The organism is Nitrospiraceae bacterium (assembly GCA_019637075.1).
In the GTDB taxonomy this organism is placed as follows: domain Bacteria; phylum Nitrospirota; class Nitrospiria; order Nitrospirales; family Nitrospiraceae; genus JAHBWI01.
Genome location: JAHBWI010000007.1, coordinates 115344 through 160204, shown reverse-complemented (window position 1 = coordinate 160204; position 44861 = coordinate 115344). Strand labels below are relative to the sequence as shown.

Here is a 44861-nt window from a genome sequence, read left to right as displayed (position 1 = left end):
ACATCACTCCTTTTCTCAGAAATCACTCAAGATACGACCCAATCGTCAGGGCCCCGCCCTGGCGCCCGTTCAGATCAAGCTCGGGATGGAGCCCACGACGCGGATCGAACGCGTGACCTCGTCCTTACCAAGGACGTGCTCTACCAACTGAGCTACGTGGGCACCCAGACTTCATCTTCGCGCCGTACATTTCCCGTGAAGCCCCTGCCTGCACTCCCATTCCGAGCCAGATCTCGGCCTCACATCCAGCACATCACGTCTTCAGTTTGGAGCGGGCGATGGGATTTGAACCCACGACAGCCAGCTTGGAAGGCTGGAACTCTACCACTGAGCTACGCCCGCCCAGATTTCCCTTCCACCGAACAAGTACGTTTCTATCTTTCAGGTACGGCCTCCAGCGCCGCCACCCGATTGCCTACCGCCTCCGCAACCAGCGGCGGTACGAACAGGCTTCGTGTGGTGGGCAGGCAAGGATTCGAACCTTGGAAGACATAAGCCAGCAGATTTACAGTCTGCCCCCTTTGGCCACTTGGGTACCTGCCCGGCCGAGCCGGAACAACCACACAACATTCGTTTTCGTTCAGGACAAATCCAATGCAAGAGCGCCTTTCACCCCCCAATAGAGAATGAAAGTAAGCCCCACCACACACAGCTCCCCAGCGGAAAAACATGGCTGGAATGCTGAAGAAAATGAGGATTGGCCTAGATCCGAAAGCGTCCGATTCTATTAGCGAAATATTTCCCTGTCAAGGGGTATGCTCTATGCAAGGTCTTTCGTCCTCATGGTGAGACGCTGCAGGTGCCTTTGGAGCTCGAAATGGCACTGCTGTTCCTAAGTAGCCCCTCGGCCCCACTGATGTGATCAGCTGATGCACCAAGCACTTCCCGCAACAAAACAATCACTTCCGGAGATGAAATGCGAAAAGGAGGGGCTAGAAACCGCTTGTGCGCAACCGTCCTCTCTTCGAGTGATTCCGGCTCGTAGTACCCGGTTAGGTCCGCCGCATCCTCTGCTTTCTTCAGCCGTGCCACCCAAGATTCAAGATTTTTTTTTGACATTCGGCCTCGTGCGGCCCCGGAACGACTAGGCTGTTGCTCTACCTGCGACCACACAGCCCATCCGACGAACAGCGCCCACGTTTCATTCAGGGCCTCCCACGATTCGTTCTCACTCAAGAACCGCTCCTCCGTAGACGATTTCTTTTGCACCACCGGCGTGATCAAGACGCGCTGATAGCGACATTGTTGTTGCTCGCGCGCGAATCGAATCAGGTCGAAGCTCTCCGCCCCTTCGACCGATGCGCGATGCTCAAGAAAATCCATATAGGCATGGAAGAGCTCGTGAAACAGGGTTTCAAGATCCTTGTGTGGCAATCGGTCAAGGGGGCGCAAAGCCCGGCCGGCGGCATTCAACGACAAGGCTCGATTCAGTACCATGCGATGGTCGCTCGGATGGTATTCGGCGGCAAAAGTCCGCAGGTCTTCAAACTCAATGGTGACGAAGGAAGGAGGAATCTGCGAAAGAAACCGCGTAGGCAATCCTAGAACATTGGCTTCGACGACCAATCCCTTCCAGAGAGAAACCGTGCCTCGTCGCCCCGCACTATGGCTGGATTCGGCCGCGGTCCCCTGTCCTATCGGGGCTATCGCCGCGAGCAAGAGGAGCACGAACCAAGTTCGTGCCCACAAGCGATATTTCGTACTGGAGGACATGGTCGCGCCGATAATCGATGAACGGTGAGCGTGCAGGCCTGATAATACAGCCGGACTTCGCCGCCGGGCCGTCTTAGGTGTAGCGGTCAGGATCGCCGCCCCATCCGTAGGAACCGCCCTCTTCCACCAAGGCCAGAGTTTCGACCATGTGCGAAGACACGTGGTCTAAAAACCGCGACGGCTTGGACAGTAACATCCCTGAACTCTTGTCGTAGATATTGATGGGGTAGGTCAGGAACAGATGCCGTTTGGCACGCGTGACCGCCACGTACATCAACCGCCGCTCTTCCTCCAGATCTTCGTCGGCCCCAAAGGCAAAGACCGATGGGAACTTGCCGTCCAACACCCACAAGACAAAGACACATTGCCATTCCAACCCCTTGGCGGAATGGATCGTCGACAGCACGAGTTGCTCGTCGTCACGATCGGCGGCTTCCACGCCGACCGCACTACCATCCGGCGGTTCCAGCGCGAGATCAGCCAGAAATTCCGTCATGCCGGGGTAACTTTCCGCAATCGTGTGAAGATGCTCCAGATCGCGAATGCGCTTGGGATAGTCGTCGTGATGATCTTTCAAAATCGGCAGGTAATACTCATAGATCTGGTTGACCTGCTCCGAGGGATTCAGATCATCGGCGCCCGAGACGCTCTGGAGCACGGCCGCCAACTCCTTGAGCCCCTTCCCTGACCGTCCGGTGCTTTCGGCCAGCACCCGATAGGGATCGGCAGTCCGCACCATGGCCGCCACCAAGTCCTGCGCTTTCTTGGGCCCCACGCCTTCGACGAGCATGAGAATGCGGTGCCAACTGACCGCATCCTGCGGGTTCGTGACCACCCGAAGATGGGCGAGCAAATCCTTGACATGCGCCGCCTCGATGAACTTGATGCCGCCGCGTTTCACGAACGGCAAGCCGTGTCGCGACAACTCAATTTCCAGGTCGAACGAATGAAAGCTCGATCGCACCAGAATCGCGATTTCGCTCAGCGGGACGCCCTCTTCCCGCAGTTCCAATATTTTCTGCGCCACAAACCGCGACTGGGCATTTTCGCCGGCCGCCTCGACCAGCGCCGGCAGGGGACCGTCAAGCTTCCGCGTGAACAGGCGTTTCGAGTATTTCTCCGGCGCCTCGCTGATAATTTCGTTGGCCAGGTTCAGAATCGGCTGGGTGCTCCGATAATTTTCCTCGAGCTTGAAAATTTTCGCGCCCGGGAACCAGGTGGGGAACTCCATGATATTACGGAAGGTCGCGCCCCGAAACCCATAAATGGACTGGGAATCGTCACCTACGACCATCACGTTGTCGTGCGTTGCGGCCAGCTTCCGGATCAACTCCGCCTGAAGGCGATTCGTATCTTGATACTCGTCGACAAGGATGTAGCGAAACTGCTGGGAAATCGCCCGTTGCGTCGGTTCATCCTTCGTCAGCACCTCTTTCAGCAACACAAGCAGGTCGTCATAGTCGACAAGCTGCCGCTGACGTTTGGCTTTCAGATACGCCGCCCGCAACGTTCCGAGGGCCTCCAGATGGTCGGAGAAGTGCGGAAACTCTTCCAGCACGATGTCATCGAGCTCACGCAAGGTGTTCTCGCATTTGCTGAATATCTCGGCAATTGTGCCCTTCCGGGGGAACCGCTTATCCTTTTCGTTGAGCCCCAGCTGACTCCGCAATAGAGCAAGCAGGTCTTCTGCATCCCCGCGGTCCATGATCGTGAACCCAGCCTCGAGTCCGATCACCCGGCCGTGGCGCCGGAGCAACAAATTGGCCACTGAGTGAAATGTCCCGCCGCACACGCGCTGACTGCGGGTCCCGATCAGGCCCCCGGCCCTGTCGACCATTTCCTCGGAGGCCTTTCGGGTGAACGTGAGCAGCAAAATCTGCGATGGATCGACGCCGATATCGATCAAATACGCGACTCGATGCACCAGAGTTCGCGTTTTGCCGCTGCCGGCACCGGCAATGACAAGGGCAGGACCGTCACCAGCCGTCACTGCGGCATACTGCTGCGCATTTAACGTCCCAGCATAGTCAAGCGACAGCTTCCCGGGAGAAACAGCGTCAGCCGCTCGCTTGAGAATGTAGGGTTTGACGTCGCGATCCATACGGGAGTCTAACGAGTCCGGGTTCGGAAGGTGATGCTGAAAAACGGACGCGCTGTATAACATACCATCAGCCGCCTTTCAACGAAACGTGGTGTGCCGGCTCGCCGGAGGCCCTTCCCCGGCACATCAACACTTGGACCGGCAAAACGACTTGTATATAATGCCGGCACATTACAGGCACGAAACGCAGCGAGGCTTATGGTGACGACTCCGCAAACTCCGCATACTGAATACTTGAAGACGGTTGCCGAATTGATGCTGGCTGTGGCTGGCGAATCGGTCGCTATGGTGAAACGGGCGGTCCCCGAGCAGGCGCTGAAACTCAAACGCCAGGACGAATGGGGCATCTACCTGGAATTTCTCAAGGCCATGTTCAACCTGGCCGATCGGGTGTCCGCGCTGCATATTCCGCTGAAAGAGCAACCACTCTTCATGGACAGTTTGGAAGATGAAGTGACGACTCAGATGAAAAAGGTACTGGAGCCAGCGTTCGGCTCGGGCAGCGACCAGATGGAGATTGTCTTGACCATCGGCGCTGCCGTCGCGGAAAGCCGAAAGACCTACGAGAAGCATCGGTTCCTGGTCACCGAGGACAGTCGTGCACGCAACGAGATGTACCGCGATGTCAGCGAGCGCGTGGCGGAATTGATCGGCGCACCCGGCAATGGACAGGTGAGCGGTGCCGCGACTCTCTGCATCAGCGCGGTCATTCCGGCCCTCGTTGGGATTTTTGAGGGCCAAAAGCCGGCGGCGCCGGCCGTGGCCTCATCCGGATCGGCTTCCGCAAGTAGCGGGGCCACTTCGCGCGGGGCCACCGGCAACGACATTAAGCTCGTCAGTGTAATGTCCTCTGTCAACGGAGAGGAAGTGGAAACGCGCTGGGGCCTGCACCCGCGGTTCCGGCAGGACTTGAAGCAGGATGAAGTGCGGCAGCTCACGACGCTCATGAACCGGGTCGCCAAGATCCTTGGCGAACGGTACGCCCGCGTAGCATTTTCGGACCAGTGGGCCTCCTGGCATAAAGCCGGGCACGCCTGAGCGAGAGGCGAACCCGCTCCACGCTGTCGGTCGACGGCCCAAACTTTTCCCCGATCCCATGGAGGTGCAGTGCAAGGACGAGATCAGACACATCCACCTGACGCCGTGATTCCCCCGAATCTGCATCGCCTGCGCGAATTGGCCCATAATCTTTGGTGGAGTTGGAACCCAGCCTCGCGCCGGTTGTTCGAGTCCATCGACCCGACACTCTGGTTCCTGACCCACCACAACCCGGTCCAACTGCTCTCGCACGTCCAGCCGGAGCGGCTCGCGGCGCTTGCGGCAGACCCCAACTTCGTCCGGCAATACTCCGCTGTCCTGCGGACCTTCGATGAGTATCTCAGCAGCAGCAATACATGGATGGCCACCCAATTTCCCTCGCTGAAGGACGGCCATATCGCCTACTTCTCAGCCGAGTTCGGCCTTCACATTTCGATCCCCATTTACAGCGGCGGATTGGGCATCCTTGCCGGCGACCATTGCAAGGAAGCCAGCGACCTCGGTATTCCGCTGGTGGGATTGGGGTTCATGTACCCGCAAGGGTACTTCATGCAGCGGATCAATCCGGAGGGATGGCAGGAAGCCGCCTATGCGCCATTCAATCGGAACGACTCACCGATCCACCCGGCCATGACCCCTGCCGGCACACCCTGCACCATCACCGTCGATATCGGGCACCGCCGTGTGAGCGTGGTGGTTTGGCAGGTGCGAGCCGGGCGCATGTCCCTCTATCTCATGGACACGGACGTTCCACAAAATACCCCGGAAGATCGTGCGCTCTCGGCCCGCCTGTATGGTGGAGATCAGGAAATCCGACTTTGCCAGGAGTTTCTCTTGGGCATCGGTGGTGTGCGCGTGCTGCGCGCACTCGGATTGACCCCCATGGTGTGGCATTCTAACGAGGGCCACTCCGCGTTCTTGACTGTCGAACGGGTGCGTGAACTCGTCCAACAGGGACTCAGTCACGCGGAAGCCTGCGAACAGATCCGGCAAAGCACGGTGTTCACCACCCATACGCCGGTTCCGGCCGGTCATGACGTCTTCCCGTTTCACCTCATGGATCGGTACTTCTCCAACTATTGGGGACAACTCGGCCTATCCCGCGACGAATTTCTTCGACTCGGAGAAACTCCGGAATCGCGTGGACACGGTTTCAACATGACGGCGCTGGCCATGCGACTGTCCGCTCACGTCAACGGCGTCAGCCGAGAGCACGGACGGGTGTCTCGCCGGATGTGGCAACATCTCTGGCCTGGCCTGGCAGAGGATCTGGTTCCGATCCGCAGTTTGACCAACGGCATCCATGCCCCAACCTGGATTTCGCCGGAACTGAATTCGTTGTACACAAAATGTCTGAGCCCGGATTGGGCGGAGCGTATTGATGACCCGGCGCTGTGGCAACGTGTCACCGACCTCCCTGACGACGAGCTCTGGACCGTCCGCCAGACGACCAGACGGAAACTGATGAGTTTCATTCGGGAGCGCGCCCGTGACGGCTGGATCCGCGGTCACCTGCAGCCGACGCAGGCAATTGCGCGAGGCACGCTGCTCGACCCTGAAGCCCTGACTATCGGATTTGCTAGACGGTTTGCCACCTACAAACGAGCGACACTGCTATTTCGAGATCTCGAACGCCTCAAGCGACTCCTTCACAATAGGTGGCGGCCGGTTCAGATCGTCTTTGCCGGCAAGGCCCACCCGGCGGACGAGCCCGGACGGTACTTCATCCACGAAGTCATGAGCATCTGCAACGATCACAAGATCGGCGGCCACATCGCCTTCCTCGAAGACTATGACATGCATATGGCTAAATACCTCGTCCAAGGCGTCGACATCTGGCTGAACACGCCTCGAGCGCCGCTCGAAGCAAGCGGCACGAGCGGCCAGAAAGCAGCACTCAACGGCGTTTTGAATCTCAGCGTGCTGGACGGATGGTGGCAGGAAGGCTATAACGGCGCCAATGGCTGGGGGATTCAGCCGCTGCCGGAAGGCACGGATCTGCAGGCCCAGGATGCGCATGATGCCGAACAGATCTTCCAGCTGCTGGAAGAGGAAGTCGTTCCTCTGTTCTACCAACGCGATCTCGATGGAGTGCCTCGTGGCTGGCTCCAGATCGTGAAGGAGAGTATTAAAACTATTGCCCCACGCTTCTGCACCAAACGGATGGTCAAGGAGTATATGGGACAGATGTATGCACCGGCCACCGCACGAACACCCAAGAAGTGGTGAGGTGACCCGCCGGGCAGTCACTCAACCGGTGAGCCGACACTTGCTTGGGCCTCTGGGAGCCATCCTGGTGACTTGCCTGCTGACGGGACACCCGGCCTCCGTCATTTCGGCCGCTCCCTCCCCATCAGCAGAACAACAGGCAGCCGCGCTCTACAAGTCCGCCCGCTACGATGGCGTGCTGGACATCCTCCGTACCGTCCCGTCGGATCAGCAAGCGCCCCGAGAACTGATTCGATACGCCATTCTGAGCCAGATCAAGCTTGGCAAGCCGGAAGAGGGCTGGAAACTCTACCCACAGCTTCTTCAGACGGACAAATCCGATGACTTCGAATTGCTGCGAGAACTGAGCCAAGCCTTCATTACCAGCCGAGTACGGGACAGCCAAGAGCACATCCGCATTGAAGCCTTCACGGCTCTGGCCGAATTGAAGCTGCAGGACGTGTTGCCTCTTCTGGAGGATGGCCTGTTGGATTCTTCAGCGCTCGTCCGTGCTCGCGCGGCAGAAGCGATAGGGCGGAGCGGCCAAGCAGGTCGCTCGTCGGCGCTGAAACGTGCCATGCGGGACGAAGCCCCAGGAGTCCGCATCGCGGCGATGAACGCCCTGAGCGAAGCCCAAGTCATCGACATCAAGGAGCAACTGACGACGATTGCGCGAGTCGACGAAGGTCCTGAATCAATTTTTGCCCTAGCCGGCCTCTACAAACTCGGAAGGGCCGACGTCCTGACAGATCTCACCAATGCGGTGACGCTCCCCGATCCGGAAGTACGCATGGCAGCCCTAGGGACACTTGGGAAATTGCGCCAGCCCACGAGCTTGGCCACACTGAGTCAGGCTGTCTATGACCCACATCCAGCCGTGCGCGCATTTGCCGCTGGTGCACTTGGTGAATTCGGCAGCGCGCAGGGATTAGCCCCGCTGACTCATGCGCTCGGCGATGAGAGTGCCCGCGTCCGAAGCGTCGCCGCAAGCAGCATCGGACGACTTGGGCTGGCTGAGGGAAAGACGGTCGTGCAGCCGTTGCTGCGTGATCCCGATCTGCACGTTCGCGCCAGTGCGATCGAAGCTCTGCTCCGCCTCGGCGACCTTACGGTGGTACTTACCGCGGCCGACCTGGCCCGCCATCCCGACCCATCGGTTCGTGGGGCCACAGCTCAGGCCCTCGGCGCAGCCCCCACGGCAAAATCGCTGCCGATCTTGGAGGCCCTCCTCCGTGATCAACAGCCTCTCCCGAGACTCCTGTCGGCACGCGCCTTAGGCAAAGCCCGATCGGCCACTCTGGTCCCGACCCTGAAAAAGGGGCTTCAGGACACCGATCCCGCGGTACGGATTGCAGCAGCGGCCAGTATGTATCAATCCCTCTCAAAACCCGACAAACCAGGGAGCGCCCGAAAGGGCTGACAACCGCATGCTTAGGTTTTTAGGCCTGCTGGTGCTGCTCACGGTTTCTTTTGTACTCGGGTATAGCTGGGGTAAGCGTCCTACCACTGATCTGGAACAGACCGTAAAGGATCTGTCTCGAAACGTCATGGATACCACACTCGGCATCGAACGGGACCTTCGACGACGGCAGGGCCTCGTTGATGCCAAAGCCAGGGTAGTGCAAGCCAAAGCAGAACTGCTCAACAAGAATTCGGGAGACGCGGTGAAACAGCTGGCGGAGGCGGTTGACTCGCTTGAGGCCGCATCCCGCGGCGGAAAACAGGTCGACCCAAATGTTCAGATCAAGGAGCTGACGGGTAAGGTGCGCGAGATCAGACTTGAACTTTCCCTGGGTAGGAAGGTGCCGAACGGGAAACTCGACGAAGTCCAAAAAGAATTGGACGTACTGCTGAACAAGTAGCCGGCAAGCGGTCAGGCATTTGCTGTTTGCTTCTTCCACTTCGCCAAGATGCGCTCAACCCGCATCTTGACCACCATATCGGGATCCTTGAGCAGCGGCTTGATGGCATCGCGTCCCCGCTCGTCTCCGATCGCTTCGAGGGCCGCGGCGGCCGTGAGCCTGGTGAACCAATCTTTGTCCTGGAGCATCTCGATCAACGCATCGATCGCCTCAACGGCCTTGATCCGACCCAACGCAATGACAGCCTGTTTACGGACCAGCTCATCCTTGTCCTTCAATGCCTTGATCAAGCCCGGCACGGCCGGCTCACCCAAATTGACCAGCGCGTCCGTCGCGTCGTCTTTGAATTCGTCGTTATGGAGCTGCCGCATCAGCGGCTCAAGAACACGTTCGTCACGGATCTTTCCGAGAGCCGTAATCGCATACTTCCTAACGTCCCAATCACGAAGTAACTTGAGCAAAATCTCAACGGCCGGCGATCCAATCTGGCCCAAACCTTCAATCGCAACCTCACGAACCTGCCAGTCGCCGTCACGGAGAGCCTGCGCCAGCGGGTCGACGCACCGCTCATCACCCATCTCACCCAAAGTGATGGCGGCCTCACGGCGAACGACCCAGTCCGGATCTTTCAGGAGATCGATTTGGATATCGATTTCATCCTTGACCTGCTCTTCTTCGAGGACAACCTCCTGAGCGGGATCAACAGGTTCCAACATGCCCGCGTCCGCCGAAGCAGAGAGTTGATCAGACACCTGATCGGTCAAGGCCTCATCGACAGCAGGCACGCCTGACACAGTCTCTTGCGGCTGATCCATCTCACGCTCGTCTTTCATAACGCTCTTCCCCTTGTCCACGAGAAAAATTGGACGGTCTGCAATGTGTTAGCTGGCAACGCCCTCAGCCTTTCCGTCACTCTGACTGCCCCCTGCATGCTTCTTCCTCAGCGCCAACGCCCGACGCTTTCGCTGTGTGCGCTTCAAGCGCTTGCGGAGACGACGAAGGACCGCGTTGCCGTTGCCATCGTCCTTCTTTTTCCCCGACAGTTTCTTCTTGAGCCTGGTTTCGTCCGATTCACGCACAGCTTTTTTCGCCATTCCGGTTTCAGCCTCCAGCTTTGGGCACGTAGCAAAAGAGAGGCAGCGGCGCAGCACACCGCTGCGGGACTGTGCAGTCTAGACAACTGAGTCGAGAACTGTCAACTGAGCTGCAGAATCGAAATGCAGGTTACGAGAGGACGAGGACTGGAACCGTGTTATGCGCGGTGTGATCCGCCGCCAGCATCGAGCCGATGCGGCGCTCGCGCCTGACATACAAGGCCTCTTTGGGCATTTCCCGAATCTGAACCACCGGTGAGTGGTAGCCCGAGGACCGACGCGAATAGGAACCTGGTGAGGCACTGTCCGTTCTAAGGATAGTCCCTGCCACGCTGGGAATCATCGACGCCGGAATCGGCATAACCGGCCCATGATCGCCGACCACCTCAATCTGCACCGGAGCGATTCCAACTTCCACCATCCCCAACTCGCGGGCCGCGGCATACGACAAGTCCAGCATTCGACCTTCGATGTAGGGCCCCCGGTCATTGATCCGCACTTTCACCGTCTTACCATTCGACAAATTAAGAACGCGCACCACCGTACCCAGCGGCAACTTGCGATGGGCGGCGGTGAACGTCATCATGTTAAAAATCTCACCATTCGCCGCCTGCTTGCCGTGAAATTCCTTGCCGTACCAGGAGGCGACTCCGCGATCCCTAATCCCCATATCCAGCGGAATTTCGCCCTTCTGAATCGAAGAGCAGGCACCGAGCAAGAGACAGCCAGCAAGGGGGAGTGCTGCAATAGCCGACTTCCGGAAAGAACGCGTGTGAAGTATCGTCACCATGAAAGCACCTCATCGATCAGCCTGAGGTTGAACGTCACTGTGGCTCTAACCGTCAACGCGTTCCGTCAGGCTACGAAGTAATCCGGTCGCCAACAATACCGTCCGAGTAGGCAGACGCCCTACCAAAGCATGAAGATGATGAAGGGCGGGCTTGGAACCGAGAGTCTGGCGCTCCGTTACATGCTGACCGCGCCTATATAAAGGAGGAGCGTGGCTGCGTCAACCGAAGAATTGAGTGGAACAGCTACCCCGGCCAAGGCTGTTCCAAAACAAGACAGCCGGGAAAGCCTCTTGGCTCTCCCGGCTGTACAAAACCGGCCCCGACTCTCTCCCAGTCAATCCGGTCGAGTCGAATCAACGAAAACGGATGGCTCTATCATCAAACTTGGTATTGAGGACAAACCGTTCGAAGTTCTTTTCCAACACCTCGGAAAGTATATCCTCCCCGTCCTGCGGTTCGAACCAAAATACATTGTAGGTGCCGGAGTGCGCGACTGTATCCGAGATCGAGCTGTCGTCGCTCCGATTCTTTCCCTGGATCGTCAGCTTGTTGCGAGCGCTGATATCCGTAAACATGAACCCGCCCTTGGCCTCTACGGCCATGTCCAATATCTTGCCGGACAATACGATATCAGGTCCGTTGTCGGAAACCGGCGGAGCGACCTTGGCGTATTGCACCTGCCACCCCTTGCGCTTGAGGTAATCGGCCAACGCCTGCGCCGTCTCTTCTCCCGCACTTCCACTCGGCACATTGAAGTAGCTCTCCCCACCCCACAACGAGTTGCGGGTGCCAACCTTGGTGCGATCCGTGCGACCATCGTCGAATGCCACCACGGTCACCCGTGGAGCTGCCATCGGCTTCACGGCCGCCGTTGCACCGGCGCCGTCCTTTGCCGGCTTGACCGCCAAGTTAACCGGAATGATGTCGCCCTTTCCAGAACAGCCCACCATGAGCAGAATACCCAACACCAGTGGCATCGCCGCTCCAATGCGATTAGGATCTCGTCTCATAGGATTCCTCGTACCTCCCTGTATCCTCTCGATATACCGGACGCTTCTTCTCCCAGAGATCCTACCGTGTCTGAATGACGATTGACCGCACGGTGAGGCCCTCCCGATTTTTGCTGTATTTCATCGTAACTTTATCACCGGGGCGAATCTGCTCCAGAGTGGTTTTCTTTTTTCCCCGAAGAATAGGGGTGCCGGGTTTCACAATGGCTCCGACCACGATCTCTTCCTTCGGACCACGCATGCCCTTCACGACGATCACGGGAGGACTGTCGTTTGCACTAACGGACTCTACCGTTCCCCGGATTTCGTGGGCGCTGGGATTCGCAGCATAGACGGCGTTGGAAACCGTACCGAGGCCGGCAACTCCCACACACAACACCGCCGAAACCAACAGTAGTCCTAACAAGGCCGAACGGGACTGCATCATCACACCCTCATCTGATTCCGGCGAATCCGGCATACTGGGTTATCGGGAAAATTCCAGCGCAAAAGTGGCGGAACTTTAGCAGTTACTGATTGCAGTGTAAAGTCGGAGACGGGAGTTTTCGCACGCTGCGCGGATCACTGAGGAGGGTCTCTCTCTTGACTGACTTCAGGCTGCTCGGTAATATCAGCCCGGTTCACCACACCAAACGCCGAATCGGTCAGCGCTACGATTATATCCAGCCCCTGTCCGTCGCCGTCGCCACCGCATGATTGAAGTTCAGAACATCACCAAGCGGTACGGAAACCTGACTGCCATCGACCGTGTGACATTCCGTGTCGACAAGGGAGAGGTACTGGCGTTTCTCGGCCCGAACGGGGCAGGGAAGACCACGACGATGCGCATCCTGACCTGCTTTATACCGGCCACTGAGGGCACCGCACGCGTGGCAGGCTTTGACTGTGCTGATCAGACAGAAGAGGTCAAAAAACACATCGGCTACTTGCCCGAAACTCCACCGGTCTATCAGGAACTCACCGTACACGAGTACCTTGCCTTCGTCGGTAAACTTCGTGGACTGACCGGCAAGGCCCTGTCATCCGCCATGGACCGGGTGCTGGAGCGGCTGTCCATCGGCTCCGTACGTCATCGATTAATTGCAAACCTCTCGCGAGGTTATAGGCAGCGGGTGGGGCTCGCGCAGGCTCTGTTACATGATCCCCCCGTCCTAATCCTAGACGAGCCAACCGTGGGGCTTGATCCGAAACAGATCATCGAGATCCGTGAACTCATCAAGAGCCTGGCGGGATCCCATTCTGTGATCTTGAGTACCCACATCCTTCCGGAAGCAACGGCAGTCTGCCAGCGCGTCGTGATTATCAACGGCGGGCGGATCGTAGCCGAAGATACACCCGATCAACTGTCGGCGCGCCTGCGTCGCTCTGAAAAAGTCAGCCTCACCCTCAGAAACCCGCCGCCCGACGCGGCGAAGCGCCTTCAGACGGTTCCGGGCGTGCAACACATTCTCCCGGCCTCGGAGCCCGGCACCTTCCTAATCGAATGTGAGCTCGGGCGAGATCTCCGCGAGGAGGTTGCAAGGTATGCCATCCAACAGGGTTGGAGCCTGCTCGAACTGAAAACCGTCTCGATGACACTGGAAGATGTCTTCCTCCGCCTGACTCAGCATGAGGACGGCGTGACAAAAGCCGATCCTGCGACGGCGACTGAGGCATGAGTCCCCGATGACACCAGTCCAAGCAATCATTGGAAAAGAACTCCGTTCCTATTTCGTCTCTCCCATCGTCTATGTCGTTGGGGGCGTGTTCCTCCTCACCTTCGGGTTCCTTGCATATCTATATATTGTCTTCACGGGTGCGCAAGCGATTCAATTGGCGCAGATGCAGGGAGGGACCGCGCAGATCAACCTGAATGACTTGGTTTTCAGGAATCTGTTTGCCAGCATGCGGTTCGTCCTATTGCTCATTCTCCCAATCCTGACGATGCGGCTCTTCGCCGAGGAACGGAAGCTCCGCACCTTCGAGTTCCTCATGACGGCCCCGATCCGCACGGTCGAGATCGTCATGGGCAAATTCTTGAGCGTCTATCTCGTCTTCCTGGGAATGCTGGCAGTGACATGGCTCGTCCCCTTCACCCTGGCGTTATTCAGCGACTTCGAGTGGTATCCGGTACTGACGGGTTATCTAGGCCTCGCCTTACTCGGCGGCTTCTTCCTCGCGGTCGGTGTGTTTGCTTCGTCGATTACTGAGAATCAGATTGTAGCGGCCTTTACGAGCTTCGGGCTCCTGCTCATGTGTTGGCTGCTGGCCGGACTCGGTTCGCTGCTGGGTGACACCACGGGGGGCGCCGTCGTGTCCTATCTCTCGTTCATGGAGCACTTCGACCACCTGGTCCGCGGTCTCGTCGACACCAAGGATCTCACGTATTACCTCAGCGGCACCGCACTCATGCTGTTCCTGGCACACCACGTTGTTGAATCGTCCCGGTGGAAATGACGCGGCACAACCTTCCCATAGGCGCGATCGGTACCGGGCTCGCCTTAGCCGGCATGATCGGATATACCCTGGCGCCGGACAAACTGTGGCTGGTCACACTTTGTGAGGCCCTGGCACTTCTCTGCCTGACCTGGTTTTTTATTGCGCACCTCGAGCAATTCAAGGCCTTCTCCACGCGCCGTTCCACCAGGGCGGGAGCACACAGTGCTCTGGTCGTCATGCTCTTTGTGGGCATCTTGATCATCGTAAATTTTCTGGCCGCTCGCCATTCCGTTCGCTGGGACCTCTCGGAAAACCAGAATTACACCTTGGCGCCGGAAACCCACCGCGTGCTTAGAGGACTCCCCCGGGAGGTTTCAATCACGGTCTTCACTCGAGAAAAGGATCCGGGCTACCAGAGCTACAAGGAACGGCTGGACAGTTATCGGCAAGCCAGCCATAAATTGAGTGTGCAGTTCGTCGACCCGGAACGGCAACCGAAGGTGGCCCAAAATTACGGCATCACCCGGACCGATACCGCGATCTTCGAAAGCGGCCCGCAATCGGTTCGGATCACCTCTCCATCCGAGGTGGAAATTACGGGCGCGCTCATCCGGGTGTCGAAAGACAGCAAAAAGCGCATTCTGTTTCTCGAAGGACACGGCGAGCGCAGCCTTGAGGATAAGGACCGAGGCGGCTTAGCCCTGACCAAGGAAGCGCTGCAAAAACAGGGGTATGAGGTCGGTACGGTCACGCTGCTGCAAGAGATCGCGGTACCGGCCGATACGGACGTGCTCGTCTTAGCCGGCCCTCGCCGACCCGTTACGAAGGAAGAGAAGGACCGAATTCTGGCCTATGTGGCGAAGGGCGGGCACGTCATGGCCCTCGTCGACCCGGATACACAGGCAGGCTTGGACGATCTCTTGAAGGCGTGGGGTGTGGACTTGGGCCCCGGCGTCCTCGTGGACCTTCAGGATCGTCTGGCGCAGGGCGACCTCACCGCGCTTCTAGTGCGCACCTTCACCGAGCATGAAATCACGCACGAGATGACGGCAGCCGTCCTCTTCCCGCTGGCGCAGCATGTGAATTTTCATGAGGATACCGGCAAGGACTGGGATTACGTTCCCCTGGCCAGAACGTCGCCGCGCAGTTGGGCCGAAACCGATATGAAGGGCCGGGTTGTCGGCTACAGTGAAAAGGAAGACGTGCAGGGCCCTCTGGCCATGGCTGCAGCGCTCAGCCCCAAAATGCCACCGCAGGAGGGTAAGCCGCGCCCAGCGATTGTCGTGGTTGGGAACTCGGCGTTTGCCAGCAATGGCTATATCAACTTCCCGGGCAACAGCGATTTCTTTTTGCGCTCCATCGGCTGGCTGGCCGAAGAACGCGAGCTCGTGTCGCTGACGCCCAAAGATCCCGCGCTCCACCCCTTCGTTCCAAGTCCGCTACAGGAGCGAATCCTCCTCTATGTGCAGGTGCTGTTGCTCCCCGCCGTTACAATTCTTTCAGGCGTCATGGTCTGGCGGAAGCGGCGGCGCTTGTAATTCCATGAAACGTTATTGGCCGACCTTCGTGATGGCAGGGGTGCTTGCGGGCCTTGGGGGCTACCTCTATTGGATCGAGCTTCCCGAGAAACGGAGTGCTGAAAGTTCAGAGGTACAGGCGAAGCAACTCCTCTCGTTTGCGGAGCAGGACATTACCGGTCTGACGGTGCGTACCCTCTCAGGTGAAGTTACGCTCGGACGTGAAGCAGCCTCGAGTTGGAAAGTCACCGCACCGATTCAAACCGATGCGGATCGGAGACAGGTTCAAGCGTTACTTCGCGCCCTGATCGTTGGAAAAGTCTCGCGCGTGGTGGAAGCCAAGCCGGCCTCGCTGGCTCCCTTCGGATTGGATCATCCCAGCACCGTCGTCACCATTACGGCCGGCTCACAGCAGGACACGATCACTATCGGCGACGCCGGGCCGCTGTCTTCAACTCTTTATGTGCTGCGCGAGTCTGATCACAGCGTCCTCTTGACGGATCTAGCCCCCAAGGATTTTTTGAACCTGACGCTGCTCTCCTTCCGTCGCAAAGAACTGCTGCAATTCGCCCATCAGGACATCGAACGCCTTCGGCTGACATACCCGACGAACGAGATCCTGCTGTATGCGCTCAACGAGAAACCGAAAAAGAAATGGAAGATCCGGTATCCCATCGAAACCGAGGCGGACCGTACGGAAGTTCAAGCTCTGCTGTTCCGGCTCGAGGATCTTCGCGCGTTAGCGGTCGTCGATGCCGGCCCCGAGCGGGAGACGCTTGCGAAAACCCTGACCAAGCCAAGGGTGAAGGTCCTGTTGCACGCGGCCGGGATTGATCAGACCGTACGCCTCTATCAAGCCGACCCGACCAGCGGGGAGGCCTATGCCCAAACGACAGCCGACGGCCCCATCTACAAGATCAGCCCGACCGCGATCAAGGACCTCACCAAGGAGCTCTTCGCTCTGCAGGACAAACGGCTGCTGGGCGCCGACATTGCGGACATCGCCATGTTGTCGGTCAAGACGCGAGAAGAACAATACGTTCTCGTCCGTGACCAAAACGATTGGGTGCTCGAGGATCAACCAACCGACAAACTCCGACAGGACGTTGCCGATCTAGTTGTAAGCCGCATCGTCAATTTGCCTGCGGAAGAGCGTATTCTCAAGCAGACCGGAGCATTGGCTCCATACGGTCTCGTGGCGCCGGTGGCGGAATTCATCGCGACCGGCCGAAACGGTCAAGTCATCGGCCGCTTGGCCCTTGGCAACCAAGTCGGCAGTCTGCTCTATGCGGTGGGTCACCGTTTTCAAGGGGTCTTCCAGGTTCGTTCGGATCTCCTCACCCAAATCCCCTCCCGCCTGGCCCTCCTTGGTCAAGAACCGAGCCCAACAAAACGCGCATCCCGGTAGAGGAAGGTGTTTCCAGTGAGGGTGGGTTTATGGTACTGTGCCCGCCATTGCTGTGATCCAGAAGGAGGAGTGGTCCATGAAGCATCTGCAATTACCCAGTGCGATCCTGTTGTCCTTATCCGTCCTCATGCTCGGTGCGTGCGCGACCGAAGAAGCGGCCATGACCGGTGGAAGCAGTGCATCGGGAGCCGCAGCGGGCTCAGCCGTCAAGAGCGCCCAGGCACCGGATGCGCTTCAAGCCTGCTTGTCCCGCATTCCGTCCGGCAGTTCAGCCGGCACCCGGATGGTGGCCGAAGAGAGCTGCAAGCGCGACGAAGCCCTTCGTCAGGCAGTGGTCGGCACTGCCAGCGCCAAGAGCGGAGACCGTTCCGCCTCCGGCACACAGGGCGATAGCCTCGAAGCCTGTACCGCCCGCATCCCAAAGGATGCCTCGGCTGGACAGCGCATGTTGGCCATCGAAAGCTGCAAGCGCGACCAGGCCAATCAGCGCTAATCGGCACGTCCATTCCTATCAAAGCTCGGCCGGAGCGGGCACAGGCTCCTCCGGCTGCCGCTTTCGTTCATAGACAAACCCCCGGGTTTTGAGTATCGTAGATCCCACGCCCCCGTAGCTCAGTTGGATAGAGCAGCGGTTTCCTAAACCGCGGGTCGCACGTTCAATTCGTGTCGGGGGCACCAATTCACCGCCTCGTTTCTTTCGGCCCTTCAACGGAGCTCCGTTGATCCCGCACCGCTCGACTTGCCGCTAGGAAGTATCGATTTCATTCCGTCATAGTCACATTCCGCTTGTACAAAGGTTCGCCCTCTCGCCAGCCCTGCGTGCCCCCTCAACTACGTAGTAATACCATGATTGGGAAACCCGCAGGCCGCGTGTTCTGTATAGGGGTTTCAGCCAAAGGCTCACGTATCCATAGGTCCTTAGGCTCAGCGCAAAATGTCGGGGCTGAACAGTTCTTTCCCACCGTTTCACATGCCAGCCGGTCTTGAATAACCACGCTCCTCCACATGGTCGAATGGAATCAAATAGTTATGGAACGGTCACAACCAGCGAGACGCAGGTACCACCCTTGCACCTACTTCCTCTCGATAGCGATTAAACAGGGAGTACTTGCCATGTTGCACTTTCCGCTGATCCTTCTGGGCTATGCCATCGTGCCGTTCATTGCAATTCAGCTGATGATTCGTACCGAGCGGCCGGGAACTTCGCCGGAACAGGCCTCGTTCCCCCAGGTGGAGATTATCTAAACTAGGTCGCACGGTACGCCTCACCTCGTACCGATGCGCAACGGCTGACGGAGGCCGGCAGTCGTTCCACGACTGCCTAGGACGCGCTCCTCTACGGTTGTTTGCCTCCTTGATTTGCAATTGTCTTTTCCGCAGACGACCTCCGCTCATTCATGTATAATGAGTCCAAGTCATTCCCCGTTGCTTCACACGTGCGGCCGCCCATGCCAATATTGGAGCTTCTCCGACAACTGAGCCGGACAGGCTTCCCGATACTCTTGGGAGCGATTGCACTTTTCAACTTTGGCGGCTGCCGAAGTTACTCCACCATCGAAACACCGACTACCGACGGATTCCACGCCAAGCTTCCTGCCCCCTATACGCGCGCCGTTGTATGGGGCGGACGCCCTGACACGGTACAAAGCGTCAGCACCTGGCTGCTCAAAAAAGGCATCCTCGTCGTGGATCAAGCCAAGGTCCTACAGGCGGCTGCCGACCAAAAGGTCAGCCTGAGCGGCTATCAATACCTCGAGACCGACGTCCTACGTATGGCTAAGCTGGTCGGAGCGAGGCTCGTTGTCTTTGCCAATGCCGAAGTTGGGTCCTGGGAAGTGGTGGGCTGGGACTCGGGACTCCCGCATAATCAACGGGTCTATGCCGCCTCAATCTCGCTCCGGGCCGTGGACGTGAACACCGGTGAAATCGAGTGGAGCGGCAAAGCCCAGGCTACCGACCGCTTCGGCAATTTGGAAGACGGAATCAGCGTCCTCGCCTGCCATGCATTGGCGACCGCCTGGGGGCTGCGCAATCCCGGATCCAACGCCCCCGAACACCTCTGCGTGAGCGGATCCGGCGTCATGAGCCATGATGCCGCCGCGCCGCGGGCAACCCCTCCGGCAAATACCAGTTCCTCCTCCTCACAATCCCAGAGCAATCCGACAACGTATTGATTGCGGTGCTCTGCCGCCCGGCAGTCCTCCGGTCTGTTCCTGCGAAAAATCGCAGTTTTGCGATTTTTCGTTCCTCCGCGTTATACTGCAGCGATCAGACTCTTCCTAACTCCCGAGGCTTTGATGCGTCTCCGCACGTGGTCTATCGCGACCTGCCTCCTGATTGTGCTCACCGGCCATTCCTCCGCGAGTGCGGCCACCGACAATCGCCCCTTTTGGACTGAGCAAGCAGTATTCCACTTTGCCGATGACGTGTTTTTCACCGGACGAGCCTCTTGTGCACCGAACGTCGAGGAAGGTCGCCAGCGTGCCTACTTCACCGCAGTCCAGGAGATCAAGAATTTCACGCGGGCAGCGGAAGTAGAGGGATTTCAAATCGATACGCAGATGGTGTTCGAGGACATGCATCCGACGGATTGTGCGAACGGGCTGGTGACTGTTTGGCGTCTTTTACGGGCCCCGCGGACGGCCCTCGACCAGCTGACGCGGCGCTCGAACCGCAGCGCTCCGCGTGACATCTCCCCGAGTGCCGCCCAGGTTAAAGCCATCCGAAACCTCACTCCCCGCATCGGCATGCTGCGGGACGAAGTGTTCACTCGATATGGATTACCCCGCTCAATCTGGGCCAAACCCGACACGGGGGAACTGATCTGGGACTATTCACAATTCGGCCTCACGATGGTGTTTAACCACGACGATATGCTCACCCGATGGAAACTCAACGGCCCCAATCCACGCTCGAGTCAAGAAGCCGTGGCGGAACCGGCCCGTGCTTCACAGTCGGCCGAGGCGGAACTACCCGCCGTCGACCTCACGGAACGCCTCCGACAACTCGAGGAACAGCAGGACGGCGATCGACGACGGGAAGCCCAACGTTACTGTTCCCTGCGCTTTGCCGCCATGCCGGAGGAATTCAAGAACAAGCAATCGATTTGTGAACAACGGGAGTACGAACGGTTGAAACACCACCCCACACCGTTTTGAGAACGGCTTACCCAAAAGAGGACCGAATCACGCCCAGCCTACTGGATTCGGCCCGAGGAGTTCGCCATGACAGCACCATCCGGCCCGCCCACGATCCTGATCGTCGATGACGATCCGGGAATCTTGCTGCTGTGCACCAAAGTGTTGGAAGGAGCCGGCTATAGGGTACTCCAGGCCTCCGGAAGTTCCGAGGCACTTAAAATCCATGCCACCCACCGTGATCCTATCGATCTTATTGTCACCGACATCCTGCTTCCGCCGCCGGCGTTCCAACTCTCGGTGGAAAATAATCCTTATCCCCGAGTCAATGGGGGTGAGATGGTGGACCGGCTGTTGAGCGGGAACAAACCGGTGAGGATCCTGCTCATGTCGAGCACGTCCGCCGGCGAACTGCGCAGTAGGGGAATGATCCGAGCGAATCTGCCTTTCCTGCGCAAGCCTTTTTCAGCCCCCGGGTTGCTTGAGTTGGTCCAGCAGTTGCTGGCTGCGCCGCCGCCCGTCGCCGATCCGAATCGGAAGGCGAAATCCGGTGAAGGCGATATCGACTGGTTCGGTTGACCATCTCCAAAGACACATCGCCTCTCCCTGAGCACAAACACGTCCATTTCTTGCCAGCCTCCCCCCCCTCGGCTAGACTTGTCAGAGATCGATCGAACCACGTATGGCACGAGCAAAATCCTCCGAACAGCCGCGAGCGCGCACGAAGGCCGCAGCGGCCGAGGAAGTATCTCGAGGCATCGAGAAACTTCGGGAACTCAGCGCTCAGATCGACGATCTGAGCCGCGAGGGGTTTCCCTATCGTGACGCCGTTCTGGCCAGAACCGAACTGTCCCTTCGCGAAACCATTCGACGCATCTTCGGCGAAAAATCTCCCGAATACCAAGCCAACAAGGCACACAAGCTGCGAACCGGCAACAAAGCTGAGGCCGCGCAGAGTATTGGGCTGCTGAAGGAGCTCATCGCAACCTTGGAAACACAAAAGGCCGAACTCCTGGGCCTCAAGCCCTCTGCTGCCGAGGCGTCGCCGATCGCCCAACATCCCACCCTTACGCCGGTCCCCCCAAGTCCTGCACCGGTGGAAATCCCCCACGTGCCAGCACCGGTTTCCACCGTCGCGGCGAGTTTGGCAGCGACCATCCCCCCAGTGGCGACTGCCCCGACTCCGGTGGAATCACACACGGCCATGGCGGCCCCTGCTCCGGCGGCTCCTCCTCCCGTGCAAGCACCGCAAGCTGAGCCAATCCCGGCAAAAGACTCCTCATTGCGCCGTCCAATCCAGCAGGCCCCCTCAAGCCCTCTTCTCCAAACGGCTGTCCCTCCGGCGGCGTCTACACCGGCGGCAGTGATCGTTCCGAAGACAGATACGGCTCCGGTGACCCCACCGTCCCCACCAGTGGAGGTCATGCCAGCCAAGTCGTCTGAGCCAGAGTCTTCAATCAAGCCCTCTACGCTGACCCTAGTAGCACCTGCAGTCGAAACGCAGCCACCCCGGGCATCACTCTCGCCAGAAAAAGCGACGCCAGAGCCAGTCGCGGCACCGATGCCCTTAAACCCGCCGGTTGCCGGATCCACGGAGCAGTTGGACCGCCCCCAGGTACTCCCGCTCCCCTCGATGCTCGATGCTCCCGCAGGCGTAAAGCCCCCAACGCTCTCGCGTCCGGACATCCTCCCAATGTCCGATCAACCTTCGACGGACATGTCTCGAACAGTCAAAGTCGACACCGCACGAATCCCGCGCTCCATCTCTAGTTCCTCTGTCCCCGCCCAGCCGGGCGCAACCTCTCTCGTGGACAGCACGATACCTCCGGCCAAAATCGAACCACCCGCCGCTCCTCCGCGACTGACGACGATCCCTCCTGTCGCGGAACAGCAAGTCAAAATTGAAGCACCTCCGACGCCGACTTCGGCCGCTCCGGTCGAAGAGTCCGAATCTCATCAGTTGCTGCGACGCCTCTGCACACGTTTTCATTTGGTGGCTCGACAATTGCGGCTGCGAAACGAGTACCGCCCGACCTTAGAGATCGAGGACGAGGAAGACCTCCAGGATCTGTTCTACGCGCTCCTCCGTCTTCAATTTGATGAGGTGGGAGTCGAGGAATGGACGCCCCCCTACGCCGAGGGAAAGCGCCGAGCCAGCTACCTACTCGACCGCGAACGCACCATGATCGTCGTCAAGAAGACGCGCTCTGGACTCAATGCGCGCAACCTGGCGGATCAGCTGAAGACGGACCAGATACACTTCGAGGGACGCGGTGATGGCCGCACGCTCTTTTGCTTTATCTACGATCCAGAGGGACGAGTCGGCAACCCGCGCGGCCTCGAATCGGACCTGACGAGCGTCAGCGATAGCCTGAACATAGAAGTCATCGTTGCCCCAAAATGAGCCGTCGCTTCGATCCCGAACCGTCGCCCGTTCGGTTGACTTCCCCTAGGTGATCCGCTAGGGTTCTTGGCGCCATCGCCGAATCGCCGGTCGTTCACGCCCTCAGCGAGGAGAACCCGCTCCATGTCGGACCGAGCCTACGTATTGATCAGTGTCCACCCAGGCCAGACGTCCAAAGTCGTCAAGGCACTAGGAGATATCAAAGAGATCAAGCAAATCGATCCCTGCTGGGGCAAGCCGGACATCTTCACTATCGTGGAGATTCCACACCAGGATGCCTTGACGCAGCTCGTGCTAGCGAGAATCCATGAGATCCCCGGTGTCGCGCAGACCGATACCCATCTCGTCTACAACTTGCGGGAAGAGAAAAAGAAGTGACTCGCTTCCCCTTGTGGCGAATCTGGTTGCTGTTGCTCGTCCTGACACCTGGGTGCGCGAGCGGTCCGCCCGCCCCAGAACCGGATATTGTGGAAGTCATCCTCGCAGCGCCGGCCGAGAAAGTGAAATCGGCGGTGACGGAAGTCCTGACGAAGGGTGGGTACGAAGTCGACCAGGACGACGCGGGTAATCTCACTACGGGTATGAGAAAAGAGATCCACGGCCCCTGGAGCGGGCTCTTACGGTGGAGATTCGGAACGGGAAAGAGTCGCGTTGAGACGAGGGTGATCCCTCAGGACGAGACAACGACTCGGTTACGGGTGCAGGTGTTTCACCGCGGGAAAGATGGCCTGTTCGATTCCTGGGAAGACGCCGAGTCACCGTTACCGCAGAGCGCCGCCAACGAAATTCGATTGATCAAGAACGCCCTCCGGCTGCTGTAACTCATTTCTGATCCTTCTCCTCCGCGTCATCTCCCAAATCCATACCGAAGCGCTCCGCCATGCGATAGAGCGTTCGCCGGTCGATCCCCAAAATCTTCGCTGCCTTGACCTTATTGCCTTTCGTTTCTTTGAGCACACGAGTCAGGTGCCGCTTCTCGAGTTCATCGAGCGAGATAAGCACCTCGGACTCGGCTACCCCAGTCTCGCTCTTTGACGATCCGGTCACCGCCGCCTCCGCCCGCACGGACTCGGGCAAATCATCTGGAACAAGCAACGGCCCATGGCTCAGCGAAACCGCCCGCTCCACGGCATTTTCCAATTCGCGCACATTGCCCGGCCAGTGATAACGCTTGATGAGCGCAATCGTCTCTGGCTTGAACCCCTTCACGCGCGGTGATATCCCCGCGTATTTCTGAAGAAAGTGATACGCCAACATGGTGATGTCCTCCTGCCGCTCTGCAAGCGACGGCAGGGCAATACGGACCACGTTCAGCCGGTAATAGAGATCGTCGCGGAATTTTCCGTCTTTCACCAACTGAGCCAGATCGCGATTGGTCGCGGCGATGACTCGAACATCGACCTTGATCGACGACGTCGAGCCGACTCGGCGGACCTCCTGCTCCTGCATGACCCGCAACAGCTTCACCTGAAGCGCCGCCCCGAGATCACCGATTTCATCGAGAAACAGTGTGCCGCCGTTGGCCGCCTCGAACAGTCCGGCCTTTGCCCCGGTGGCCCCGGTAAAGGCCCCTTTCTCATAACCGAACATTTCCGATTCGAGGAGGTTGTCCGGAAGGGCGCCGCAATTCACGGGAATGAAGGGCTTATCCCGGCGGGGACTGTTGGAATGGATCGCCCTGGCAATCAGTTCCTTTCCCGTGCCACTTTCCCCTTCGATCAGCACGGTGCTGCGGCCTTCCGACACTCGAGCCACGAGCTTGTAGACTTCCAACATTGCGGGGCTGCTTCCTACAAGTTGGGACCAGGGCTCGCGGCTCCGCTGGTCCTCGCGAAGCTTGGCGTTCTCCCGAACCAGTCGACAGTGCTCGAGGCTCCGCTGGACGACGAGCCGGATTTCTTCCCGCTTGAAGGGCTTCGCAAGGTAATCGTAGGCCCCTTGCTTGATCGCCTCAATCGCACCTTCCAACGACCCAAACGCGGTCAACAGCACAATAGAAGTATCGGGGCTAAACCGTTTGAATTCCTTCAGGACCGTCAACCCATCCGTTCCTTCCATGCGGATATCCGTCAGCACGAGGTCGACCGGGACTTCCTTTCCCCGCGTGATGGCGCCGGACCCATCCGAAAACGACTCGACGGCATGTCCTTCTTTCTGAAGCGCCTCCACAAGCAGCTCCCGCGCCGTAGGATCGTCATCGATGACAAAAATTCTTGCCCCGCTCATACCTGCTCTTGCCCTGCCCCGTTGGAATCCGCGTGCAGTCCCGGCAAGGCCACGGTGACGGCCGTTCCTTTACCGACCGCGCTCTCGAGGGTCAAATTCCCGCCATGAGCCAATACGGCCTCCCGGCTGAGAAAGAGTCCGAGCCCGGTGCCGCGGCCCGCGGCTTTGGTCGTAAAGAACGGCTGAAACGCCCGCTGTAGATCTTCAGGCGGCATCCCGCACCCATTGTCCCGCACTACCAGCCTCACCATGATTTCGACGTCAGTTCGACCCACCGACTTTGCCGCTTCGATTTCCTCCGGTGAAGCAGGCTGCGTCTCGACCGAGACTAGGACCTCTCCCCCCGGCGCGGTCGCCGCCAGCGCATTGCTCAAGAGATTCACCAAGACTTGGTGAATTTTTTCCTGATCCGCCCAAGCCAATGGGGCGGGACGTAACACCTCGGCCCGAAGCTTCACGCCCTTCCCTACATATCCTGCTTCCATGAGCGCCACAACAGGCTCAATCAAGCGATCGGTCGGGTACCAGGTGGGGTCAGGCTTGCGCTGCCGAGTGGACGACAACAGATCTTGAATGATTCGCACCACGCGATTCAACTGTTCATCGATGATCCCGATACGTTTTTTCATCGCCTCGGTGATGGCCGGCTCCTCCGCCAGGGCTTCCACATGCCAGGCAATCGAATGCAGCGGGGTGCCGACCTCATGCGCCACTGATGCGACCAGTTGCCCCACCGCCGCCAATCGTTCGGACCGGGCCAGCTTGTCTTTGAGATCGACCATCTGCGTGTTGGCCCGCAGTAAATTCTCAGTTTGGGTGGCCAAGGCCGCTCGGGCGGCTTCTTCGCGAGCTTTCCGTTCTTCCCACATCATGCCGAGGTAGGCAACACCCGTGAGCACAAACACCACCAACGTCCGGTTGAAGACAACGGTCGTGAATCGCTCTTTCTTTTTTCCCGGCAAGACAAGGCCGATGACCGTCATGACGACGCACAGCGTCAGCGTCAGGAGCATCAACCGCCGGCTCCTCAGGGTCGCGATCAGGAGGATCGGCAATACGAACCCGAACGCACTCACGACATTCAACGGAAACAGCCATTCCATCACCGCCACGATGAGGAACAGCGTCCCCGCCACCGCCAAGATCGCTTGATTGCGAGAGGTCATCGTCTCACGTCACAGCAAGGTACCGACCACTTCCTTGGGGGAAGATGCATTGTGCCATATCCCGGGGAAAGGCGGATTCGGAATCGTTCAGGCCGTATTTTGAAGCCGCCCAATAATTCAGAGGCCGGGGAGCTTCGTGCAGAGGCCCGCAACCGTAAGGGAGGGCTATCGGCAGAAGCGATCCGAGTCGCATGCGGCTAGGAGGAAAGGGGAAGTGGACGAAGCGCACGAAGTCCTGCAGCCAGCGACTGGGCACGGCCGTCCCGCTGCAGTTCTTCCAACGACAGGCTCAACTTGCGCGACCAGTTGGGATACGCGTCGACGGTGCCCGGGAGATTCATTTGTGTCACTTCACCGATGACATCGTCGAGGTTCGCCATGACGACCCAAGCATCCGACCGGCCCAGATAGGAATGTATCGCCTCACACAATTCTTTGGTCATGCCGGGCACCTGATTCGGATCATCACTGAGGCCCGGCGGCAATAAGCCAACATCCCGCAAGGCCGACAGGATTCGTCCTTTATCCCGCCCCCGTTCTTGAAGGGCCTGTTGCTTGGCCTGCTCGTCCGGATACATCCCTAGCCCCGCGCGGAGGTAAATGTCCTCGCCGAGCCAGTAGCCGGACAGCGTAGGAAGGTCATGAGTCGTAACGACGGCCAGCGACTGTAGGGGATAGGCCGAGGGCGGCTTGCAGCCGCCGTCCCAATTCCGTTCAAAGTAAAACACTCGGTAGGACAACACACGGTAGTGCGAGAGTTGCTCGCGAACATAGTCAGGAACCGTCCCCAGGTCTTCGCCGATGACGAGCGTCTTCGCGCGCACGCTTTCCAAGGCGAGCAGAGCCAAGAGATCTTCAGCGGGCAACCTCACGTAGGCGCCTGCCGCCGCCGTCAACCCACGTGGCACCCAAAAGAGGCGGAACAGTGCCATCACGTGATCGATCCGGATCGCACCGCCTTGCCGGAGGTTTTTTCGGAGCAGATCGATATAGGGACGGTAGCCGACGGCCTTCAGTTTATGCGGGTGGAACGGCGCGAACCCCCAATTCTGTCCCTGCGGCGCAAACGCATCCGGCGGCGCACCGCAATCGGCGTTGAGCGCAAGCACGTCCTGCAACATCCAGGCTTCAGCGCCGCACCGGTCACTCCCCAGGGCCAGATCACAATACAACCCAACAGGCATGGATACTTGGTCCGCACGCGCGCCGGCATCCTTTAGTTGCTCGGCTGCGATCCACTGGATGTATTGGAAAAACCGCACACGCTTCCGATGACGTTTCGCAAACTCCCGAACGGCCGGAGACTGCGGGGTCACGTATGGCTTGGGCCACTCCGACCACACCGTCGGCTTTGCTTCGACCAGCCGGCGCTCTTCCTCCAACACCTGAAACACGGCGAACTGCTCGAGCAACTCGCCTTCGTCTTTAATGAATCGCTCCAGCAACCACCCCCTCGCGCTGGTCGGCTGCAATGCCGGTTCCGTACCCGTGTAATTGTCTTTGAGAAACTGCCGGTAGGCCAGATCCAGCATGCCGCGCTTGAGTGCGGCCACGGCGTCATAGTCGACACGATCTGCTTTCCGTGCCGCCTCGAGCCTGTCCCGGAACTCCGGCTGGTGTCGCTCGCGTTGCGCATCCGGCGAGGCATGAAACTCAGGCAACCGCTCGAGATCGATATAGAGTTCGTTGAGAAAGAGTCGGCTGTTGGGGGCATAGGGGCTGAGGTGGTGCGGCCGAGAGTTCTTCAGCGCATGGAGCGGGTTCAACCCGACGATACCCGCGCCCAGCCGCCGGCCGGCCCATTCGACGAGTTTGCCGAGGTCAGTGAAATCCCCGGCCCCCCAATTCGAGAGAGATCGCAAGGAGTACAGCTGCAGGGCAAGGCCCCAGATCTTCACGCCGCGATCGAATGCTTCCGGAACATAGCAATGCGGCGGCGTCACGACTACGCGCAAGCCCCCCTTGACGTCGACTTTGGCGCCGCGCGTGATTACATTCAATTCGTAATAGCCAAGAGCCAGGTTCGGAAGCACGGGCAGGTCCAACCGCACGAACCGACCACCGGCGAGATATCGAACCTCCTGAGGCACCAGCCCGGGGCCGGCCTCCTCTTCATGGATGACCTCCCCCTTTTCGTCGGTGAGGTGCCAGGAAACAACCAGTCGCTGTTCCTCTCCCCCCTCCAGCGGAAGCCGGAGCGACCACCGCGCCTGCTCGTACCCCTGTTTCAAAATGAGCATAGCCTCGCAGGGTTGCCGCCAGGGGGCTTCATCCCAGGCCACCAACTCCTGAATGATGTGTTCCGAGGAATCGACCTGGAAGCCCATCGCTTCCAGGATGGCATGCTTGGTCTCGTCGGTCGCAACGTGCAAGGTGCCGGTAATGTCGTGGTACTCCGGGGAAATCCCTACTCGCTCGGCAAGCACACTGCGGAGTTCTTGCTCAGTGCCTTGGTACATGGCGCTTCCGTTGAGTCTGAGTGAAGGGCTTGATCACGTCAAAGTACGCGGTGCCATGCCGTGGGCGTTGGCATAACATCGCTGCATCGGCAAAACCAGCCCGGTCGTGACCGGTCTGGAATCGCTTACGTCGTCTTGTACCGTACAATCGACAAAAAGACAACGAAACCGAAACAATGGTCGGGATGTTGCCGGATGGCCAGGCGCAACGCCGCAGCCGCCGACCATTCACGCTCCGGCACCTCTGTCGACACCGCGGCCGCGCATCAGGCGCGAAGGTCCTCAAGCAAGGCGCGAAGCGGCTCCGCGACCGACCAGGCCTGCGCCATACAGCCCCGGGGCCGATGCGGCGCTTGGCCATCGAAGATCTCCGAGACCTGTCCAAGGCAGGCGTGCCCCAGGTGCTCCTCCAACCCTTGCAAGAATGACCGTGCCTGCTGCCGGACCGAGTCCTGGGTGCCGTGGACCTTTATCCAGGCCGTAATGAACGGCCCGATGAGAAAGGGCCACACCGTCCCCTGGTGGTAGGCACGATCCCGTTCCAGCACGCCACCGGCATACTGGCCACAAAATCGCATATCCTCCGGCGCCAAAGTCCTAAGCCCTACCGGCGTCCGCAAACGTTCATCGACGATGTGCAACACCCGCTGAGCCTGTTCGGCGGTTACCAGGTCATCCGCTAAAGCCAGTGCATAAATCTGGTTCGGCCTCAGCGAAGCATCGTCGCCGGTCGGTCCATCCACCACATCAAACAAATAGCCTCCGGTTGGGTACCAGAACCGACGGCGAAACGATTCGACAGCCCTCGCGCGATCATGGCGACAGCGCGTCGCATAGTCGGGCTCGGCATACCGCTCCGCCAATTCGGCTGCCACGGCCAGGACCCGCACCCAAAGGGCTTGAATCTCGACCGCCTTCCCCTGCCGCGGGGTTACCACCCAGTCGTCGATTTTTACATCCATCCAGGTCAGTTGGCAGCCTTCAGTTCCACCTGTGACAAGTCCGTCCTCATCCACGCGAATGCCGAACCTCGTTCCCTGTCGGTACCCTGCGATAATCACCTTGATGGCCGGCCATGCCACCTGCTTCACTCGCTGATCATCCTTGCTGTAGTGGAGATACCGCCCGACCGCGTGCGCAAACCAAAGTGACGCATCGATGGTGTTGTACTCCGGTGTATCACCCACGTCGGGAAAACGGTTGGGAATCAAGCCGTCTGCAGCATGAGCGGCGAAGCCTTCGATGACCTGCCAGGCCTCCTCGTACCGACCGGTCACCAAACACAAACCCGGCAACGACAGGAACGTGTCGCGTCCCCAATCGGCAAACCACGGAAACCCTGCCACTACCGATCGGCCCGTTCCTCTGCGCACCAGAAAAGCATCCGCGGCTGTCGACAGGCGTTCCACCAAACGATCCTCGGACGAGGTGGCCTGTTTCGCCTCCTCCCGACGCCGGCGCTCCTGCACGACTAGGGAATCGAGATCGGGGTCGGACCACGCTTCCGTCGACAATACCAGGTCAGCCGTCTCACCCACGGCCAAGCTGTATCGCAATTCGCCCGGCGACCACCAATCTTCCTCATGCTCAAGCCCTCGTTCCAGCTCTATGGGGAATTGGACGCGACGATACCAGTCGGGAGCATGGTCATAGCGGCCGTTGTGCCACGCGTGAGTACGGGGCACGCCAGGGTAAGGCTCCCAGCTCACATGCGCCCCCTCGACCACGGCCAAGGGTGATAGGGCCTTGTTTTCACGGTGCGTCGAATGGAATGCGCGTCCGGACAACATCGGTCTGACACGCAACACGACGGCCGGCCGACCGGCGGCCCCTGAAAGCCGCCACCGTACGATGACCACATCGCGTCCCGGCAGACAGAGGATTTCGCGTTCCAGGCACAGTCCATCAACATCATAGCGCCAGGTCGGCCAGGGCTCGGATGCAAACTCCAGGCACTGACGGTACCCTTCCGGATAGACCGCTCCCTCGTACAGATTAGTGGAGAGCGGCAACGATCGTCCTTCCAGATCCAGCCATTCGTCCACGTGATTGACCAGCACGTAGCGGTCGACGGGCGGAGTCCTCGCGATCAGCAACAATCCATGGTAACGGCGAGTGTTGGCTCCTGCGACCGTACCGGAGGCAAAGCCTCCCCGGCCGTTGGTCTCCAGCCATTCCAACTCCAAGGCTTGGCGCAAATTCCGGCAATCGTCCTTGCCAATCAGCATCTCTAACGTTCCCTCGTCGGCACTGCCTCTCTGCTACCGGTTCGCGAGCTGCGCTTCACGAATCACCCGTCTGATGGCTCAATCGCCGCTCTGCTGAATCAGTTTCGCAATCAGACCGGTCCAACCGGTTTGGTGGCCGGCTCCGATACCGGCGCCGTTATCGCCGTGAAAGTATTCGTAAAAGAGGATCAGGTCTCGCCAGTGCGGGTCCTCCTGAAACTTTCTCGTTCCCCCGTACACCGGCCGCCGACCGTCCGCTCCCCGCAGAAAGATGTGGATGAGGCGTCGCGACAGTTCTCGCGCAACCTCATTGAGCGACAACTTCCGGCCGGATCCGGTTGGATAGTCGACGCGGAACCCGTCTCCCAAGTAATAGTGGAACTTCTGGAGCGACTCGATCAATAGATAATTGACGGGGAACCAAATGGGTCCGCGCCAATTCGAATTGCCGCCGAACAGGCCTGTCGCGGACTCAGCCGGTTCATAGTCGACCCGATAGTCCGTCCCCATGGCGTTCAAGCTGTAGGGGTGAGCCGCATGGTAGCGGGACAACGCTCGAATCCCATAGGGGGAAAGAAACTCGGCCTCGTCCAGCATGTAGCGAAGCACTCGCACGAGCCGACGGCGGTCGACCAACGAGAGGAACCGTCGCACCTCGCCATCCGTTGAGTGCGTTTCAACGTGGATTCCAAAATCGGGACGGTTCTCGATAAACCACTGCATGCGATGCTTGAAGCGCGGAAGGGTGTCGATTAATTCGGAATCCAGCGTTTCCACGGCAAAGAGCGGGATCAATCCTACCATCGACCGCACCTTCATCGGACGGTTTTGGCCGTCGGGCAAATGCAGGACGTCGTAGAAGAAGCCGTCTTCCTTGTTCCACAACTCGAGTTTCTGGCTCCCGATATTATTGATCGCCCGGCAGATGTACACGAAGTGTTCGAAGAATTTGCTTGCCACATCCTCGTATGCCCGATCAGTCCTTGCCAGTTCAAGCGCGATGCTGAGCATGTTGAGGCAATACATGCCCATCCAACTGGTGGCGTCGGATTGTTCGATATGGCCACCGGTCGGGAGCGGTTTGCTCCGATCGAACACGCCGATGTTGTCGAGGCCGAGGAATCCTCCCTGGAAGATATTTTTCCCCTCGGCATCCTTGCGATTGACCCACCAGGTGAAGTTCAGCAGCAGTTTGTGGAACACTCGTTCCAGGAACACACGATCACCCACACCCCGGCGCTTCTTCTCGATCTTGTATACACGCCAAGTTGCCCAGGCATGCACGGGGGGATTGACGTCGCCCAAGGCCCATTCATAGGCGGGAATTTGCCCGTTCGGATGCATGTACCACTCGCGCAGCATAAGCACGAGCTGATCCTTCGCGAATCGCGGATCGACCAGCGCCAGCGGCAGGCAGTGGAATGCCAAGTCCCAGGCCGCATACCAAGGATATTCCCATTTGTCCGGCATCGAGATGACGTCGGCGTTGTAGAGGTGCGTCCAGTCCGCATTGCGGCCATGAAGCCGTTGCCGCGGCGGCTCGGGACCGGCCGGATCTCCCTTGAGCCAGCGATCAACTTCGTAATGGTAAAACTGCTTCGTCCAGAGCAACCCCGCAAAGGCCTGTCGCTGAACCGACTTGGCATCCTTTGAAGCCTGCTCCGGTGCCAGCGCCCGGTAAAATTCATCGGCTTCCCTGAGGCGAAGGTCGAACAACTCATCGAATGCCTGCGGCTCCAACGGGCCGGGAACCGTCTCATTCGTGAAGCGCAAACGAAGGGTCGCCGGTCGACCCGGTTCCACGTTCAACAGGTAATGCGCGGCGGCTTTCGACCCGATCTGCTCCGGATTGACCGCGCTTTTCTGTCCGTGAACGATGTACTCATTGATCCCGTCCTTCACATAGGGCGGCCCGTCCGGGTCCCCATAGAGACGCCGCGAATTCGTCTCGTTCTCGGTAAAGAGTATCTCCGGATGTCCCCCACAGACCAGCCGGCGATATCCGTAATACTCATGGTTCAGTTCGATGACGCTGCCGTCCGACGTTGGTTCGCCCTTGCGCATACGCGGACGCCGGACATCCAACCCCCAGGACCAAGTATTTCGAAACCACAGTGTCGGCAGGAGGGTGATTGGGGCCGCTTCCGGTCCGCGGTTTTCGACCTGAATCCGGATCAGAAGATCTTCAGGGGTGGCCTTTGCATACTCCACGAACACGTCGAAGTACCGATCGCCGTCGAATATCCCCGTGTCGATCAACTCAAATTCCGGTTCGGCCCGGCCACGACGGCGGTTCTCCGCCACCAGCCGATCATAGGGAAAGGCCGCCTGCGGATACTTATAGAGCCATTTCATGTACGAGTGCGTTGGAGTGGAGTCGAGATAGAAGTAGTATTCCTTGACGTCCTCACCGTGGTTGCCCTCGTTGCCGGTCAGACCAAAGAGCCGTTCCTTCAGAATCGGATCCCGCCCATTCCACAGGGCGAGCGCAAAGCAGATCCACTGGTGCCGATCGCTGATGCCTGCCAGACCGTCCTCATTCCAGCGATAGGCCTTCGATCTGGCATGGTCGTGCGGCATAGCCTCCCACGCAGTCCCGTAGGGGCTATAGTCCTCACGGACCGTTCCCCATGCCCGCTCACCGAGGTATGGCCCCCAGCGCTTCCAATGTCGTCTGCGCTGGTCATCCTCATCGACGCGGATCTGTTCAGCGGTGGGTTGATGATCAGGGCTGTCCGAAGATGGCACCGACACCGTGGCTTCCTCCCTCAAACAACACCACAGGGACACGCATGGAGGCCAGCATGCCCCTCGCGTACAAAAGATTCAACTGGGAAGACGAACAATATTGAGAGGAACGCTTCAGAGGAATCCCAAAGAGCGCCTGGAAGGAGGCATACCTGAATGGATCCGAATGAGCGGGGGGTCGAAAACCGACAAGGACTAGGAGGTCAGAGACAGGAGGCTGGGCACCACTTCTTTAGAGACGGGCTCAAAGAACAGAAGGCTAACTCCAGACGACGCTTTCCTGGTTCATGAGGTAGTCGATCACTTCGATGCTGTCACGGAGCTGGCCCTGCGCCTGCTCCGACATCGGCAGGATGGCCCCGACCAGTTTTCCGGACTCCACTTCGGCAAGGTTCGGAATACCGTCGGCATTGCGCTTTTCAAGGTTGGATCGATAACTGGCCACCGTCTACCTCCAGTCCTTTGTCGGTCTCTGGGTTGGCTTTCTTGAGTCACTCCGGGGGAGCTCATTCCATCGTGCACCCGGTGTATAAGGAAGCATAGCACACGCGTGCCGGCACTCCGTCCGAGCTTCTAACATGCTGGATTGTTGAAGGAATTTAGATCCGCCTAGTGGATTTCCACAGGCGGTAACGCACCGAGAAAGGAGAATTCGCCGATTTTGACGAGCGTGCTGTCGGCACGCAGACGAAAGTCGTCCCGGCCGGTATCAACGAAGTGTGGATCGACCGTGAGATCGCTCTCCGGCTTGAGATCAGGAGCCGGCTGATGCGGAGTGCCCTCCCGAAGGTAGTTCGCCTCGCGATTCTGCATATCGTTGAATGAGAAGGTCACCTTGCTGGACGGTGACACGACGAACCCGTAGCTGTTCAAGCTGACGATATTCCCGGAGGCGGTATTCTGCGAGGTGCCCAGGAATGCGGCACCGCCGCCGTTTTTTACAAAGGTATTTCCGATCAAGGTGGATCGCGACGAATCGTACACTACCACCGCCTCGAAGAGGCTGCGGGTGATCACGTTGCGTTCGAGCCTGACATCGGAGTTGCCTGCCACGCTGACACCATGATCGTTGTCGTGGATCAGGTTCCCCCGCAAGGTCGCCTGCGCGCGGGAAAATTGTATTCCGGTAGTTTCGCTGCCGCCGATGATGGAATCCTCGATGCGCAGATCTTCAACCTGCTGCACAAACAGCATCCCGTTGACCCTCGCGTGACGCAGCGTGATGCCTCGGCCGTTGAAAATGCCGACGGCATGTCCGCCATGCTCATTGATGGTCAGGCCGATGATTTCCACGTCGGTCGCCCCATAGGGCCACTTGCCCACATGGAAAACACCGACGCGCTCACGGCCCAAAATCGTCACCTGATCCATCCCCGCGCCGACGAGTCGGATCTTCTCTTTGCTATGGATGGTGACGTCTTCGGCATAGGAGCCGGGTTTGATCAGAATCGTATCACCCTTTTTGGCCGCATCCACGGCTTCCTGTATCGAGCGGTACTGACCGGAGCCGTCCAGTGCGACCACGAGGGTATTCGCACCGGCGGTCGCAGGTTCTTCAGCATTGCCAACCGGGACGAACGCGCACAGCACGATGAAGAGGACGCTCAGCATACGCATACCGATCCTCTTACCGCCACGCAGGAGAAGAAGTCAATCCGCCGTGATTGCGGGCTCTCCAGCCCCATGCTATCTTCCTTCCCCGCGTATGATACTGGTAGGCCTGACCGGCGGGCTCGCAACCGGCAAAAGTACGGTTGCCGCAATGCTCAGACGTTGCGGCGCCACGGTGATCGATGCCGATGCCCTGGCCCGCGAGGTCGTCGCACCTGGCAGCGCCGGCTGGCGCGCCGTCGTACGGACATTTGGAGCCGCCATTTTGGGTGCGGACAAGACGATCGACCGAGCGACACTTGGCAGGGTTGTATTCCGGTCTGCAAATAAGCGCCGCCGGCTCGAGAAGATCATCCACCCGCGAGTGGCCCGCCAACAGGCCCGATTGACCCGGCAGGCCGCCCGAGCGAATCCCCAGGCGGTCGTGGTCTACGATGTGCCGTTGTTGTTTGAAGCGGGCATCGATGCGCGCGTCAACCGAGTCGTCGTCGTGACCGCCGACCGGAAAACCCAAATCGCACGCCTGGCCGCACGAAACGGCTTCACAGGCGCCGAAGCAATCCGCCGGATCCGCAGTCAAATGCCCCTGCGACAGAAGGTCAAGCGAGCCGATTACGTGCTCGACGGCACGCTTCCCCGCCGACGGTTATTCGGCGATGTCCGCCGCCTCTATCGACTCCTGAAGCAACAAGCCTAGCCCGCCTTTTCGGGCGAACGATACCTGTGTTAGCATCTCCCCATGCGACACCTTACCATTATCGGATCAGGTCCGGCCGGCCTCACCGCCGCCATCTATGCTGCTCGCGCGGACTTGTCCCCTTTGTTGATCGAAGGCTGGCAATCCGGCGGGCAATTGACCACCACCACCGAGGTGGAGAATTATCCGGGCTTCTCCAAGGGGGTCCTTGGTCCGGAATTGATGAAGGAAATGCGGGCGCAGGCCGAACGCTTCGGGACCGAATTCCTCACCGGCGACGTTTCCTCGGTCGATCTGTCGCGCCGGCCTTTTGCCGTGACGGTCGACGGGGAAAAGACCATCACCACGCAAGCATTAATCATAGCCACGGGCGCCTCGGCGATTCCGCTTGGGCTGCCGAATGAATCTCGCCTGATCGGCCATGGAGTCTCCACCTGCGCAACCTGCGACGGATACTTCTTTCGTGGCCAGGAATTGGTAGTCGTCGGCGGAGGAGACAGCGCGCTGGAGGAAGCTTCGTTCCTGACCAAATTTGCCAGCAAAGTAACCGTGGTCCACCGACGAGACAAGCTGCGCGCGTCGAAGATCATGCAGGACCGGGCCATGAAGAATGAGAAGATCACCTTCGCCTGGAATTCGATCGTCGAAGATATCCTCGGCCAGGACCTTGTCACCGGCGTCCGACTGAAGAATGTCGTAACCGGCAGCACATCGGAATTGCGCTGTGCCGGAGTGTTCATCGCCATCGGCCACCGTCCTAACACCGACCTGTTCAAGGGGCAGATTGCGATGGACGCTGCCGGCTATATCCAGACCTCGGGCGGAACGGCCACGAACGTGCGCGGGATCTTTGCCGCCGGCGATGTGCAGGATGCCGCCTACCGTCAGGCAATTACCGCGGCCGGTTCCGGCTGTATGGCCGCCATTGACGCCGAGCGCTTCCTGGAATCAGGCGAGCGGCATTTCTAGCCACGGCTCAGGATGCTCAAAATCGTCAACCAGCGAGGCCGCAGGCAAGACAGAAGCCGGATGTGCCCCCTCAGGGGCGCATCGAGGATTGTGTTGCGCCGAGAACGAAGTTGGGAACCATTTTCGGCCTCCTGCTAAATCCATGCATTGCGCTATCATCCACTACCACGAACTCGCTCTCAAAGGACGCAACCGCGACTTCTTCGAACAGCGGCTCGTCCGCAACCTCCGGCTCGGACTCAAGGATCTCCGCCTCCGCCGGATCGACTCATTGCAAGGACGCATCCGCATCACCATTCCTGAGGATGTTCCCCTCACCGAGGTCGCGTCACGGCTGCGGCGTACCTGCGGCATCTCGAATTTTCTCCTGACCGAGTCCCTCCCGCTCAACTTAGAGCAGCCGGACCTGACCATGCTCAAACATGCAGCGGAACGGGCCGCGGCCGGAAAGAACTTCTCCACCTTTCGTGTGACTGCTAAACGTGCCGACAAACGGCTGCCGATGACGTCGATGGATGCTGAACGCGAAATCGGCGCCCATGTCGCGGCAATGACTGGAAAGACGGTCAAGCTCAAGAACCCCGACTTGACGCTCTATGTCGAACTTCTCACGAAAGAAGCCCACATCGCGGCGGACAAGACGAATGGACCGGGCGGTATGCCGGTGGGAACCAGCGGAAAAGTGGCCTGCCTGTTGTCGGGCGGCATCGATTCTCCCGTCGCTGCCTATCGGATGATGAAACGCGGATGCAAGGCGCTCTTCGTCCATTTCTCGGGCCGCCCCCTCGTAAGCCGGGCGTCGGAAGAAAAAGCCCGGGAACTGGCTCAGTTGCTGACGGTTTACCAGTACTACAGCCGCTTGTTCGTCGTGCCCTTCGGCGAAATCCAGCGAGAGATCGTGGCGCAGGCTCCGGCACCGTTCCGCGTCGTGTTGTACCGCCGATTGATGGTGCGCATTGCGGAAGAATTGGCCAAGCGGGAGAACTGCTGGGCCCTGGTCACCGGAGACAGTCTCGGCCAGGTCGCCTCACAGACGCCCGAAAACCTGTCGGTCATCGAGGCGGCGGCGGAACTGCCGCTCCTTCGTCCGCTGATCGGCATGGACAAAATCGAAATTACCGAGCAGGCACGGCAACTCGGCAGCTTCGAGACGTCCATCGAGCCCGATCAGGATTGTTGCAAACTGTTCGTGCCGCAACATCCCAGCACGCGCACCAGACTGGAAGATATTTTGCGGGTTGAACGCGGGCTGGAAATCAGCGCCTTCGTCAAACAGGGCGTGGAGAAGGCCGAATTGTCCGAATTGGTGTTTCCCGGCTGAATCCAGTTCTGCCCCCGGCTCCCGACGGACCATGCGCGCAGAGACCTACCGAATTCGATCCAACGCCCGCTGTCGCACGATTCGGAAGTGGGTTTCCAGTTCTCGCTCCATCGCCACCGCGATCATCCAATCTGGAATGACGGTGTCGACTTCCACCAACAGATCAAACTCCGCGCGTGTCTGGGTCCCATTCCCGGCAGGCGCGAGCTTCCACACCCGTCGGTACTGCTTGAAATCGCCCCCTTTGAGTTCAGTCACCAACCCACCGCCGGGCAACGGCTGCGACTCACACACAAGCCGGCGTTCTCCCGGCAATAGGGAATGCGAGATGTACAATTCTGTGAGCACACGCTCATCGCGTTGCTCGACCTTCGCCATTCGCATCCGGGTTTCAAAAAGCTCGGGCCATTTGGGATAGTCCGTCAAGATCTCCTGAATGACGGTGGGACTTCCAGGAAACAGCAGCGTGGCGGTGGCTCGTACGCCACCGTTTGATTGTGTCTGCACGGAGAGGTCCTGCAAGGCCGCATCCTTGTGGCGTTCCTCGGCAGCCCAGGTCGGCTCCCCCGCGGAGAGCAAGGTGAGCAGCACACCGGCCAGCAAGCGCAAACCGAACGGTTTTCTCATGCTAGCTCGTCATTGCCTCAAGTAGCCGCTGATGCACCCGGCGAACCCTTTCCAGCTGCCCTTTGGCAGGGAACCGTTCGTAAAACCCATCTGCACGAAACTCCTTGGTGAGTTCCGCCCAAGGGGCGAGCAACTCGACAAACGGCTTGTGACTGCGCTGGGTTTCCCAGTCCGTGATCAGCTTGCGATCCACGATCAGATCGTTGAGCACCCGTATCAGAGCCTTGAGCGTCACGTCACGCGTAAACATATAGCGCTCGTTGTTGCCCCAGATGTCGCCCATCACGTCTTTCACGCCCTTCAGGTAGTCCCGAACGAGGGCATAGAATCGGTCCGCCCTCATGGCCAAATGCGAATCCATCCATCGCTTGTGGGACAGCACCACTTTCAGGAGCTCATTGAACATTTCAGACTGCAAAATCCATTTCTCCTGCTTACTCCGTCCCCCCAAGCGATTGATCTTGTATTGTAGGGGAGAATCATCCTCGCCATACAGCAGATTGGCCACCTTGGCGGCGAATTTCTTCTCCGGGCTTTCCCAGGAGACCTTTTCGTACAGATCCACGAGATGGGAGCGATTGATCCGGGTGTGGGTCGAATTGATGATGACGAACATTTCTGTCGCGAAGTCCGCGCTTCGACCGTCGAACAGGACACAAGGTACTTCGACCTGGTCAATTTGATCAGGATGTTTATCCCGAAAGAAATGCAGCCCGGCCAATCGATGCTGGCCATCGATGACGAGGTACCGGCCCTTCGGCTCACTGAGATGCCCGACCGAGTCCGACTCACCGGCTCTGCGGAACGCCAGGGTCTCATCGGTGAACAGCAAAATCGTACCAGGGACCATTGGCTGGGAAACCACCGTCTCGTAAAAATTCACGATCTGTTTGATCTTCTGACGATTGAGTATGCGCTGAAAGCCCTTCTCGCTCCGCTCGATTCCCGAGATAAATTTGGCGACTTCATCGTGTTCCCCGACGGAAGCAGCGGCAATCTCTTCGCCCTCGAAATAGTACCGACTCGTGAACTGGATCTTGTCGAGTAACGCCGCAGCCTTGTAGGCAATGAAATAGAAGAGCCCCTCTTTCTGCCTGATTCGCGTCGCGAGCATGAAACCTCCTCCTCGGCGCAAGATCCTCGTCGGCAGGACTGCACCGTAAGCGGATGCGCCGATCAAGGACTGCAAGCCGGGCGATCCCGCGGTGACATCTGCTCTCGTTCAACGGTTTATTATACCGATCGACTCAGGAGGGCGCGAGCGGGGAAGCGCTGAAGCCGGTCGTCAGGGTCAGTCGCCGGCCAGACGAAAAACCATCACCATGCCAGTCGTCACACCCTGTTCGTCATGAATGAGCGCCGAACTGTCGCTGATGCGGCATTCACCGCCATGACGATGCCGCAGGATGGCGGCGCGACCGCCCGATTCAGTCTCGCTCTGCGACTGAAGGACTCGCTGGGCGGACCTTGGAAGAGGTTGGCGAGTCACTGGATCCATGAGCACCACAATCTCATCGACATCCTTGCCAACCGCCTCTGCCTCGGACCAGCCGGTCAACCCCTCAGCAGCCGGATTCAACATCGTCACACGGCTGTCTCGATCGATGGTCACGACCGCATCCCCCATAGCCTTGACCACGGCGCTCAACCAACGCCCGCGCTGTTCCACCATCCGCGACACCCGGTGCCGGAACAAGGCAAGTTCCACGGCGGCGCGGAGATCGCTGCTGACGAAGGGTTTGATGAGGTAGGCCAGTGGCAACGTATGGCGCGCGCGCTGAAGTGTGTCGTCATCCGCAAAGGCCGTGAGGTAGATCACAGGGATTTCATATTGCTGCTGGATGCTTCGGGCGGTCTCGATGCCGTCCATCGGGCCCTTCAGTTTGACATCCATCAAGATGAGATCAGGGACGTGCTCGCCGGCGAGCCGAATGGCATCGGCGCCCGAGGATGCCACCCCGACCACCACGTAGCCGATAGACCGAAGCTGTCGGCGAATATCCTCCGCCACGACAACTTCATCGTCAACGATGAGAACTTTGGCCTGTATCATGCCATCTCGACCAGGAGCCAGTTTGGACCAGTCTTTATTAGGCCAGCCCCCCATTCACTCGACACACCCGTGCGCCCCGCCGCGCCGGACAAGACGCAACTAACATGCCATCTTCCCCGTCAATAAAGACTTGCAGTTAGCGAACGGCGCCGTTCAGCGATCCCTTCCCCCCGGAGCTTTTTGAACAAGACGGAGGGGAAACGTTCGAACCGGTCCACTCCGCTCACGCTCCCTGTCCGTCCGTGGTGGCTGGTCCACAGCTATGCTAGGATGCGTGCTTCACAAGGAGTCTTCGCCAATGCCTCACTTGCCTACTGCTCAACAACTCTTGCTGACCGCCGCGATCATCTCTGCCTGGTTGCCGTTACCGACGCTGAGCCATGCCCAACCGACGGACGAATCCTCGGCCACGACGGAACAGACCTGCGGGTTTGGTATGGCATTGGGGCAGCCTGCCCAACAGTGCGATGTCCCCATCCCGCAGGGCTGCAGCGTGGCTAACTTTCCCGGTACGACCAAGCCATGGATCACGGTGTCCAAGGCCGGTAAGACATTCTGTCGGTTCGACCCGAATGCGACGGATTGGAAAGCCCGCATTACGGGCAGCTGCAGCCGATGTGAATCCAGCCACTGCACAGGCCAGTTCAGCGTCCGCTTCGATTGTTCAAAGAAGCCATGACCCCCGCGACGCGGTCGCTTGCAATTAAAGAGGCCGCACACAGGCTCGGGTTTGACGCGGTCGGGATCAGCATCGTGACGCAGCCGGACTCGGCATCGGAGGAGTCTGGGCAAGTAAGCGATCGCTATGGACGCCTGACCGAATGGCTCCGCCGCGGGTACCAGGCCGGCATGACCTGGATGGCCAAGGACCCTGCAAAACGCGCTGATCCCAACATCGTCCTTCCAGGCTGCCGCTCCGTCGTTTCAGTCGGCCTGAACTACTACAGCCACCACCGAGCCGATGAACGACCGGGGCACGGACGTATCGCCCGTTACGCCTGGGGAGAGGACTACCACCGCATTCTGGGCGAACGGCTCACCGCCCTTGGGAAGGACGTGCAGGCCATCTGCGCCGAGGCTCGCTCACTGACCTACGTCGACACGGGGCCGGTCATGGAAAAGACCTGGGCCCAGCAGGCCGGATTGGGATGGATCGGGAAACACTCGAATCTCGTCTCCGCCCGTCACGGCTCTTGGCTCTTGCTGGGCGAAATTCTCACGACGGCAGAACTCCAACCGGATGAACCAGGCAGCGACCTCTGCGGCACCTGCCGCCTCTGCATCCAGGCCTGCCCGACCGGGGCCATCCCCGAGCCCTACATCGTCGACGCCCGTCGCTGCATTTCGTACCTGACCATCGAGTACCGTGGCGACGGCTCGGACGTGCCGGAGGAGGTACGGCGAGCGATCGGCAACCGCATCTTCGGCTGCGACGATTGCCTTGACGCCTGTCCCTATAACCATGCAGCTGAACCCAGCAAGGAGCAGAGATTTCAGCCGACGGCACTCACGCTGGCGCCGGACCTCTCCCGGCTCGCCAAGATGGAGGAAACGGAATTCAGCGCCACCTTTCGTCTCAGCCCGATCAAGCGGGCCAAAGCATCCGGCCTGCACCGCAACATCGTCTGGGCGCAGGCCTCTACGGCCCCTCCCAGGACAGCAGCTCCACCACGCTCGGAGTGACAGCGTCCGAGGGGCACTTCTCCTTTCCCGTCGGTTAATGGTAGGCTACGTTTGTCCGCTCCGGGCATCGCGCGATCCCGTTCCGATTGCAGAATCGCCCTATGCAGGCAGCCAGCCTACTCATCATCGAAGACGAAGAGCGCATGCGACGGCTCTTCGAACTCGTCCTGAAATCCACCGGGCATGACTTACAATTCGCCGCGTCCGGCGCCGAAGCCCTCCGCCTGATTCAGGAACAACCGGCGATCGACCTCATCATCACCGACCTGCAGCTGGGTGCCGTGTCCGGGATGGACATCCTGGAAGCCGCGCGGCAGCAACTGCCCGATGTGCCGGTCATCATCGTCACCGGCTATGGGACGGTGAAATCGGCGGTCGAAGCCATGCAGAAAGGCGCCTACGATTACATTTCCAAGCCGGTGGACAATGACGAACTGAAGATCGTGATCGGACGGGCGCTGCACCTGCGACAACTATCTCGCGACAACCGATCGCTTCGCGCGGATCTCCACGAACAATACGGATTCGACCGCATGGTGAGCGTATCGAAGCAAATGGACCTCGTCAAACGGCTGGCCAAGGAGGTCGCGCAAACGGACGCCACCGTGCTCATCACCGGTGAGAGCGGTACCGGCAAAGATCTATTGGCCCGCGCCATCCACCTGGCAAGCCCTCGCGCGCAAGCTCCGATGGTCGCCTTGAACTGCGCCGGAATCCCCGAACACCTCCTGGAGTCCGAGCTGTTCGGATTCGAGAAGGGCGCATTCACCGACGCGAAGAAAGGCAAACCGGGCCGGTTCCAACTGGCCGACCACGGCACGTTGTTCCTCGACGAAATCGGTGAAATGAGCCTGACCGCGCAAGCGAAGCTGCTGCGCGTCCTGGAACACCATGTCGTCGAACCATTGGGCGGTGTGCGCAGCATCAAAGTCGACATCCGCGTCATCGCAGCCACCAACCAAGAACTGCCCGATCTGATCAAGCAAGGACGCTTTCGCCTGGACCTGTTCTATCGATTGAACGTCTATCAACTCCGCATGCCGCCGCTCCGTGAACGGCCCGAGGATATCGCTCCGATTCTCGGATCATTCTTGGACAGCGCCCGACGCGAACGGGGTAGTCGCATCCGAGGAATCAGCCAGGAAGCGCTGCACATCATGGAGCGATACGGATGGCCCGGCAACGTGCGGGAACTGCACAATGTCGTGGAATGGCTGACGATCACGTGCAAGGAGGGTGAAATCTCCGCGGAGCATTTGCCGGCCTCGCTGCGGACCGGCGACGCACTGACGGCATCCGCGCCAGACAGTCCCCCGTCGCTACTATCCCTGGGACTGTCGGTCGAGGAGGTGGAAAAAGCTCTTCTTCAAGAAGCCCTGCAAAAAAGCGGCGGCAACATCTCTGAGGCAAGCCGCCTGCTCAAGGTCACACGCAACACACTTCGATATCGCATGGCCAAATACAACCTTTCGCAGCCGCCAGGGTGATGCGCTCAGTGATCAGGGCCGGTGGGCTCCAGAGGAAGTTTTTCTTCGCCCTGTTGACCGTCGGCATGGTCCCGGGGGTCGTCGCTCTCTGGGCGACCTACCACTTCAGCACGGCCAGCATCAAACAGGCGATCGGAGAAGGATTTCAGGAGATCGCCCGTTCGACGGCGTTGCGACTGGCGACGGCCATCGACCAGGAGATCGACCGAGCGGTTCGATTGGCCCTGGTTCCAGCCCACATTCGTCAGCCGGTGAAGCGGTCCAACGCAGGCCTCCCGGTCGATGGCCCCCGCCAAGCCCAGCCTTCCTTCTCCGATGCATCGGAAACGGCCAGATACTTGCGCGAGTGGGCTGCCACCTCCGGTCACTATGTGCGCGTCATCGTGGCCGACCGGAACGGCCGCCTCGTCGCCAGCACCGACAGCGTGTTACGTAAACCGGCCGAACAGCCATGGTGGCGTGAGACACTGCAGGCGCCGCCCGCGACCTATTACGTGAGTCCTCTCGTCCCCGATCCGGATCTTGGCCAACCGGTTTTTTACATTGGCGTCCCGATTCTCGAAGAAAAAGATGGGCCCGCGATCGGTGTAATCGGGCTCGTGATTCGGCGAGAGTTTCTTACCGACATGATCCTCCCCATCCGTGTGGGAGACACCGGTCATGGCATGCTGGTCGATACCCAAGGCACGCCGTTGATCTGCCCCGTGCTCCCCTCCACAGCCCATTTGATTCCGTCGTCGCTCATGAATCGGCTGGCAACCCCGCAACCGCTCTGGCTGGTGGCCGAAGATGATGCTCACGGAGGGCGCCAGGCGATTGTCGGCGCTGCCCCGGTACGATTCGGCCATGCCTTAACGCCCTCCAGTCTCGGCGGGCATCGTTGGT

Annotated in this window: 39 protein-coding genes and 4 tRNA genes (1 of these 43 only partly in view); 23 read left to right on the top strand and 20 right to left on the bottom strand. The window is 59.2% G+C overall.

The genetic code is table 11. The features are described 5' to 3' along the window. Positions 1-86 precede the first annotated feature (86 nt). The 5 genes from KF814_17085 to KF814_17065 all read right to left on the bottom strand — a co-directional run bounded on the left by KF814_17085 (position 87) and on the right by KF814_17065 (position 3877). Positions 87-162, bottom strand: a tRNA-Thr gene (locus KF814_17085). Between the two features lie 105 nt (positions 163-267). Continuing rightward, a tRNA-Gly gene (locus KF814_17080) sits at positions 268-342 on the bottom strand. Positions 343-457: 115 nt separating this feature from the next. Beyond that, positions 458-543: transfer RNA gene (locus KF814_17075), tRNA-Tyr, on the bottom strand. 237 nt (positions 544-780) lie between these two features. Then, complete coding sequence (locus tag KF814_17070) at positions 781-1713, bottom strand: hypothetical protein (protein ID MBX3237860.1); 933 nt, start codon at positions 1711-1713, stop codon at positions 781-783. Between the two features lie 73 nt (positions 1714-1786). Continuing rightward, entirely contained in the window at positions 1787-3877 is a 2091-nt protein-coding gene (locus tag KF814_17065; protein MBX3237859.1) for an ATP-dependent helicase, read from the bottom strand. 135 nt (positions 3878-4012) lie between these two features. On the opposite strand from KF814_17065, the gene KF814_17060 reads away from it, so the two are divergent. The 4 genes from KF814_17060 to KF814_17045 all read left to right on the top strand — a co-directional run bounded on the left by KF814_17060 (position 4013) and on the right by KF814_17045 (position 8922). Continuing rightward, positions 4013-4852 (top strand): hypothetical protein, encoded by an 840-nt coding sequence (locus tag KF814_17060; GenBank protein ID MBX3237858.1) that lies wholly within the window; start codon positions 4013-4015, stop codon positions 4850-4852. A 69-nt stretch (positions 4853-4921) separates the two neighbouring features. Next, the gene (gene glgP / locus KF814_17055) at positions 4922-7081 is read left to right on the top strand and encodes an alpha-glucan family phosphorylase (protein ID MBX3237857.1); all 2160 of its coding nucleotides are present in this window, start codon (positions 4922-4924) and stop codon (positions 7079-7081) included. A gap of 1 nt (position 7082) precedes the next feature. Then, positions 7083-8480: a HEAT repeat domain-containing protein gene (locus KF814_17050; GenBank protein MBX3237856.1), complete on the top strand. Its 1398-nt coding sequence runs from the start codon at positions 7083-7085 to the stop codon at positions 8478-8480. Positions 8481-8487: 7 nt separating this feature from the next. Next, complete coding sequence (locus KF814_17045) at positions 8488-8922, top strand: hypothetical protein (protein ID MBX3237855.1); 435 nt, start codon at positions 8488-8490, stop codon at positions 8920-8922. A gap of 11 nt (positions 8923-8933) precedes the next feature. On the opposite strand, the gene KF814_17040 is transcribed toward KF814_17045, so the two are convergent. The 5 genes from KF814_17040 to KF814_17020 form a co-directional block, all read right to left on the bottom strand. Then, positions 8934-9755: a HEAT repeat domain-containing protein gene (locus KF814_17040; GenBank protein MBX3237854.1), complete on the bottom strand. Its 822-nt coding sequence runs from the start codon at positions 9753-9755 to the stop codon at positions 8934-8936. Positions 9756-9803: 48 nt separating this feature from the next. Further along, entirely contained in the window at positions 9804-10016 is a 213-nt protein-coding gene (locus KF814_17035) for a hypothetical protein (GenBank protein MBX3237853.1), read from the bottom strand. Between the two features lie 130 nt (positions 10017-10146). Continuing rightward, complete coding sequence (locus KF814_17030) at positions 10147-10806, bottom strand: septal ring lytic transglycosylase RlpA family protein (protein ID MBX3237852.1); 660 nt, start codon at positions 10804-10806, stop codon at positions 10147-10149. Positions 10807-11160: 354 nt separating this feature from the next. Continuing rightward, entirely contained in the window at positions 11161-11817 is a 657-nt protein-coding gene (locus KF814_17025; protein ID MBX3237851.1) for a hypothetical protein, read from the bottom strand. Between the two features lie 61 nt (positions 11818-11878). After that, entirely contained in the window at positions 11879-12244 is a 366-nt protein-coding gene (locus KF814_17020) for a hypothetical protein (protein ID MBX3237850.1), read from the bottom strand. Between the two features lie 265 nt (positions 12245-12509). Here KF814_17020 and KF814_17015 point away from each other — a divergent pair, with 265 nt between their 5' ends. The 12 genes from KF814_17015 (at position 12510) to KF814_16960 (ending at position 23522) form a co-directional block, all read left to right on the top strand. Then, on the top strand, positions 12510-13475 hold the full coding sequence (locus KF814_17015; GenBank protein ID MBX3237849.1) for an ABC transporter ATP-binding protein: 966 nt from the start codon (positions 12510-12512) through the stop codon (positions 13473-13475). A 7-nt stretch (positions 13476-13482) separates the two neighbouring features. After that, on the top strand, positions 13483-14253 hold the full coding sequence (locus KF814_17010; protein ID MBX3237848.1) for an ABC transporter permease subunit: 771 nt from the start codon (positions 13483-13485) through the stop codon (positions 14251-14253). Further along, positions 14244-15773: a GldG family protein gene (locus KF814_17005; GenBank protein MBX3237847.1), complete on the top strand. Its 1530-nt coding sequence runs from the start codon at positions 14244-14246 to the stop codon at positions 15771-15773. The genes KF814_17010 and KF814_17005 overlap by 10 nt, the downstream gene beginning before the upstream one ends. A gap of 4 nt (positions 15774-15777) precedes the next feature. Further along, the gene (locus KF814_17000; protein ID MBX3237846.1) at positions 15778-17160 is read left to right on the top strand and encodes a DUF4340 domain-containing protein; all 1383 of its coding nucleotides are present in this window, start codon (positions 15778-15780) and stop codon (positions 17158-17160) included. 76 nt (positions 17161-17236) lie between these two features. After that, entirely contained in the window at positions 17237-17653 is a 417-nt protein-coding gene (locus KF814_16995) for a hypothetical protein (protein ID MBX3237845.1), read from the top strand. Between the two features lie 108 nt (positions 17654-17761). Then, positions 17762-17838 (top strand) — tRNA-Arg (locus KF814_16990). A 770-nt stretch (positions 17839-18608) separates the two neighbouring features. Then, positions 18609-19334: a hypothetical protein gene (locus KF814_16985; protein ID MBX3237844.1), complete on the top strand. Its 726-nt coding sequence runs from the start codon at positions 18609-18611 to the stop codon at positions 19332-19334. Positions 19335-19457: 123 nt separating this feature from the next. Then, positions 19458-20318 (top strand): hypothetical protein, encoded by an 861-nt coding sequence (locus KF814_16980; protein ID MBX3237843.1) that lies wholly within the window; start codon positions 19458-19460, stop codon positions 20316-20318. A gap of 66 nt (positions 20319-20384) precedes the next feature. Further along, positions 20385-20876: a response regulator gene (locus tag KF814_16975; GenBank protein MBX3237842.1), complete on the top strand. Its 492-nt coding sequence runs from the start codon at positions 20385-20387 to the stop codon at positions 20874-20876. Positions 20877-20979: 103 nt separating this feature from the next. Continuing rightward, a complete protein-coding gene (locus tag KF814_16970) occupies positions 20980-22701 on the top strand; it encodes a hypothetical protein (protein MBX3237841.1) in 1722 nt (573 codons plus the stop codon). Between the two features lie 123 nt (positions 22702-22824). Further along, a complete protein-coding gene (locus tag KF814_16965; GenBank protein ID MBX3237840.1) occupies positions 22825-23079 on the top strand; it encodes an Lrp/AsnC ligand binding domain-containing protein in 255 nt (84 codons plus the stop codon). Then, positions 23076-23522, top strand: coding sequence for a hypothetical protein (locus tag KF814_16960; protein ID MBX3237839.1), 447 nt, complete (start codon positions 23076-23078; stop codon positions 23520-23522). Before KF814_16965 ends, KF814_16960 begins: the two co-directional genes overlap by 4 nt. A gap of 1 nt (position 23523) precedes the next feature. Here KF814_16960 and KF814_16955 read toward each other — a convergent pair whose 3' ends face one another. The 7 genes from KF814_16955 to KF814_16925 form a co-directional block, all read right to left on the bottom strand. After that, entirely contained in the window at positions 23524-24927 is a 1404-nt protein-coding gene (locus KF814_16955) for a sigma-54-dependent Fis family transcriptional regulator (protein ID MBX3237838.1), read from the bottom strand. Then, positions 24924-26093, bottom strand: coding sequence for an ATP-binding protein (locus KF814_16950; protein MBX3237837.1), 1170 nt, complete (start codon positions 26091-26093; stop codon positions 24924-24926). The genes KF814_16955 and KF814_16950 overlap by 4 nt, the downstream gene beginning before the upstream one ends. A 197-nt stretch (positions 26094-26290) precedes the next feature. After that, positions 26291-28552: a 4-alpha-glucanotransferase gene (gene malQ / locus KF814_16945; GenBank protein MBX3237836.1), complete on the bottom strand. Its 2262-nt coding sequence runs from the start codon at positions 28550-28552 to the stop codon at positions 26291-26293. A gap of 266 nt (positions 28553-28818) precedes the next feature. Further along, entirely contained in the window at positions 28819-30780 is a 1962-nt protein-coding gene (locus KF814_16940; GenBank protein ID MBX3237835.1) for a glycogen debranching enzyme family protein, read from the bottom strand. Positions 30781-30858: 78 nt separating this feature from the next. Continuing rightward, a complete protein-coding gene (locus tag KF814_16935; protein MBX3237834.1) occupies positions 30859-33534 on the bottom strand; it encodes a glucosidase in 2676 nt (891 codons plus the stop codon). Positions 33535-33787: 253 nt separating this feature from the next. After that, positions 33788-33973 carry a hypothetical protein gene (locus KF814_16930; protein MBX3237833.1) on the bottom strand — a complete coding sequence of 62 codons (186 nt, stop codon included), beginning with the start codon at positions 33971-33973 and terminating at the stop codon, positions 33788-33790. 164 nt (positions 33974-34137) lie between these two features. Continuing rightward, positions 34138-35145 carry a right-handed parallel beta-helix repeat-containing protein gene (locus KF814_16925; protein ID MBX3237832.1) on the bottom strand — a complete coding sequence of 336 codons (1008 nt, stop codon included), beginning with the start codon at positions 35143-35145 and terminating at the stop codon, positions 34138-34140. 88 nt (positions 35146-35233) lie between these two features. Here KF814_16925 and coaE point away from each other — a divergent pair, with 88 nt between their 5' ends. From coaE to thiI, 3 genes are all read left to right on the top strand, one after another. Then, positions 35234-35836, top strand: a complete 603-nt coding sequence (coaE, locus tag KF814_16920) for a dephospho-CoA kinase (protein MBX3237831.1) — start codon at positions 35234-35236, stop codon at positions 35834-35836. Positions 35837-35878: 42 nt separating this feature from the next. Beyond that, complete coding sequence (trxB, locus tag KF814_16915) at positions 35879-36805, top strand: thioredoxin-disulfide reductase (GenBank protein MBX3237830.1); 927 nt, start codon at positions 35879-35881, stop codon at positions 36803-36805. Between the two features lie 142 nt (positions 36806-36947). Further along, entirely contained in the window at positions 36948-38126 is a 1179-nt protein-coding gene (gene thiI / locus KF814_16910) for a tRNA 4-thiouridine(8) synthase ThiI (GenBank protein ID MBX3237829.1), read from the top strand. A 45-nt stretch (positions 38127-38171) separates the two neighbouring features. On the opposite strand, the gene KF814_16905 is transcribed toward thiI, so the two are convergent. The 3 genes from KF814_16905 to KF814_16895 all read right to left on the bottom strand — a co-directional run bounded on the left by KF814_16905 (position 38172) and on the right by KF814_16895 (position 40806). After that, positions 38172-38753: a hypothetical protein gene (locus KF814_16905; GenBank protein ID MBX3237828.1), complete on the bottom strand. Its 582-nt coding sequence runs from the start codon at positions 38751-38753 to the stop codon at positions 38172-38174. Between the two features lies 1 nt (position 38754). Further along, positions 38755-39867, bottom strand: coding sequence for a DGQHR domain-containing protein (locus KF814_16900; GenBank protein MBX3237827.1), 1113 nt, complete (start codon positions 39865-39867; stop codon positions 38755-38757). 177 nt (positions 39868-40044) lie between these two features. Continuing rightward, on the bottom strand, positions 40045-40806 hold the full coding sequence (locus KF814_16895; GenBank protein ID MBX3237826.1) for a response regulator: 762 nt from the start codon (positions 40804-40806) through the stop codon (positions 40045-40047). Positions 40807-41104: 298 nt separating this feature from the next. Here KF814_16895 and KF814_16890 point away from each other — a divergent pair, with 298 nt between their 5' ends. From KF814_16890 to KF814_16875, 4 genes are all read left to right on the top strand, one after another. Beyond that, entirely contained in the window at positions 41105-41485 is a 381-nt protein-coding gene (locus tag KF814_16890; protein ID MBX3237825.1) for a hypothetical protein, read from the top strand. After that, a complete protein-coding gene (queG, locus tag KF814_16885; protein ID MBX3237824.1) occupies positions 41482-42489 on the top strand; it encodes a tRNA epoxyqueuosine(34) reductase QueG in 1008 nt (335 codons plus the stop codon). The genes KF814_16890 and queG overlap by 4 nt, the downstream gene beginning before the upstream one ends. 101 nt (positions 42490-42590) lie before the next feature. Continuing rightward, entirely contained in the window at positions 42591-43976 is a 1386-nt protein-coding gene (locus KF814_16880; GenBank protein ID MBX3237823.1) for a sigma-54-dependent Fis family transcriptional regulator, read from the top strand. After that, positions 43973-44861, top strand: the 5' end (the start) of a protein-coding gene (locus KF814_16875) for a HAMP domain-containing protein (GenBank protein ID MBX3237822.1). It continues 1076 nt past the right edge of the window; 889 of the gene's 1965 nt are visible here — the first part of the coding sequence; it begins with the start codon at positions 43973-43975; its stop codon lies off the right edge, out of view. Before KF814_16880 ends, KF814_16875 begins: the two co-directional genes overlap by 4 nt.

Coding starts and splice junctions, on each gene's coding strand:
- KF814_17070 (MBX3237860.1), bottom strand. CDS start 1,713: ATGTCCTCCAGTACGAAATATCGCTTGTGGGCACGAACTTGGTTCGTG.
- KF814_17065 (MBX3237859.1), bottom strand. CDS start 3,877: ATGTTATACAGCGCGTCCGTTTTTCAGCATCACCTTCCGAACCCGGAC.
- KF814_17060 (MBX3237858.1), top strand. CDS start 4,013: ATGGTGACGACTCCGCAAACTCCGCATACTGAATACTTGAAGACGGTT.
- KF814_17045 (MBX3237855.1), top strand. CDS start 8,488: ATGCTTAGGTTTTTAGGCCTGCTGGTGCTGCTCACGGTTTCTTTTGTA.
- KF814_17040 (MBX3237854.1), bottom strand. CDS start 9,755: ATGAAAGACGAGCGTGAGATGGATCAGCCGCAAGAGACTGTGTCAGGC.
- KF814_17035 (MBX3237853.1), bottom strand. CDS start 10,016: ATGGCGAAAAAAGCTGTGCGTGAATCGGACGAAACCAGGCTCAAGAAG.
- KF814_17030 (MBX3237852.1), bottom strand. CDS start 10,806: ATGGTGACGATACTTCACACGCGTTCTTTCCGGAAGTCGGCTATTGCA.
- KF814_17025 (MBX3237851.1), bottom strand. CDS start 11,817: ATGAGACGAGATCCTAATCGCATTGGAGCGGCGATGCCACTGGTGTTG.
- KF814_17020 (MBX3237850.1), bottom strand. CDS start 12,244: ATGATGCAGTCCCGTTCGGCCTTGTTAGGACTACTGTTGGTTTCGGCG.
- KF814_17015 (MBX3237849.1), top strand. CDS start 12,510: ATGATTGAAGTTCAGAACATCACCAAGCGGTACGGAAACCTGACTGCC.
- KF814_17010 (MBX3237848.1), top strand. CDS start 13,483: ATGACACCAGTCCAAGCAATCATTGGAAAAGAACTCCGTTCCTATTTC.
- KF814_17000 (MBX3237846.1), top strand. CDS start 15,778: ATGAAACGTTATTGGCCGACCTTCGTGATGGCAGGGGTGCTTGCGGGC.
- KF814_16995 (MBX3237845.1), top strand. CDS start 17,237: ATGAAGCATCTGCAATTACCCAGTGCGATCCTGTTGTCCTTATCCGTC.
- KF814_16985 (MBX3237844.1), top strand. CDS start 18,609: ATGCCAATATTGGAGCTTCTCCGACAACTGAGCCGGACAGGCTTCCCG.
- KF814_16980 (MBX3237843.1), top strand. CDS start 19,458: ATGCGTCTCCGCACGTGGTCTATCGCGACCTGCCTCCTGATTGTGCTC.
- KF814_16975 (MBX3237842.1), top strand. CDS start 20,385: ATGACAGCACCATCCGGCCCGCCCACGATCCTGATCGTCGATGACGAT.
- KF814_16970 (MBX3237841.1), top strand. CDS start 20,980: ATGGCACGAGCAAAATCCTCCGAACAGCCGCGAGCGCGCACGAAGGCC.
- KF814_16965 (MBX3237840.1), top strand. CDS start 22,825: ATGTCGGACCGAGCCTACGTATTGATCAGTGTCCACCCAGGCCAGACG.
- KF814_16955 (MBX3237838.1), bottom strand. CDS start 24,927: ATGAGCGGGGCAAGAATTTTTGTCATCGATGACGATCCTACGGCGCGG.
- KF814_16950 (MBX3237837.1), bottom strand. CDS start 26,093: ATGACCTCTCGCAATCAAGCGATCTTGGCGGTGGCGGGGACGCTGTTC.
- malQ (MBX3237836.1), bottom strand. CDS start 28,552: ATGTACCAAGGCACTGAGCAAGAACTCCGCAGTGTGCTTGCCGAGCGA.
- KF814_16940 (MBX3237835.1), bottom strand. CDS start 30,780: ATGCTGATTGGCAAGGACGATTGCCGGAATTTGCGCCAAGCCTTGGAG.
- KF814_16925 (MBX3237832.1), bottom strand. CDS start 35,145: ATGCGTATGCTGAGCGTCCTCTTCATCGTGCTGTGCGCGTTCGTCCCG.
- coaE (MBX3237831.1), top strand. CDS start 35,234: ATGATACTGGTAGGCCTGACCGGCGGGCTCGCAACCGGCAAAAGTACG.
- trxB (MBX3237830.1), top strand. CDS start 35,879: ATGCGACACCTTACCATTATCGGATCAGGTCCGGCCGGCCTCACCGCC.
- thiI (MBX3237829.1), top strand. CDS start 36,948: ATGCATTGCGCTATCATCCACTACCACGAACTCGCTCTCAAAGGACGC.
- KF814_16905 (MBX3237828.1), bottom strand. CDS start 38,753: ATGAGAAAACCGTTCGGTTTGCGCTTGCTGGCCGGTGTGCTGCTCACC.
- KF814_16900 (MBX3237827.1), bottom strand. CDS start 39,867: ATGCTCGCGACGCGAATCAGGCAGAAAGAGGGGCTCTTCTATTTCATT.
- KF814_16895 (MBX3237826.1), bottom strand. CDS start 40,806: ATGATACAGGCCAAAGTTCTCATCGTTGACGATGAAGTTGTCGTGGCG.
- KF814_16890 (MBX3237825.1), top strand. CDS start 41,105: ATGCCTCACTTGCCTACTGCTCAACAACTCTTGCTGACCGCCGCGATC.
- queG (MBX3237824.1), top strand. CDS start 41,482: ATGACCCCCGCGACGCGGTCGCTTGCAATTAAAGAGGCCGCACACAGG.
- KF814_16880 (MBX3237823.1), top strand. CDS start 42,591: ATGCAGGCAGCCAGCCTACTCATCATCGAAGACGAAGAGCGCATGCGA.